Here is a 56,173-nt window from a genome sequence, read left to right as displayed (position 1 = left end):
AACACCGACATCAGCAAGCTCGTCGATGCGGAACCGCAATTTGCCGCGCTCGGCCAAGCCGTCGATAAAGCGTTCCCGCAACGCAACGGCACGATCCTCGCGGTCGTCGAGGCACCTGCGCCCGAATTCGCGAACGCCGCCGCGCATGCGCTGACCGAAGCCCTGCAGAAGGATGCCGAAGCCGGCCGCATCGGCCAGGTCGCCGAGCCCGGCGGCGGTCCGTTCTTCGAGCACAACGGGCTGCTGTTCCTGTCGCCGCAGGAGGTCACGGATACCACGTCGCAGCTCGCGAGCGCGCGTCCGCTCGTCAATGAACTCGCGAAGAACCCGAGCCTGACCGGGCTCGCCACCACGCTGTCCACCACGCTCGGCCAGCCGCTGCTGACCGGCCAGGTGAAACTGTCCACGATGGCGAAGCTGCTCTCGCACAGTGCCGCGACGGTCGACGACGTGCTGGCCGGCAAACCGGCCGCGTTCTCGTGGCGCGCGCTGGTCGACAGCGATGCCGCGCGGCAACCCGCGCGCGCATTCGTCACCGTGCAGCCGGTGGTCAATTACGGCGCACTGCAGGCCGGCGCGGAAACGAGCCAGGTGATCCGCGACGCGGCCCGTTCGCTCGACCTCGAGAAGCGCTTTGGCGCAGCCGTGCGCCTGACCGGCGAGCAGCCGCTCGCCGACGACGAATTCGCGTCGGTTCAAGATGGCGCGGCGCTCAACGGCGTCTTCACGCTGCTCGCCGTGCTCGTCATCCTGTGGCTCGCGCTGCGCTCGAAGCGGATGATCGGCTCGGTGCTCGTCACGCTGTTCGTCGGCCTCGTCGTGACCGCCGCGCTCGGCCTCGCGATGGTCGGCTCGCTGAACATGATCTCGGTCGCGTTCATGGTGCTGTTCGTCGGCCTCGGCGTCGACTTCTCGATCCAGTACGGCGTGAAGTACCGCGAGGAGCGCTTCCGCGATCCACGCATCGATCACGCGCTGATCGGCGCTGCGCACTCGATGGGCATGCCGCTCGCGCTGGCCACCACGGCGGTCGCGGCGAGCTTCTTCTCGTTCATCCCCACCGCGTATCGCGGCGTGTCCGAGCTCGGCCTGATCGCGGGCGTCGGCATGTTCGTCGCGCTGCTCACCACGATCACGCTGCTGCCCGCGCTGCTGCGCCTGTTCGCGCCGCCGGGCGAATCGAAGACGCCCGGCTTCCCGTGGCTCGCGCCGGTCGACGATTTCCTCGATCGCCATCGCAAGCCGATCCTGATCGGCACGCTCGCAGTCGTGATCGGCGCGCTGCCGCTGCTCGCGTTCCTGCGCTTCGACTTCAACCCGCTGAACCTGAAGGATCCGCACAGCGAATCGATGGCGACGCTGCTCGCTCTGAAGGATTCGCCGGAAGCCGCCGTCAACGACGTCACGCTGCTCGCGCCGTCGCTCGCGGAAGCCGACGCGGCCGCGAAGCGCCTCGACGTGCTGCCCGAAGTCGGCCGCACGACCACGCTGTCGACCTTCATCCCCGCCGACCAGCCGGCCAAGCGCGCGGCGATCGCCGCCGCCGCGAGCGACCTGCTGCCCGCGCTGACGCAGCCGGCCGCGCCGCCCGCGACCGACGCGCAGCGCGTCGCCGCACTCAAGCGCGTGTCGGACCTGCTGGGCTACGCGGCCGAAGATCACCCGGGCCCGGGTGCGGCCGCCGCGCAGCACCTGTCCGCGTCGCTCGCGAAGCTCGCCGCCGCGGACGCCGCGACGCGCGACCGCGCCGAGCGTGCGTTCTCCGACACGCTGCGCATCGCGCTCAACCAGCTCGCTGCGCTGCTGCAGCCGCAGGACATCACGCGCGAATCGCTGCCGCCGCAACTCGTGCGCGACTGGGTCGCACCGGACGGCCATGCGCTCGTGCAGATTTCGCCGAAGGTGCCGAAAGGCGTCGACCCGAACGACGATACGATGCTGCGCCGCTTCGCGACGACCGTGAAGGCCGCGGAGCCGGGCACGACCGGCGGGCCGATCTCGATCCTGCATTCGGCCGACACGATCATCAACGCGTTCCTGCATGCGGCACTGTGGTCGATCATCTCGATCACGATCCTGCTGTGGGTCACGCTGCGCCGCTTCGGCGACGTGCTGCGCACGCTGGTGCCGCTGCTCGTGTCGGGCGTCGTGACGCTCGAGCTGTGCGTGGTGTTCGGCATGCAGTTGAACTTCGCGAACATCATCGCGCTGCCGCTGATGCTCGGCGTCGGCGTCGCGTTCAAGGTGTATTTCGTGATGGCGTGGCGCGCGGGGCAAACCGGGTTGCTGCACTCGAGCCTCACGCACGCCGTCCTGTTCAGCGCCGCGACGACGGCGACCGCATTCGGCAGCCTGTGGCTGTCGCACCACCCGGGCACGTCGAGCATGGGCAAGCTGCTCGCGCTGGCCCTGACCTGCACGCTGATCGGCGCCGTGGTGTTCCAGCCCGTCCTGATGGGCAAACCGCGCGTCAAACGCGCCAAGAACCAATCGCAAGGAATCAATGAATAAGGTGCGAATCATTGCGGCGACCGTTGCCGCCAGCGCAGTGCTGACCGGCTGCGCGACGGGACCGAACCGCAACCCCAACGACCCGCTCGAGCCGATGAACCGGGCGATGTACAAGTTCAACGACACCGTCGACACGAACATCGCCCAGCCGATCGCGAAGGGGTACCAGAAGGTCACGCCGACGCCCGTGCGCACCGCGATCAGCAACTTCTTCTCGAACCTCGGCGATCTCGGCAATATCGCGAACAACCTGCTGCAGCTGCGCATCACCGATGCCACCGAAGATCTGATGCGCGTCGCGATGAACTCGGTGTTCGGCGTCGCCGGCCTGATCGACATCGCGACGCCGGCCGGGCTGCCGAAACATCACCAGGACTTCGGCCTGACGATGGCGCGCTGGGGCATGCCGTCGGGCCCGTATCTCGTGCTGCCGGTGTTCGGGCCGAGCACGATCCGCGACGGCGTCGGCCGCGCGGTGGACGTGCGCTTCAACCTGCTCAACTACATCGAGCCGGCGGCGCGCAACCCGATGTATATCGCGCAGTTCATCAGCGCGCGTTCGGACCTGCTCGGCGCCACCGACCTGCTGAAGCAGGCCGCACTCGATCCGTATTCGTTCGTGCGCGACGCGTACCTGCAACAGCGCAAGTCGCTGACGTATCACGGCCAGTCGTCGTCGGCCACGCCGCCGAGCTACAGCGAACCGGGCGAACCGGGTAATGCACCCGCGTCGGCACCGGCCGTACCGGGGCTGCCGAACTACGAGGATCCGGGTGAATCGGGTGGCGCCTCGGGCGCCACGCCGAGCAACGCGCCGGCCGCACCGGGATTGCCGCAGTACGACGATCCGGGCGCGGACAACGCGATGCCCGCGAGCGCGCCTGCCGCAGCCTCGGCCGCTGCGCCTGCTGCGGCATCGGCAACTGCCCCCGCCGCGGCATCGGCAACCGCGCCGGCGACGCCCGCGAGCAGTCCGGCCGCGCAGTAACGCTGCAACGGCCACCGCCGCAAAGACAAAGAGCGCTGCAGTTCACTGCAGCGCTCTTTTTTTGTCCGCGAGATCGGCGAGATCTACGAAAAGAGGAAAACCGGGAAGGGAAGAGAAGGGCAAGACCAGCGGCGCGTGCCGCTCAGGCGATCCGCATCGCGCCGGCACGCTCGAACGCGTGCCGCGCCTGGATCAGCGTCGTGCGCGCCGCGCGCGCGTCGCTCGCGACCTGCAGCAGCGGGCCGAGCTGCGACGGCTGCTTCAGCAGTTCGCGCAGGATCGGCAGGATCGCCGTGCTGCCGTCGTCGCGCAGGCCGGCCGTCGCCGCGCTCGGCAGCGTGCGCCATGCCGGATCGACGATCGCGCGGCACACCGCGAACGGGACGCCGCGCGCGGCCGCGAAGGCCGCCGCGATATGCGACTCCATGTCGACGGCGAGCGCGTGCTTCGCGTGATGCAGCGACGTCTTGTCCTGTTCGCTGACGACCGGTGCACCGACGGCCGCAATCGTGCCGCGCGTGACGCGCGCCCAGACCGGCGTGTCCTGCAGCGCGGCGACGAGCCGGGCGCTCCAGCCCGTATCGGTCTCGACGCGTCCGAACGGCCCGTCGATCGCGCTCGCGATCACGAGTGCGCCGGGCGCGAGGTCGGGCGCGAGCCCGCCCGCCGTGCCGAAGCTCACGATGCCCGCGCAGCCGCGCGCGGTCGCCTCGGTCAGCGCGCGTTCGAGCCGGTCGGCCCGTGCGGCAAAGACGGCCTCGACACCGTCGCCGCGCGCGATGCGCGCCTCGAACGCCATCCCCGTCACGGCGATGACGGGCAACGTGCCGGTGGGTTGCGGCGCCACGCGTTACAGCCCGACCGTCACGCGCGTCGTGTTGTCGCGCTTCAGGTTGCGATAGCGGGCGAGCGCCCACAGCGGGAAGAACTTGCGATAGCCGTGGTAGCGCAGGTAGAACACGCGCGGGAAGCCCGTCGCCGTGAAGCGCGCCTCGTCCCACAGGCCCTCTTCGTTCTGCTCGGCGATCAGGTAGTCGATGCCACGCGCCACCGCCGGGTTGTTCACCTCGCCAGCCGCCATCAGGCCGAGGAGTGCCCATGCGGTTTGCGACGCGGTGCTCGGCGCCTGCTCGAAGCCGCGATAGTTCAGCTTGTAGCTGTCGCCGTCCTCGCCCCAGCCGCCGTCCTTGTTCTGGATCGACAGCAGCCACTGCGCGCCGCGCTTCATGCGCGGATCGTCCGCCGTCAGGCCGGCCGCGTTCAGCGAGCTCAGTGCCGTCCACGTGCCGTACACGTAGTTCATCCCCCAGCGGCCATACCAGCTGCCGTCCGGTTCCTGCTCCTTGAGCATGTAGTCGAGTGCGCGACGGGCCGGTTCGCTGTTCAGCGGCGTCTCGCCGAGCTGCGACAGCATCGACAGGCAGCGGCCCGACACGTCGGCCGTCGGCGGATCGAGCAGCGCGCCGTGATCCGAGAACGGGATGTTGTTCAGGTAGTACTGCGTGTTTTCCGGTTCGAACGCGCCCCAGCCGCCGTCGCTGCTCTGCATCCCGACGACCCACTCGCGCGCCCGCGTGATCGACTCGCGATAGGCATCGTTCTGCTTGAGGGTCTGCGCGCGCTCCATCGCCACCGCGACCACCGCCGTATCGTCGACGTCCGGGTAGTGCGCGTTCGCATACTGGAACGCCCAGCCGCCGGGCCGCACGTGCGGGCGGCGCGAGATCCAGTCGCCGCGCACGTCGAGGATCTGCAGCGGGCGCAGCCATTCGAGGCCGCGGATCGCGGCGTCCTCGGCCCGCGCGTCGCGCGTTTCGAGCAGCGCATGCGCGGCGAGCGACGTGTCCCACACCGGCGACAGGCACGGCTGGCAATATGCTTCGTCATCCTGCACGACGAGCAACTTCTCGATCGACTTGCGCGCGATCGCGCGGTTCGGGTGATCTTCCGCGTAGCCGAGCGCGTCGTACATCATCACCGAGTTGGCCATCGCCGGATAGATCGCACCGAGGCCATCCTCGCCGTTCAGGCGCTCGTCGACGAACGACACGGCCTGGCGGATCGCGCGTTCGCGCGTGTAGTTCGGGAACAGGCCGTCGACCGCGCGCAGCGCATGGTCGACCACGCGGAAGAACGCGAACCAGCCCGCGCTCTGGTGGCCCTGGCGCGGCAGCAGTCCGGCGTTGACGGGCGGGTCGATGAACAGTTCGTCGATGCGCACGCCGCGCGGGTTCTTCGCGATCGGGCGCTTCGCGTTCAGCACGAGCAGCGGCACGATCACGGTGCGCGCCCAGTACGACACCTTCGACAGGTGGAACGGGAACCACTGCGGCAGCAGCATGATCTCGACCGGCATCATCGGCACCGCGCGCCACGGAATCGCACCGTACAGCGCGAGCTGGATACGCGTGAACACGTTCGACATCTCGGCGCCGCCCATCGCGTGGATGGCCCGGCGCGCGCGCTGCATGTGCTCGGCATTCTCGTCGTCGCCGATCACCTTCAGCGCGAAATACGCCTTCACGCTCGCGCTGATGTTCGGCGCACCGTCGGTGAACAGCGGCCAGCCGCCGTCGGCCTGCTGGATGCGGCGCAGATACTTGCCGATCTTCTGCTCGAGCTCGAGATTCGGCGTCTCGCCGAGATAGTGGACGAGCAGCACGTATTCGGCGGGAATCGTCGAGTCGGCTTCGAGTTCGTAGACCCAGTGTCCGTCCGCGTTCTGCGCGGCCAGCAGCGCGTCGGTCGCACGCGCGACGGCCGTATCGACGCCGGCCGGCACGGTGCCGGCGGACAGGGTAGCCATTTCGGTGAGATCGTTCATCGGTCCCTCTTTTACTTACTGTGTCTGGAGCACGTCCGCGGCCAGCTGGCCGGAACGGATCGCGCCCTCGATCGTGGCGGGCAAGCCGGTGGCAATCCAGTCGCCTGCCAGCACAAGATTGGTCCAGCGCGTACGCACGGCCGGACGCTTCATTTCCTGCGACGGCACCGCCGCAAAGCCCGCGCGCGGCTCGACGACGAGCTGCCACGCGGGGATGGTTTCCGGGTTCGCGCCGGTCACGCGCGCGACGTCTTCCCAGATGCGCCGCGCGAGCGTGTCGCGCGGCGTGTCGAGCCAGCGGCCCGCATCGCGGATCGTCGCCGCGAGCTGGCCGCCGCCGGTGCGCACCGCATCGACGACGCCGTTCACGACGGCCGTCTGCAGCGCATTGCCGGCCGGCGTTTCGACCGCGAAATACGCGGTCACGACCGCGCTGAACGTATCGGGTGCGGTGAGTTCGGGCACGAGCGGCTGCGCGACCTCGGGCGGCACGGCCAGCACGACGGCGTCGCCCGGCGCGAGATCGATGCGCTCGCCGCCGACCGAGACCGCGTCGACCGCATTGCCGTGCGCGCCGAATTCGAACGCGTCGAGCCGCGAGTTCAGCCGGATCTGCGCGCCGCCGTGCTGCAGCATCCGCAGCGCCGGTTCGACGAAGGCGCTGCCGAGGCCGTGGCGCGCGACGAGCGGACGGCAGCCGGGGCCGCCCGCGGCAAACGTGCCGTACAGTGCTGCGCGCGCGAGTTCGGCACTCGCATGGCGCGGCTCGACGTTCAGCACACCGAGGAAATACGGCCGCAGCCAACGTTCCCACAGCATGCCGTCGCATCGCATCGTCTGTGCGAGTGAGCGGCCCATGCGCGCGAACGCAAGCGGGGCGAGCGCGAGATAGTCAAGCGGCGTCGTGTCCGGCGCGCGCGACGCGGCATCGAACAGCCACGACGGCCAGCGCCCGTTGCCGAAGCGCAGCGTCCAGCGCTGCTGCGACGCGACGTCGACGACCGGGAATTCAGGCAGCGCAGGCCCCGCGAGCTGGTCGGCTGCGCCAATCGCGCGCAGGTAGCGCTGCGTCGCCAGCTGTCCCGCGAACACCGTGTGCAGCCCGCTGTCGAGCGTCGTGTTCAGCGTCCCGTCGAACCATGAGCGGCAGCGTCCGCCCGCCTGCGCGTGCGCGTCGTGCAGCACGATGCGTCGCCCGCGGCGTTGCAGTTCGACCGCGGCCGACAAGCCGGCAAGGCCGGCGCCGATCACGTGGACGGTCCTGGGCATCGACTCGGTCGGCTCAGAACAGCGCGTAGCGCGCGGCGATCATCAGCATGCGCGCCTTCGGCTTGCGCAGCGGTGCGCGCGGGAAGGCGAAGCCGCGTGCGATCGCGGCTTCGAGAATGCAGCGATACGCACCCGACATGATGCGCGGCGCCTTCACCTGCGCACGCGGGCAGGTATCCATCACCGCGTCGGCCTGGCGGAAATGCTCGAGTGCGCGCTCGACCAGCGTCGCGCACACGCGCGGCAGCCCCGGATTGCGCACGATCGTCGCCGGATCGGTGATCGCGATGCCTTCGCGCGCGAGCAGCTCGCGCGGCAGGTAGCAACGGTTGATCGCCGCATCGTCGTCGATGTCGCGCAGGATGTTGGTCAGCTGCAGCGCGCGGCCGAGGTGATGCGACAGCGTGATCCCTTCGGCTTCCGGCATCCCGAAAATCCTCACCGACAGCCGGCCCGCCGCGCTCGCCACGCGATCGCAGAAGAGGTCGAGCGTCGGTTCGTCGGGCGCGCAGATGTCTTCAGCCGCATCCATCGCCATCCCGTCGATCATCGCGTGGAAATCGTCGCGCTGCAGGTTGAATGCGCGGATCTCGCGGTCGAGCGCGGCCAGGTGGCGCGGCGGGCGGCCGGCGAAGCACGCGTCGATGTCCGCGCGCCAGCGATCGAGGCCCGCGTTGCGCTCGGCGCGCGGCAGGTCGCTGTCGGCGATGTCGTCGACCGCGCGGCAAAACGCGTAGACCTGGAACATCGCGTCGCGCTGCACGGCCGGCAGGATGCGCATCGCAAGATAGAAAGAACTGCTCGATGTGACGGCAGCGGCGTCGGTTTCTTGTTCGTCCACGACGGAATTGGAAACGGCCAAGACGAGCTCCACGGAGACACCCACGCGGGGCGATTGAAGAAGCCATGCCCGGCTGGGATGGTCAGGGTGTCAAATGCGTGCGAGATATGCGAACGATCGACGCAGACAGGCACAAATTACCGGCCGGAAGCCGGAATTGGGCGAAAGTATAGCAATCTTTGAAGTTCGATGGCGGACACGCGCCGCGTGCGACGGCGTGCCGGAAGCCGTTGACAGGCAAGCGCGTCCGGCCTGGGCGGGTACAGGCGCCGGCGGCGCGTCAGCCGTAAACGATGTCGCGCTGCAGGTCGAGCGCAATGAGCCCCATTTCGCGGGTGAGCTGCAGCATCGAGCGGCGTTCGAGGCGCGAGCCCATGAAACTCGTGACGCGGCCGTCGGGCTCCGCGGTGTACTGGAATGTCGCGCCGCCGGTGCCGAACCACGCGCCCGGCACATCGGGCGATTCCTGCCAGTCGATCTGCGCGAACACGCGCGCGATGCCCGCGCGCACCAGGTCGCCCGGGCCGATCGGCGGCGCGATGTCGCCGAGGTCGTCGAGCGAATAGGGGCCGGGTTTGTCCGGCCTCCGGTAGAAGAGATAGTCGACGTTCATGGGGCGCAATCGCTGGCAAAGCAACAAATTAGCGTGCTTCGCGATAAATTCAAATCAGATATGGACGAAATGTGGCCTGTACGAGACAAGAGGGACAGATCCAAGCCGGCTCGTCTGGGCGCACGCGGGTTCGTCTAAGATGACACCTTTCTCAAAATATCGATACCCGGACACCATGGAGACGAACGCAAGCGCCACCCCGCAGTCCGATCATCCCGTTTTCGTGCTCGTGCACGGCGCCTGGCACGGCGCGTGGTGCTACGCGCACGTCGCGGCCGCGCTGGCCGCGCGCGGCCACCTGTCGATCGCGCGCGACCTGCCCGCGCACGGCATCAATGCCCGCTTTCCCGCTTCCTACCTCGCACGCCCGCTCGACCCGGATGCGTTCGGCGCCGAGCCATCGCCGGTCGCGAACACGACGCTCGACGATTACGCCACGCAGGTGATGCAGGCGGTCGACGACGCCTACGCGCTCGGCCACGGCAAGGTCGTGCTCGTCGGGCACAGCATGGGCGGCCTTGCGATCACGGCGGCCGCCGAACGCGCGCCGGACAAGATCGCGAAGATCGTCTATCTCGCGGCCTTCATGCCCGCGTCGGGCGTGCCGGGCCTCGACTACGTGCGCGCGCCCGAGAACAAGGGTGAAATGCTCGGCCCGCTGATGCTCGCGAGCCCGCGCGTCGCCGGTGCGCTGCGCATCGATCCGCGCAGCGGCGACGCCGCGTATCGCGAGACCGCGAAGCGGGCGCTGTACGACGACGTGCCGCAGGCCGACTTCGAAGCCGTCGCGAACCTGATGACCTGCGACGTGCCGGCCGCGCCGTTCGCGACCGCGATCCCGACGACCGCCGCGCGCTGGGGCGCGATCGACCGCCACTACATCAAGTGCCTGCAGGATCGCGTGATCCTGCCCGCGCTGCAGCAACGCTTCATCGACGAAGCCGACGCGTTCACGCCCGGCAACCCGACCCACGTGCACCAGCTCGACAGCAGCCATTCGCCGTTCATGTCGCAGCCGGCCGTGCTGGCCGGCGTACTGGCCGATATCGCGAAGAGCTGAGCGCGGCACGCGCCGCCCGCATCCGCTCCGCGCGCAGCGGGGCGGGGCAGGCGCGATCCCGGGTGCGCCTATGCGTAGGCGACCGAACGGTCGCGCCCGAGCCGCTTCGCGCGATAGAGCGCGGCGTCGGCCTCGTTGACGAGCACGTCACTGGTCGGCGCGCCGGTCTTCGCACACGCGCCGCCGACGCTCGCCGTCACCGGCACGCTGACGCCCTCGGCATCGACCGGCATGCTGCCGATCGCATCGCGCACCTTGTCGGCGACGAGCATCGCCTCGTCGAGATTCGTGCATGGCAGCAGCAGCGCAAATTCCTCGCCGCCGAAGCGGCCGAACGTATCCTGCGACCGCACGATCGACGCGACGCGCCGCGCCGTCTCGCGCAACACGGCGTCGCCGGCCGCATGCCCGAACCGGTCGTTGATCGTCTTGAAGTGGTCGAGGTCGAACAGCAGCACCGACATGTCGCCACCGTAGCGCTGCCAGCGCGCGAATTCGTCGCCGAGCCGCGCCTCGAAGAAACGCCGGTTCGCGATGCCGGTCAGGCCGTCGCGATTCGCGTGTTCGCGCAGCTTCGCGACCGCTTCCTCGCGCTCGCGCTGCATCACGCTCACATGCGTGACGTCCGAGATCGTCACGCACACGGCTTCGACATCGCGGCCGCGCGTGAGCGGCATGAACGTGCAGTCCTGCTGCATGTAGTCGACGCCGCCCGTGATCGGCCGGTCGTGCTCGAAGCGGAACAGGTAGGGCCGCTGCTCCCACGAGCTGAACGCGAAGCTGCCGAGCTGGAACACGCTCTCGAGCTTGCGCGACAGCCATGCGCGCGGCAGGTCGGGAAAGCAGTCGAACAGGTTGCGGCCGATCACGTCGGCGGCCGGGATGCCGCTGTGGTCCTGCATGAAGCGATTCCACATCAGGACGGTCATCGCGCGATCGAGCACGAACAGGCCGAAGCCGACCCGCTCGATCACGAGGTCGCTCAGCGACGGAGTAGCGGCCGTCATAGCGCGGACAGCAACGCGTCGAGCGCGTCGCCCATCAGCCGGATCGAATCCTCGGCCATCAGCATCACGAAGTGGGCCCGGAACGCGTGGTCCTCGAGCCCGAAGTTCACCTCGAGCAGCAATGCGACACTCCAGGCCAGTTCGGTCGGCTGAAATACGTCGTCGAACGACACGTTCGCGCCGAGCAGCCCCGGCGGAAAGAACACGGGCTTGCGGCCGAGCTCGTCGAGGATCGACGCGACGCACGCGCCCATCAGCACGTTCGCGACGTCGAACACGACTTCGTCGGGCGTCGCCATCCCGCCGTACACGCCGTCACCGAACGTGCGGTCGACAACCGACATCAGCCGCGCGATGCCCGCGGTGCGGCACAGCACGATCGCCTCGCCCTTGATGTCGGAACGGAAGCCCTGGCGCACGGCGGTCACGTTGTCGTGGATGCCCGTCATCTCGCGCAGCGCATCGCCCGCGTCGGCCGCTTTCACGACCCGCACGCGCGGCACCGACAGCTCGATGAAGTGCCCGAGCAGCAACGCGAGCCGCGCGGCGGCGCGGCCCATTGCAAGATTGGCGATCTCCTGCAACGCGTCGCGTTGCTCCGCCGTGAACACCGAGTCAGGCATACAACCCATACTCCTTGAGAATGGGCAGCAACGCCTCCGACGTCACGGGCTTGGCAACGAATGCGATCGCGCCCAATTCGCGCACGCGTGCTTGCGCCTGCGGCTGGATATCGGCGGATACCACGATCACGAACGTGTTCAGATCTTCGTGGCGCAGTGTCTCCAGGACCTGATAGCCGCTCATGTCGGGCATCGTCAGGTCCAGAAACATTACGGAAGCTTTGCCGTCACGATAGAGCGCCAGGGCCTCTCGACCATTCGCGGCATACGCGACATCGACGTCCCAGCCTCCCGGCAGCGCCTTTGTCAGAAGTTTGCGAGCGAGCAGCGAATCGTCGGCAATTACAATCGGCAAAGACATGGGGCGATGCGGTATACGGAGTGGTCTCTCTCGCGTTAACGACCGCGCGGCGCATTTCTTGAGGCGCCATGCGTTCGGGCACGGGCAACCGCCTGGCGGCCGCGCGCGGGCGCATATATCTGTCATAGGGAAAGCAAGGCGCGATTCTCTGAGTAAACCAGAGGCGATGCAACTCGCCATATTCACCATTTCGAACAGAATCGATCCAAACGCACGCCATTCCGAAAACAGCCGCGACCATTTTCGAGATAAGCACGCAAAATTTTTCCTTGTGTACGTTTGCGCTGCCGGATTCGTCGCGTTTTCAATCTGACAATTTCCCCCTGTCGGAATCGACAGGGTTACTGGCGTCCGGGGCCGTGCAGCGGGCCATCGCAACTCGTTTATGATGGCAGGCACCTCCGCCTCACCCGCTTCTTCGATGACGTCCGACCGGCCCGCCGACTCCCACGCTCCCGCCTCCCCACCCGCCGACGACTGGCAGGACGACGGCAACTATGCGGCCGGTGCGCCCGAGCACGATTTCGCGGTGCGCCGCGTGACGTTGATCGTGCTGCTCGTCGCGGCGATCGTGCTGCCCTGCATCTACGTCGTGGTGATGGCGTACAGCGACCTGAAGACGCGCGAGGCCGCCGCGAGCGACGTGACGATGCGCACCGTGCGCGTGGCCGAGGAGCACGCGCTCAAGGTGTTCGACCTGAGCGAAACGCTCGACGCGCGCATCGTCGATCTCGTGCAGGACATGGACGACGCGACCGTGCGCAACCGGGAGTCCGACATCCACGAAGCGCTGAACACGATCGGCGGCGGCTATCCGCAGGTGGCCGCCGTATCGATCTTCGGCGCGAGCGGGATGCTGCTCGCGAACAGCCTCTACTATCCGGCGCCCTATGCGTCGATCGCGAACCGCGACGACTTCGCCGGCATCCGCGACGGCAAGGTGATCGAACACATCTCGCGGCTGATGATGGGGCCGCTCAAGCTCGAGAACATTCCCGTGTTCAACACGGGCGTCGCGCGACGCCATAGCGACGGCTCGTTCGCCGGGATGGTGTCGATCGCGCTGAAGTCGTCGTATTTCAACGCGTTCTACCGCGACCTGCTCGGCGGCGCCAGCACGCCGATGACGATGGCGCTCGCACGCTCGGACGGCGCGGTGATCGCGTCGTATCCGCCGCCGCCCGCACTCGCGCACACCGATCGCGCCGTCACGTTCGGCGACGCGCGCAACGATCCGCGCGCCGGCGTCGTGCGCGTGCGCCACGACGGCGCGAGCAGCGAGATCGTCGCGTATCGCCAGGTCGGCAGCTATCCCGTCTACGTGACGTGCGCGTACCGCACGTCGGCGATCTGGCGTGAATGGTACGAACACCTGAGCGTGCTGTTCATCTCGATGTTCGCGCCGTCGATCGCGCTGTGGTCGGTGATCTGGCTGTCGCTCAAGCGGCTGAAGGCGGAAGAGGAGGCGTGGGACCGCTGGCAGGCCGAAGCGTCGATGCGACGCTCGATCGAATCGGCGTACCGGCAGTCGCGCAAGATGCAGGCGCTCGGCAACCTCGTCGGCAGTGTCGCGCACGACTTCAACAACCTGCTGATGATCATTTCGAGCAACGTGCAGATCGTGCGGCGGCGCGGCGTCCAGCATCTCGACAAGGAACTCGGCGCGATCGAACGCGCGCTGAAAAACGGGCAGTCGCTCACGCGCCAGCTCCTCGGCGTCGCGCGCAAGCAGCCGCTGCACAACGAGACGATCGACGTCGGGCAATGGGTCGGCACGTGCCGCGAACTGCTGAAGACGTCGCTCGGTTCGAAATCGTCGCTGGTCGTTGCGATCGAGCCCGGCGTCTGGCCGATTCGCGTCGACGTCGCGGAGCTCGAACTCGCGGTGATCAACCTCGCGGTCAACGCCCGCGACGCGATGGCGGCCGGCGGCCGCTTCACGGTCGGCGCGCGCAACGTGACGCTGCGTCGCGAGGATGGCTTTCCGCTGACCGGCGATTTCGTGCAGATCGCGCTCGACGATACGGGGTCCGGCATGGCGCCCGACGTGCTCGCGCGCGCGTTCGAACCGCTGTTCACCACGAAGGCGCAGGGGATGGGGACGGGGCTCGGCCTGCCGCAGGTGTTCGCGTTCTGCGAACGCTCGGGCGGCCTCGCGACGATCGACAGCGCGGTCGGCGCCGGCACCTCGGTGCGCCTCTACCTGCCGCGCGCACGCGCCGAGGATGTCGTCGCGCGTCCGCCGGCGATCGCGCACGACGCGGGGGCAGGCGCGCTCGCCGGCCTGCATGTGCTGCTCGTCGAGGACAACAGCGAAGTCGCGGCCGGCACCGAAGCGCTGCTGTCGCTGCTCGGGCACCGCGTGACCTACGCGCCCACCGCCGACGACGCATTGCGCCTGATCGAGGGCGCAGCCGCGAACGACGCGTTCGACCTCGTGATTTCGGATATCCACATGCCGGGCAGCCTGAACGGCATCGACCTCGCCGAAGCAGTCGACAAGCGGCCGGAAAAACTACCCGTGATTCTGGTCACGGGCTACGCGGAGGAGCTCGACCGCACGCGCACCGTCAACGTCCGCGTGCTGTCGAAGCCGTTCGACATCGCGCTGCTCGACGAGATCCTGCTGGGCATCCGCGAAGCGCGCGACGCGCGGCACGCCGGCACGTGACCCGCTGCGTGCGGGCCGGCGCCGGCGGCATGAACGGGGCGACGCTCAGGCCGACTTCAGCAGGCGCACCCAGCCCGTGTAGCGATCGACGAAGCCCTGCAGGAACTTGCGGGTGTCTTCGCTGAGAATCTGACCCTGATCGTCGATGCGCGCCGGATCGTGCTTGATGAACATCTCGGGCTGACCGAGCGTCTTCACGTCGAGGTACGCGAGCACATTGCGCAGGTGCTGCTGCGCGAGGGCGGTGCCCGTCGCGCCCGGCGACGTGCCGAGCACTGCGCCCGGCTTGCCCGACCACGAGTTGGAACCCCACGGGCGCGAACCCCAGTCGATTGCATTCTTCAGCACGCCCGGAATCGACCGGTTGTACTCGGGCGTGAAGAACAGCAGCGCGTCGGCGGCTTCGATCGACTGCTTGAAGCGCTTCGCGACTTCCGGGAAATCCGAGTCATAGTCCTGGCTGTACAGCGGCAGCTCGCCGATCTCGACGAACTCGAACGAAAAATCGGCGGGGGCGAGCGAGATCACGGCGTGCGCGAGCGCGCGGTTCCACGAAGCACGACGCAGGCTGCCGACAACCACAGCAATGCGATAGGACATGGCATTCTCCTTCCGGTGAGTGAGGAATCGGATCGATTGCTTCCGAACGAGCGACAAAGGTCTGTTTATAGGCAAGCCAGCCCGCGAACCGTCCCACGGGGCCGTCCGGCCGACTTTCCACAAGGTTTTCCACAGAAATTGTGGATAACTTGGCCGTTATGTTCTGACGTTACAGATTGCCCGCCGCGGGTCGCCGCCGACACGCGACGCAGGGTTCGGCAAGCATAGCGCAGCGCGCCGGCCGATTTCGTGAATTCGCGACGGAACATGCATTGCAGCCCGGCACGGCGCCCAGTAAGCTGCTCGCACCGCGACGCGCCTGCCGGGCGGCGCAAGTGCCCTTGCCTCGAGACACGCAACCAGACATGCCGTCCGCCTACGACGACCCCGCCTATCTCGCGCAGCTGCGGCGCGACCTGCTGCGTTTCGCGCGACTCCAGCTCCGCGATGCCGACGCGGCCGAAGATGCCGTGCAGGAAGCGCTCGCCGCCGCGTGGTCGCATGCGGGCGATTTCGCGGGGCTGTCGGCTCACAAGACCTGGGTGTTCGGCATCCTGCGCAACAAGCTGATCGACGTGCTGCGCGCGCGGCAGCGAACGGTGAGCCTGTCCGCGCTCGATGCCGAGCTCGACGGCGAATCCGTGCTCGATCGCGAGCTGTTCAAGGAAAACGGGCACTGGGCCGCGCACGCGAAGCCGCGGCCGTGGCCTCGCCCCGAAACGCTGTTGCAGCAGCAGCAGTTCTGGGCGCTGTTCGAGGCGTGCCTCGATCACCTGCCGGAGCAGATCGGGCGCGTATTCATGATGCGCGAATTCCTCGACGTCGAGATTATGGACATCTGCAGCGAATTGACGCTGACGACGAATCATTGCAGCGTGCTGCTGTATCGGGCGCGCACGCGCCTGCGAACCTGCCTGAGCGAACAAGGACTGACGACCGAAGATGCTGCCGGGGAAATGTACTGACGTGACGCGACTGCTGTCGGATGCGCTCGACCGCCATCTGACCCTGCATGAGCGGCTGCAGGTGCGCGTACACCTGCCGACCTGCAGCGGCTGCAGGGCCTATCGCGGGCAGATCGCGCTGTTGCGGACAGCCGCGAAAGCAGCGGCGGGGCGGGGGCCTTCCCCGGATGATGACGGTGCGTCGTCCGGGGAAAGCTAAGCCTGGATCGCGTGACTGCCGATCGTCAGGGCGGCGGTGGCGTGCTGCCAGGCGATCGGGCTGGCTTCGATTGCCGATGCTTGTGTGAGTGCTTGCGCCGGGCTGACGCAATCAGAAAAATACGGCGGGCAAGAATTATTCGAACAGCGCCTGCACGGATTCGGGCGGCCGGCCGATGGCGGCCTTGCCGCGATAAACGACGATGGGCCGCTGCAGCAGAATCGGATGAGCGGCAATCGCCGCATAGGCTTCCACATCGGTCAGATCGGCGCGGGCGAGATTCAGCTCCTTGTACGGCGCCTCACCGTCACGCAGCATGTCGCGAACCGGGCGGCCAAGCTGCCGATGCAGCGCTTCCAGTTCCTCGACCGTCGGCGGTGTCTTCAGGTACTCGACGACTTTCAACGGCGCACCGGTGGTATTCAGCGACTCGACCAACGCAAGCGTCTCGCGCGACTTCGAGCATCGGGGGTTGTGGTAGATCGTGATCATCATTCAGGCCAGGAGGGGAGAGCCCTGTATTGTAGCCAGTCTGCATCGGGGGCCTGGCGGGGGCAGTCGGCGCGGGATCAGGCCTGGATTCGCTGCTTCGTAGAGGCAGGTGGATAAAACGGAGCGATGAACCGTGAGAGGGGAGTGCTGTTCGGGATGCGCGTCAATGAATCAATGGGTTTATGCGCATAAAGGTGGGTGGGACGCTATCGCGAGGCGGTGAATAAATGCCCGCACGCCAGATCAATACGATGGGTGTTTCGGACCGTAAAGGATGCTGGCGGGGGGTGTCGTAGGTCGGTTGGTTTATGCGCATAAAGCGTGTGATTGCAGGGTGAGGTAGCTCGCTGTTCACGGTGCGATGTGTGCGGACATTTCGGCGGGTCGGTGTGCTGCCTGTGTCGGTGTGCTGCCTGTGTCGGTGTGCTGCCTGTGTCGGTGTGCTGCCTGTGTCGGTGTGCTGCCTGTGTCGGTGTGCTGCCTGTGTCGGTGTGCTGCCTGTGTCGATGTGCTGCCTGTGTCGATGTGCTGCCTGTGTCGATGTGCTGCCTGTGTCGATGTGCTGCCTGTGTCGATGTGCTGCCTGTGTCGATGTGCTGCCTGTGTCGATGTGCTGCCTGTGTCGATGTGCTGCCTGTGTCGGTGTGCTGCCTGTGTCGATGTGCTGCCCTGCGTCGGTGTGCTCCCTCGCAGGGGATCTCGCCGCGCACGGGATTCCGGCGCGGTCGAGATGTGATCCTTTCGCTCACGGTTTATGCGCATAAACGTAGCGCCCGGACAGTGCACCGTGCCGACGTACGCGGGTTCAGTGGCACACCTCGACGCTGCGTCCCCGGCGGGGCACACCGCTCACCACTCACTCTCTGAAACGCCGGCTTTCCAGTCGCACGGCACGATCGACGGGCTCGGTTCCCGGGAGTTTATGCGCACAAACTTCCCGCCTCTCAGGCAAGACTGCCCTATCGAACGAAAGGGCAGTGCGCCGCAAGCCTGCGGCAACTCGCTACTCACCCCGACGACGCCATACGTGATGACGTCCCCGAGCCACCCATCGACGTTTCACGTGTCCGCCACACCATCCCATCGAGCCACCGGTCATCGCCGGTACGTTTATGCGCATAAACCGATAGTCCGAATGGCCAACGCGTAGTTGTCGAACGACAATTTCATTGAAATTCAAATATCGTCCTGTAGAATTCCAACGACCAAAATAGGAGTGAAAATTGGCCGCGGAAATCATTGCAGTCACTCAACAGAAAGGTGGCGTCGGCAAAAGCACGATTGCCATGCACCTCGGTGCCGCGTTCCATGAAAAAGGGAAGCGCATCCTCGTCATCGACGCAGACCGTCAAAACACCCTGGTTCACTGGTCGAGCGCATCCGGCGACAGCGAAACCGGCATTCCGTTTCCGGTCGTCAACCTGGCCGAAGCCGATGGCCAGATCCATCGCGAGATCAAGAAGTTCATCAACGACTACGACATCATCGTCGTGGACTGCCCGCCGTCGATCACCGAGAAAGTATCGGGCGTCGTCCTGCTCGCCGCATCGATTGCCGTGATTCCGACGTCGTCGTCGCCGGCCGACTACTGGTCGAGTGTCGGGCTGGTCAAACTGATCCAGCAGGCGCAGGTCATGAACGAAGACCTCCGCGCCGTCTTCCTGCTGAACAAGACCGAAGAGAAGCGCATGTTGACCCGCGAGCTCAAGCGCGCGCTCGAGGAACTCGGCTTCCCGTTGCTGAAGACGCAGATCCCGACCCGGGAAGCGTACAAACAGGCGATGGCGCTCGGTCAGACCGTGCTGCAGATGAACGATCGCGGCGGCAAGCTGGCCGCCGCAGAAATTCGCGCATGCGCCGACGAAATCGTCGCCATGCTGCCCTGACTTTATGCGCACAAAGGAGTCACATGAAACCCTCCCAATTTGCCAAAGGATTCCAAGCGCGCCCGGATATCACGACGAGCGAGAAGCGCACGGCGCTCGATCGACTCAATGCGATCGACGGCATCGTCAAGTCCGAGGCGCCCACCCCGGCGCCGACCAAATCCGCGAAGAAAGACATCGCGCCGCCGCCCGCGCCCGAGCTCACGCTCGATCCGTCGATCGATGAAACGGCGCAATATCGCGCGTGGCGCCTCGAGAACCGCTATGCGCCGGGGCAGGTGATCGAGCTGTCGCTGAAGGCGATCAAGCATAGCCCGTTCAATCCGCGGCACTTCTATCTGAAATCGTCGATTGCCGAACTCGCGGTCAACCTCGCGAAGCAAGGGCAGCAGCAGGCGATCCACGTGATTCCGGATTACGACAACCCGGGCACGTACTTCGTCAGCGATGGCGGCCGCCGCGTGCGGGCACTGAAGGAAGCGAACAAGGAATCGGTCAAGGCGATCGTGATCGACGTGCCGATCGGCATCCAGAGCTACAAGCTCGGCTACGATCTCAACGTCCAGCGCGATTCGCAGACGGTGTTCGACAACGCCGTCGTGTGGCGCCGCTTCCTCGACGACAAGCATTTCCAGAGCCAGAAGGAACTCTCCGAGCACCTCGGCCTCGACGAGTCGACGGTGGCCGTCGCGCTGTCGATCGGCAAGCTGCCGGAAGCGATCATGCAGGAAATGGTCGCGCGCCCTGATCGCTTCGGCTCGAACATGGCGTATCAGGTCGGCCGCTATCACAACGCGCGCGGCACCGAGGCCACGCTGCGGCTGATCAACAAGATCGTGTCGGACGATCTCAGCACGCGCCAGGTGTCGGACATCGTCAAGGGCCGCGTCGCGGCACAGGAAACGCCGAAGGCTGCGGGCCGTCAACGCTATGCGCAGCGTCTCGAGATCAAGCTCGGCGGCAAGGCGGTCGGCGACCTGAAGTCGTATGGCGAAGATCGCATCGAATTGCGCCTGCGCGGTCTCCCGAAGGACAAGCGCGACGCGATCCTCGAGCAGCTCGAGCGGATGCTGTTGTCGGAGTGACGGAAACGGCCGGCAGGGCCTGGTGAGGACGCCGGGCCCCGCAACTGAGGGCGGGGCCGGCGGCGGCCCGTCAGCGGGCCTGAGCGGGCCTCAGGCGGCCCGCGACTGGTTCAGCGTGAACGACAGCAGATCGCCGTCCGTCGGCTCGCCCCAGGTCTTCTGGGCCAGCCAGTCGAAAAAGGCCGTCTCGGCCAGCTTGGAATCGAGGCCGCGCTTGCGCCAGTCATCGCGCAGATGCGTGCCCATCGTCGGCAGCACCTCCGACTCGAACGACTCGCGCGCCACTTCGCGCTCGGCGTCGCCCTGCTCTTCGTACAGTACCTTCGCTTCCTTGCGGCGGAACGCCGCGAACTCGCTCAGCAGGCGTGCCTTCAGATCGTCCGGCTGGGCCGCTGCCACCTTCGCAGACGGCGTGCCGGCAGGCAGCGCGTCGACCGACTCGACCGGCGGCGCATAACCCTTCTTCAACGCATCCTTGAACAATGCCGGCGCGCTGCGCACCGGCGGCAGCGTCGTGCTGCGCATCCGCTGCTCGGTCATCTGCAGCGCGGCACGAATGCGATTCTCTTCGCTGTCCGCATAGAGCGTCTGCGCTTCCTTCAGCGGGATCCCGAGCTTCACCATCCGGTCGACCAGCGTGCTGTCGAATACGTTCGGGTGTTCGTCGAGTGCGAGCATCGGCTGCTTGCGTTCGGTCACGCGGAACTGGATCTCCGCCACCCGGCGCCCTTCGCGGTGCTCGATCAGCTCGACGAAGATGTTGGTGACCGCGTTGACTTCCGCGATCGCGGGACGCAGATAGTCGCGCTTGAAGTACTTGTACTCGCGCTTCGCCTCGTCGCCGGCTTCCGTGTCGGGCGTACCCGACAGGATCGGCCGCCACCATTCCCACGGCTCGCGCATCGTCAGGTGGCTCGGGTTCGTCAGGTAGCGCACGCAGATTTCGTACAGCGCGAGGCCGGCGCTGCTGCGCAGCTGGCTCTGGAACTGCAGGCTCAGGCGTGCATACTGGACCGGGTCGAGGAGCTTCTTCTTGATCTTCGGTGCGAACGAGAATTCGACCCACACGCGGCGGGTCGCCGGATCCTCGAGAATTTCCGCATCGGCGATCAGCGTCGAGATCCCCCACTTGCGGCCCGGCTTCTGGCTCGACGTCCCCGTGCTCCATTCGACCTGCACCGACACCATGCGGCGCAGGTGTTCCTTCACCAGCGCGGTATCGTTCGAATCGAAAGCGGAGTTGGCGACGATGTCCGACAGCAGCGCGCGATACGTATCGCCCGAGTCGTCGGCCTGCTGCGCCACGGCCAGCAGGACATTGAACAGCTTGCGAGTGAGGAGCGTGATCTTGCCGCTCTTCGGCTGAATTGCGATCGCCTCGACGGCCTTCCGCAATTCGGCTGAACTGGCACTCACCACATCCACATCGGTTTTCTTGGCGCGCTTCGTCGTGGCCATACGTCGGGTCGGAGGAGAAGTTTTCCGGAAGGATAGCGCCTGCGGTGAAGTGCGTCCAGAACGACATGCTCACCATAGCGGGTGAAGTGCGCGTGCAAAACGGCACTCACCCCAGGCGCTCCCGAAAACCCTCACCGCTCCGGATTTGCAGCGTTCCGGACTCGTCCAGACGTGCTGCGGGATGCGCCGATTCACAGAATTTCACCTGTGCACGATACGTGCGGAATGTGCTCCCGTATCGGCTCACCTTTCGATTTGTCGTAATTTTACGACTGCGCAGCTGTGCGTTCGGCACAGGGTTGCGATCCCACCTCCCCGCGGCTCCCGATCGACCCGCATCGGGCTGTATGCATGTACAGGCGCGACTCATCGGGAGATCGCGATCGGGCTCGGCATCCCGGAAGACGCCTGTGAAACCGGCCCGCGCACCCTGATCGGGCCTGCTTTGCCGGCCCGGGCGCGCATTGTACAGCGCACAAACCGTGTCAGGTCCCGAAAATACTCACCTCGAGCACAGTGTGTTCATTCGTCTCGTTGTCGACGAATGCCCGACACGCACGGGATTCGCTATCAGAGCCTCCCGAAAAAGCTCACCGTCCGGAAAAATCGCTGTGCCTTCACAGGCAACGGAATGGCTCCCGAAAAACCTCACCGTAACCGTCGCAGTATCAAAAAACCCAATGCGATCCGATACTTATGCACAGAAGGCATTTAGCTGTGCGCCACCGACATCCCCCGAAAAGCCTCACCTTTCGACGGAAATCCTTCATACGACAACGCTGTGTCAGCCCCCGAAAAATCTCACCTGTGCCAAAAAGAGGCACAGCAAAAACGAGATTTCTTCCAGTCCTGGCGGGCTTTTCGGCGAATTCGGCAGCTCATGGATCCCGAAAAGCCTCACCTTTGACCATTTTTCGGGCAAATTCCATTCCCGGAGAGACTCACCTGTGGCCCGAATCCCAGCCTGTGATCCAGGCCCCGAAAAATCTCACCTCAACGGGATCCGGGCAGGAAAACCCGGATTTCCCTCCCGAAAAACCTCACCTTTAGGGCATCACAGGCCCCCAAACGTGCTTTTGCTGTGCAAAATGGCGTTCGTTTCCCGGAAATCCTCACACCAAACTGCCCTGGAGTCCCGTGAAACCTCACCTTTCACAAAAACTGCCTAAAAGATGGTCAGAATCGGGGCGCGAAGAAGGTCCTGCAAATTCTCACCTATGTCTGCACAGGCAGAAAACTGTGCAGTCAGGCACAGCGCGGGTTCTGTGGCTGTGAGGCCCCGAAAAGCCTCACCTTTGGGAAATCTTGTGTTTCACTGTGATCCCGAATCCGCTCACGACCTTTCCTGCAACGGCTCACGCTGGTCCCTGAACCCCATCACGTCAGCTCCCGCAGAAGATCACCTTGGCTCCCGTAAAACTTCACCTTGTCGGCCGGAAAGCCTTGAAGCATAAGGCTGTGCCGTGGCGTTAACGTTTTTAACTAAGGGTTCAAGGGTGTTTACTTCTAATACTCTCAAGACATCGGCTGACGAGTTTTCCACAGACACCCCAACCCCTGAACCCCCACAGGCAATCGGATCCGTGATCATGTGAAACAAATGCCGAAATTCGGGGTCTGCGGGAAAATGCTTGTGCGACAAGGACTTGGCTGACTTTCTTCGCTTTGTTTCACGGAATCCTGGACCACAGTCGTCCGGATTGGCTCACAGACCCGATTTCTGTGCGATACGACGTAAATTCACAACGTCGAGCCGAAACAAGTATCAATAAATACGTATTTCGTTATGATTGCCACACTTCAATGTCTGTGAGCACAGCGATGACCCTGGACGAAATACGTCAAGCCATTCGGGACGAACTGGAATCGCTGCGCGCGAGCGGTGCGCGACGGCAGGAATTGTCGCTGCATGCGTGCAAGCGGCTGTTCTTCGATCTCGGCATCCGGCCATCGGCTGCCAACGTCCGCGATCTCACCCAAACCGGCAGTGCCAGCGATATCCCGAAAGACATCGACCATTTCTGGGAACGCATCCGTTCCGCGTCCAAAGTCAGGCTCGACGGTGCCGCGATCCCGAAGGCCGTCGAGGAAAAGGCCGGTGCGTTGCTCGGCGCACTGTATGAAGAAGCGTTGAAAGCGGCGCGGGACAGTCTCGATGGCGATCGCGAGCAGGTTCGCGCCGGCGTTGCCGACGCCGAACAGCGGTTGCGTGACGCAACCGTCCGCCAGGAGACGCTCGAGGGCGCACTCGCGCGGGGCGAAGCGAAAAACGAGCAATTGCAGGCTCGCGTGACCGAACTCGAGGTCCAGCTCGCGTCGCAAACGACGCACGGTTCGGCCAGCGAAGCGACGTTGCTCACCACAGTCGCTCGACTTGAGAAGGAACTGGCTGCCGCCGCCGGCCGTGTCGAAGCCGAGCAGGCGCAGAACGCCACGCTGCGCGACCGTATCGATGCGCTGCAAGCCGAACTGCAGCAGCGCACCGAGCACTACGCGCAGCAAATCAAGGACGCGGTGGCCGAAGCCGAACGCCGCGTCAAGCCGATGCTGGTCGAGCTGGATTCGTTGCGCAGCATGGCGTCGACCTATCAGAGCGGTTTGCGCGACGTTCAGCGCAAGGAATTCGATTTCCTGCAGCAACTGAGTTCAGCCAAGGCGCGCGCCGACCGGCTGGAAGAACAGTTGCGCAGCCAAGGTGATGAACTGGAACGGGCGACGCGCGAGGTGAGTTCGCTACGTGCGAGTCGCGGCATGAATCCGGAAATCGCGACGCTGATCCGCCGCCTCGCCGATGCGGGGCAACTGGATGCGGAGGCGTTTGCCGCGATCGGCACCTCGCTGGATCACGACACGCCGGTGCCGGCCCATTGCCCGCATTGCGATGGCGAGCCGGAACTGTCACACGGTGAAGAGGGTTTTGAAGTGGCCTGCCCCGAGTGCGAACACGCTTCGGGCGCATGGCCGTCCCGATTCGAAGCCGTCGCGCACTTTGCGCACAGGTGACGCCAGGATCGGCTGCACGGCACAGGTGAGACGATCCGGGGAGCTTGAGGTGAGGTTTTTCGGGAGCTGTGAAACGGTGAGGCGGCGCCACGCAAGGCTGCTCACGGAACGCTTCGCGTGAGCAGCCGTTTGGCGATCAGTGAGTATCGTCGCGGTCGGACGCGTCACCGTTGCTGTCGGCCAGACCGTCGCGCCAGTTCTTCCATGCGCGATGCAGGCGGTTCGACGAGATCGGCCGCATGAAGCCCAGCCATTTGCCGACCCGTTCGGGCGGCACGTCGTGTTCGAACAATTCGGCCGCGTAGGTATTGCGCAGCGTTTGCGGGCTCGCGCGTGCGGTGCGCGACGACGTGAGCCCGGCGGATTCGACGATCGCGTCGATGGCGCGCAGCATCGTCGCCTTGTGCATCGGTCGCCCGGCATGGGATGCCGGGAACACGAGTTCGCCAGGGATTTCCTGGCGCTTGCGCTCGGTGAGCCAGGCTTCGAGCAGGGCGATCGCGAACGATGCCAGATGCGTTTCGCGTGCGAAATCCGGATGCGTCGACTCGATCTGCAGCGACGTTCCACTCGTATTGATGCAACTAATCGTGAGTGCGCGAGCTTCGCCGGTCTTGATGCCGGCACCGAGAAATGCGGCGACGAGCGCGCGGTCGCGCCGCTCCTTCCAGTACGCGGAACCGGATACGCCGATCGGCGAAAACAGGTAAGTGAGCAACGTCGCGCGCTCGGCTGGCGTGAGGAAACCGGTCGGTTCGTTGTCGCGTGCCTTGCGCCAGTTCGCTTCGCCATCCTGAGCAATGAACCGGGCCGGGTTGGTCGATGCATATTCGGTGCGCCGGATGTGGTCGAGCACGCGCTCGATCAGCCGCAAATAGCGCATTCGTTGGGTTTTCCGGATCGGCAGTTCGCCGACGAAGTTCGCGATGGTTGCGGTATCGACGGTTGCCAGATTCTTCTGGTGCGCACGCATCCATGTGAGAAACGCGCCCCATTGCGCGCGATAGACGTCGGCCGACGAGCGGCGATAGTCCTGCATGGCGAGCCATGCATCGAATGCGGCTTCGGGCGAGATGATCCAGTCGGATGCGCCGCGGTCGAACAGATCCGTTTCTTCCGGGCGTGCTGGGGTGTCGGGAGAGGCGGGAAGGGACATGTGATTTATTCCGTTAGTTGCGTATATGGTAGCCCTTTCCGCAACGCATCGGGCTGCAAGAGGCTGGACAAGGCCACCGTGCGCGGTAGCCCGGGCGGGCAGTCAGTCGCCCCACGCCTTGGACGGGCGGTGCGCACGCTCGAGCGGCGCCGTGTCGAGCGACGACTTTGCCGCTGCTTCGTACGCGAGAACCGCGAACGAAAAAACGGCAGGCAGCGCATTCGAGCGCCCGAAGTCGATCGGATCGTCCGTTTCGGGAAATGTCATGTCCAACTGCCGTTCGAACAATTGACGCATGCCGGCCTCGTGCCGGCTGGCAAAGCCGAGATCGGCGAGTGCTTCGGCCTCGATGGCGTGCAGCAGGCGCCACGTCAGCGGGACGCGCTGGTGGATGTAGCGCCCGGCGATATGCCGGACGATCAGCTCGAGGTCGTGCGCGGCAGCCTTGAAGCTGAGCGCGGCCAAATCTTGTTCTTCTGTCATTGCAGGCTCCTGTCGACCGGGCGGGCGCCTCGGTGCGCCAGCTCCGGCCCATGCATGGCGGAATGTCCGTATACTGTACAAACATACAGTGTTTTCCGCAACCGGCCTGCAATTGGCCCTTTGGCCAGCTATCCGCGCCGTCAGCGATGTATCACGATCAGCAATGCCCGCGCCTCGGCCTTGCCGGGATTGCGGATCGCGTGCGCCTCGTCGGCCGGGTAACGCGCGGTGTCGCCTACCTTCAGGCGCCGGCTGGCCGCCGCGGCTTCGATTTCCATCGCGCCCTGCAGCACGGTGAGGTGCTCGCGCGTGCCGGGCTCGTGGGCGTTCGATATCAGCGCGCCACCGCTCGGCAGCGTCAGCTCGTACCACTCGAACTTGCCGGCGAGGTCGATCGGGCCCCACACGCGCAACTGGTAGCGGCCGTCATGGCCGGCGAGCGTCGGGATGTCGTGCGGGCCGTCCACGCGAATGGTCTCGGGCGCCTTCGGCTGCGAGAACAGCTCGTCGAGCGTGATGCCGAGCGCGTTCGTCAGCCGCCACGCAACGGCGATCGTCGGGTTGGCCTTGTCGCGCTCGATCTCGGAGAGCATCGATTTCGATACGCCGGCCGCGCGCGACAGGTCGTCGAGCGTCAGCTTGCGTTCGTTGCGCAGCCGCTGGATCTGCTCGCCGACACGTGGCGGCGTTGCGGCCGGCGGTTGCGGTGCGGCGCTGGCAGGCGTGCGCCGCGAACCGGAGGAACTTGCCATTTGGATTCCGTTCGCTTAGAGTTGTTCGATATTTCGAATTCTAGTTCGGAATATCGGATAAATGCGGTCAACCGAACGACCGACTATAACAGTAGCAGGCCGTTGCGCCGCCGCCACGAGTGGCGCGTTGCGGAATGCGAAACCCTGTCAGGAGCTTTGCGATGCGTGATGCCTTTCTCGCCCAGGTGCGCGGGACGCTGGACCAGATCCGCGCGGACGGTTTTTACAAGACCGAGCGCGAGATCGCGAGTCCCCAGGCGGCAGACGTGCGGCTCGCCGGCGGTGCCGGCGTGCTCAATTTCTGCGCGAACAACTATCTGGGTCTGGCGAACGATTCGCGCCTGATCGATGCGGCGAAGGCCGGCCTCGACCAGGACGGCTTCGGCATGGCATCGGTGCGCTTCATCTGCGGCACGCAAACCGTGCACAAGCAACTGGAAAGCGCGCTGGCCGCATTTCTCGGCACCGAGGACACCATCCTCTATTCGAGCTGCTTCGACGCGAACGGCGGGCTGTTCGAGACGCTGCTCGACGAGAACGACGCGGTGATCAGCGACGAGCTGAACCACGCGAGCATCATCGACGGCGTTCGCCTCTGCAAGGCGAAGCGCTTCCGCTACAAGAACAACGACCTGGCCGACCTTGAGGCGAAGCTCAAGGAAGCCGACGCAGCGGGCGCGCGCCACAAGCTGATCGCGACCGACGGCGTGTTCTCGATGGACGGCATCATTGCCGACCTGAAAGGCATCTGCGATCTCGCCGATCGCTACGGCGCGATCGTGATGGTCGACGATTCGCACGCGGTCGGCTTCATCGGCACGCACGGCCGCGGCACGCCCGAGCACTGCGGCGTCGAAGGTCGTGTCGACATCATCACGGGCACGCTCGGCAAGGCGCTCGGCGGCGCATCGGGCGGCTACGTCGCCGCGCGTCGCGAGGTCATCGAACTGCTGCGCCAGCGCTCGCGCCCGTACCTGTTCTCGAACACGCTCACGCCGAGCATCGCCGCGGCATCGCTGAAGGTGCTGGAACTGCTCGGCAGCGACGAAGGCGCGAAGCTGCGCGAGCGCGTGCGCGAAAACGGCGCACGGTTCCGCCAGCAGATGACCGAAGCGGGCTTCACGCTGGTGCCGGGCGCGCATCCGATCATCCCGGTGATGCTCGGCGACGCGCAGCTCGCGACGAACATGGCCGACAAGCTGCTCGACGAAGGCGTCTACGTGATCGGTTTCTCGTTCCCCGTCGTGCCGCGTGGCCGTGCGCGCATCCGTACGCAGATGAGCGCCGCGCATACGCCCGAGCAGATCGACCAGACGGTCGCCGCGTTCGTGCGCGTCGGCAAGTCGCTCGGCATCATCTGACGGAGGCGCGATCATGAAAGCACTGGCAAAGCTCGAACGTGGCCCCGGCCTCACGCTCACGCGCGTGAAGCGTCCCGAAGTCGGCCACAACGACGTGCTGATCAAGATCCGCCGCACGGCGATCTGCGGCACCGACATCCATATCTGGAAGTGGGACGACTGGGCGCAGAAGACGATTCCCGTGCCGATGCACGTCGGTCACGAATATGTCGGCGAGATCGTCGAGATGGGGCAGGAAGTGCGCGGCTTTGCGATCGGCGATCGCGTGTCCGGCGAAGGCCACATCACGTGCGGCTTCTGCCGCAACTGTCGCGCGGGGCGCCGGCATCTGTGCCGCAACACGGTCGGCGTCGGCGTGAACCGCGAAGGCGCGTTCGCCGAGTATCTGGCGATTCCGGCGTTCAACGCATTCAAGATTCCGCCGGAGATCTCCGACGATCTCGCGTCGATCTTCGATCCGTTCGGCAACGCGACGCACACGGCGCTGTCGTTCAACCTCGTCGGCGAAGACGTGCTGATCACCGGCGCAGGCCCGATCGGCATCATGGCCGTCGCGATCGCGAAGCACGTCGGCGCGCGCAACGTCGTGATCACCGACATCAACGACTACCGGCTCGAGCTCGCACGCAAGATGGGCGCGACGCGCGCGGTCAACGTCGCACGCGAGTCGCTGCGCGACGTGATGTCCGACCTGCACATGACCGAAGGCTTCGACGTCGGCCTCGAAATGTCCGGCGTGCCGAGCGCGTTCACGAGCATGCTCGAGGCGATGAACCACGGCGGCAAGGTCGCGCTGCTCGGCATTCCGCCCGCGCAGACGGCGATCGACTGGAACCAGGTGATCTTCAAGGGGCTCGAGATCAAGGGCATCTACGGCCGAGAGATGTTCGAGACCTGGTACAAGATGGTCGCGATGCTGCAGAGCGGCCTCGACCTGTCGCCGATCATCACGCATCGCTTTGCGGCTGATGATTACGAGAAGGGCTTCGCCGCGATGTTGTCTGGCGAAAGCGGCAAGGTGATTCTCGACTGGACGGCCTGAGCGCCGCAGGGGCAGTGTGGCGAGTTCGCCGCCTGCCCCGTTTTTGTTTTACGTCTGTGTTTTCCAGATGAAACGCGCGAATCTCGGCTCAAGGTGAGATTATTCGGGAGCTGTGTTTGCGCGCCGAATCGCGGCGCGAACGCACATCGGTGACCTGCAATCGCACGTTCACTTCACCTGTCGACAGTTGCGTCGCTTCCCGCCATCCCGCCATCCCGCCGTTCGGCACCTGCTCCCCTCTTCCGAGCACTTCCCTCTTGGCTTGCCGCGTGATCGTTCGTTACGCGCCCTGTGCGATGCCGTGCCGACCGCGCCATCAACCGTGAGCCTTCACGCCGCATTGCGACTCACTCATGCGCGGGGCGATCGACATCAATCGACATCGAGCGGTGCGCAGACCGCTACTTGATCCGTTCACCATTCAACCCTCGCGGGTCGAGCTGAAGACTCAACACCACGAGCCAGCGCTTCGGGCACTGCGGCGCAACGTCGACCGGGTCGCCGTGCGCGCCGGGAGCCGTGACGAACCCGTGTTGCGCCGCGTATTGATACGCGCGCAACGCGTCCGCCTGCAGCCAGAAGCTGACGAGCGCGCACGTCACGAAGCGGAACAGCAGCACCGTCGCGGCATCGGGCGCGAAACCGGTCATGACGAGCAGGCTTTCGAACGCGAATGCCAGCGCTTGCGCGACCGCGATCGTGAGAATCGTCAGCTTCAACACCCCGCGCAGCCGCAGCGCCGCGCGCACGCGTGCCTGCCGGACGGTGAGTGGGGTGTGATCGTCGCCGCCTTCGCGCTTCGGCATATCGTGTTTCATGACGCCGCCCCGACGTGCCGCGCGACCTCGATCTGCGTCGTATCGCCGGCCACGATGCGACTGTCCGCGATGCTGACGGATTTGCACAGGATCGTGCTGTCGTAGTTGTGTCCCGGAAAGCGCATCACGTCGATCGGTTGAAATCCTTCGCGGCGATAGAAATCGATGAGCCGGATCGCCGCGTATGGCGCGTCGAGTGCGAGGTGCGTCGCGCCGCGCGCGGCGGCCCGCCGTTGCGCGAATGCGAGCAGCGCACGGCCGATGCCGCGATCCTGCCAGACGGGATCGACGGCCAGTTGGCCGAGCGTTGCGACGTGCCGGCTGCGGTACGGATCGCAGCGGGAATCGGGATCGTGCGAACGCATCGTCATCGTCGCGACCAGGTGCGCATTGCCGAGCGCGACGAAGCACTCGCCGGTGAGCACGCGTTCGCGCGTCGCCGAGGCCGGCTGATCGACGCACGGGCAGTTGAAACCCAACGCACCGAGCGGTGCGAAGGCGCGATGCAGCAGCGCGGTCAACGTGTCGTACGAATCGTTGCGCGGATCGAAGCGCCGCACGACGACGCGGCCATCGAGCCGCTTGGCATAAGCCGCATAGGCACGCGCGGGGCGCGCGGTTTCCGGTCGCTGCATGATGTCCTTTCGCCCAGACAGGGTGACCGAAGTGTAGTGAGCGTCGCGCCTCCGCTTCAAGAAAAAATGTCGTAAACGCGGCGGGCCGCGGCGCACAGCCATGAAGCGATTCAGCCCTCTCGTCGACAGGGCTTTTGCATGCGGGTGTTGACGATGGAGAACGATCGTTCTACCGTAAACCAATGAACACACCTCACGACCCCTCCGGCGAACCGGGCGTTCGCGACCGCCTGCTCGATGCGGCCGAAGCGTTGATCTATTCGGGCGGCATCCATGCGACGGGCGTCGATGCGATCGTCAAGCGATCCGGCGCGGCACGAAAGAGCTTTTATTCGCATTTCGAATCGAAAGAAGCGCTGGTCGTGGCCGCGCTCGAACGTCGCGACGAGCGCTGGATGCGCTGGTTCGTCGATGCAACGCTGGCGCGCGGCAAGGCGCCGCGCGTGCAGTTGCTCGGCATGTTCGACGTGCTGCGCGATTGGTTCGGACAGCCCGACTTTCATGGCTGTGCGTTCCTGAACGCGTCGGGCGAGATTGCCGATGCCGACGATCCCGTGCGTGTCGTCGCGCGTGCACACAAGGCACGCCTGCTGGCATTCGTGCGTGAGCGGCTCGATGCGTATGCCGACGAAACGGGCCTCGAGCGTCGCGGACTCGCGCGCCTGGCGCGCCAGTGGCTCGTGCTGATCGACGGCGCGATCGGCGTGGCGCTCGTGTCCGGCGATGCGAGCGCCGCGCGCGATGCGCGCGCAACGGCCGAACTGCTGCTCGACGCGGTGTCACGGTAGTCGAAGCCGCGAATCCGAACCGGCCGCGGGCGTCCGTGGCCATCACCTGAACTGGAGCACCCCATGTCCGCTTCCCCCGAAGTCCGTCCGCCCGTTCCGCCGTTCACGCTCGAAACGGCGCGCCAGAAGGTGCGCGCCGCCGAGGACGCGTGGAACACGCGCGACCCGCAGCGCGTGTCGCTCGCCTATACGCCGCAAAGCCGATGGCGCAACCGTGCGGAATTCGTGACCGGCCGCGACGAGATCGTCGGGCTGCTGCAGCGCAAGTGGACGCGCGAGCTCGACTACCGGCTGATCAAGGAGCTGTGGGCATTCGGCGGCAATCGCATCGCGGTGCGCTTCGCATACGAGTGGCACGACGACGCCGGCAACTGGTTTCGTTCATACGGCAACGAAAACTGGGAATTCGACGAAAACGGCCTGATGGCGCATCGCCACGCGAGCATCAACGACCTGCCGATCCGCGAGCAAGATCGTCTCTATCGCTGGCCGCTCGGCCGTCGTCCGGACGATCATCCGGGGTTGTCCGATCTCGGGCTGTGACGAGCGCGTCGACTCGACGGATCGGCGCAGGCATCATCGGGTTTCAAGGGTGAGGAAATTCGGGAGTCGATGCGCTGAAGGTGAGATTTTTCGGGACGAGGTGAAATGTCGCGTCGGACTGTGTGCTTCAAGCCGTTCGACGCGGCATCGTCCCGGGCAACGCGGACAGGTCGCACACGTCGCCAGCGTGTGAAGCGCGTATTGGCATGCAACGGTGTGCTTCACCGCGTGATGCATCTCACCGATCGAACATTGCACAGGGTCGGGAGTGATTTGGCGATCGGTGTGTACGCGCATGACGTGCAACTCACCGATCGCGTTCGTGCCGGCAACGGACAGTGCGAACCGTGCGCATTGCGGCGTGACGTTGCTCACCGCTCGACTTCATCGCGCACGAATCGGAATCCCTACGAGTGCGCAAACGCATTGCGCGTTGCTCACCGCACGCCGACTCGTGCAGTCGCCGCCCGGCGCGTGCGATCACGCCGGGCGTGATCGTCAGCCCGCGATCCGCGCGGCGATCGCTTCGCCCACTTCCTGCGTTCCCGCGTTGCCGCCGAGATCGCGCGTATGCGGCCCCGTGCGCAACACGTCCTCGATTGCGGCGACGATCGCATCGTGCGCTTCGCGTTCGCGGCCCGCGCCGTTGCCGAGGAAGTCGAGCATCAAGGCCGCCGACCAGATCATCGCGACCGGGTTCGCGATGAACTGCCCCGCGATGTCGGGCGCGGAGCCGTGCACGGGTTCGAACAGCGACGGAAATGTGCGGTCGGGGTTCAGGTTCGCCGACGGCGCGATACCGATCGTGCCCGTACACGCCGGCCCGAGGTCCGACAGGATGTCGCCGAACAGGTTCGACGCAACGACGACGTCGAAGCGGTCCGGCTGCAGCACGAAGCGTGCACACAGGATGTCGATGTGCTGCTTGTCGACGGCGATGTCGGGATAGCGTTCCGCCATCTCGGCCGTGCGCGCGTCCCACCACGGCATGCTGATCGCGATGCCGTTGCTCTTCGTCGCGACGGTGAGGCGCTTCGCGCGCCGCTGCGCAAGTTCGAACGCGAATTTCAGCACGCGCTCGGTGCCGTGACGCGTGAAGATCGACTGCTGCATCACGATCTCGCGATCGGTGCCTTCGAACATCGTGCCGCCGACCGACGAATACTCGCCCTCGGTGTTCTCGCGCACGATCATGAAGTCGATGTCGCCCGCGCGGCGGCCGGCGAGCGGCGACGGCACGCCGTCGAACAGGCGCGCGGGCCGCAGGTTGATGTACTGGTCGAACTCGCGGCGAAATTTCAGCAGCGAGCCCCACAGCGAAATGTGATCGGGCACGGTTGCGGGCCAGCCGACTGCGCCGAACAGGATCGCGTCCATGCCCGACAACTGTGCCTTCCAGTTGTCCGGCATCATCTTGCCGTGCTGCGCGTAGTAGTCGCAGCTCGCCCAGTCGATCTCGACGAAGTCGAAGCGCACGCCGAAGCGTGCGGTCACGGCATCGAGCGCGCGCAGGCCCTCGGGCATCACTTCACGGCCGATGCCGTCCCCGGGAATGACGGCGATCCGGTAAGTCCTGTCGTTCATGCGAGTGCTCCTCCTTCATCGTGGGTCGGGCCGCTGCCGGCGTGACGCGCAGCGGATCATGGCGCCATTCTATTTATTTCCATCCGGATTAAAATCGCGCGAAAGGTTAATCGACTTTCCACGAATCGTGAATAAATCGCCGAATCTCGACGACCTGCGCGTGTTCAGCCTGGTCGTCCGCCTGACCAGCTTCAGTGCGGCCGCCGAGCAGCTCGCGGTGTCGCCCGCCTATGTCAGCAAGCGCATCGCGTTGCTCGAGGCGCAGTTGGGCACGCGCCTGCTGCATCGCTCGACGCGCCGCGTGACGGTCACGGAAGCCGGAGAACGCGTGTACGCGCGCGCCGAGAAGATTCTCGACGACGTCGATCATCTGGTCGAGGACGTGTCGACCACGCGCACGGTGCCGCGCGGCACGCTGCGCATCTCGAGCAGCTTCGGCTTCGGCCGGCATATCGTCGCGCCGGCGCTGCTCGACTTCACTGTGCGCTATCCGCAGTTGAACGTGCGGCTCGATCTGTTCGACCGGCTCGTCGATGTCGCGGGCGAAGGCTACGACCTCGACGTGCGCATCGGCGACGAGATCGCCGATCACCTGATCGCGCGCCGCCTCGCCGCGAACTACCGCGTGCTGTGTGCGTCGCCCGACTATCTCGCACGGCGCGGGTCACCGCGCTCGCTCGCGGATCTCGCGTCGCACGACTGTCTTGCCATCAAGGAGCGCGATCACCCGTTCGGCGTGTGGCGGCTGAACGTGCGCGGCGAAACCGCAACGGTGAAGGTCGGCGGGACGCTGTCGACGAACCATGGCGAGGTGGCCGTGCAATGGGCGCTGGCCGGGCGCGGCATCGTGTTGCGCTCGATCTGGGAAGCCGGGCCGCTGATCGAACGCGGTGCGCTGTGTCGTGTGCTGCCGGACGCAATCCAGCCCGCGAACATCTGGGCCGTGTATCCGGAACGCGTCGCGGCATCGGCGAAAGTGCGCGTCTGCGTGGATTTTCTGGCGGAGACGCTGGCCGGCTTGAATGCCGCAGCGGGTGACGAGAGCGCCTGAAATCGGCGAAAGGTGAGCTTTTACGGGGGGATGTGCCGAACATCGGCAGGCACCCGTTTCCGGCTCGCAATCGTGTCGCGAGCCGGTGGCGTGCAGCAGGCACCGACGCATCGGCGGCCGTGATGTGCCGGGCCGGCCGACGATGGTGCCCGCACGCGGCTTACGCCGCTTTCGCCGCCCCCACCGCGCCAAGCATCAGGTCGAGATTCTGCACGGCCGCGCCGGATGCCCCTTTGCCGAGATTGTCGAACACGGCGGACAGCAGCACCTGGCCGTGTTCGGCATTGACGAACACGCCGAGCCGCAGGTCGTTGGTGCCGTTCAGCGCTTGCGGATCGAGATGCGTGAGCGCTTGCGTTTCCGCGAGCGGCATGACGTCGACATGACGCGCACCGGCGTAATGGTGCGTGAGACACGCATGCAACTGCTCACCGGTCACGCCGGCCGGGAGCAGGCGCAACTCGACCGGTATGGTGAGCACGATGCCTTGCCGATAGGCACCGTACGCCGGCACGAACAACGGGCGGTGCGCCAGACCGGCATGCAGCTGGATCTCGGGCGCATGCTTGTGCGCGAGTGCGAGGCCGTAGACCTGTAGCGGCTTCGCGTGCGAAGCGTCTGCCGATTCGAAGGCGTCGACGGCCGCCCGCCCGCCGCCCGAGTAGCCGGAGACGGCGTGGATGCTCACCGGATAGTCGCGCGGCAGCAGGCCGGCCTGTTGCAGCGGCCGCAGCAAGGCGATCGCGCCGGTCGGGTAGCAGCCCGGATTGGTGACGCGCCGCGCGTGTGCAATCGTCTGCGCATGCCCGTCGGCCATCTCGGGAAAGCCGTAGACCCAATCCGGCTGCGTGCGATGGGCCGAACTCGCGTCGATCACGCGCACCGCCGGATTGCGGATGAAGCCGACCGCTTCGCGCGCGGCCGCGTCGGGCAGGCACAGGATCGCGATGTCGGCTGCGTTGATCGCTTCGGCGCGCCGCACGGGATCCTTGCGCTCGGCATCCGGCAGCGTGACGAGCCGCAAGTCGGTGCGCCCGCGCAGGCGCTCGTGGATCAGCAATCCGGTCGTGCCTTGATCGCCGTCGATGTAGACAGTCGGGTCGCTCATGATGGTCGCACTCCTTGCGTTCGGTCGGCAGTAAAACCGTATCGTCCATCGAACGCCTAGAATAGGAAAAGTTGAATTTACTGACTGCCAGATTCAGCTTTTCTGAACGAAAGGGGGAAGGATGCGGGAGATCAGCCTCGACCGTCTGCGTACGCTGGTCGCCATCGCGGACCAAGGGTCCTTCGTCGCCGCGGCGCAGGTGCTTCATCTCGCGCCGCCGACCGTCAGTCTTCATGTTGCCGAACTGGAAAGCCGCGTCGGCGCGCCGTTGCTGTCCCGCACGCGCGGAAACGTGCGGCCGTCGGTCATCGGTGAGGTGCTGGTGGAGCGCGCGCGCCGCCTGCTGGCCGAGGTCGAAGCGACGCTGGACGATGTGCAGCGGCAGGTGCAGGGGCTGACCGGACGCGTGCGTCTCGGCGCATCGACCGGGGCGATCGCGCACCTGTTGCCGCAGGCGGTAGCCCGGTTGCGCGAGCAGCATCCGGACATCGATGTCCAGATCGCGGTGCTCACGTCGCACGATACGCTGGCGCGCATTGCGCAGGGCACGCTCGATGTCGGGTTGGTGGCGCTGCCGCAGACGGCGGTCGCGGGGCTGTCGATCCGTGCGTGGCGGCGCGATCCGGTGATGGCTTTTCTGCCGGCGGACTGGCCGCTTCCGGCGCGCGTGACGCCCGGCTATCTGGCCGCCCGCCCGCTGATTCTCAACGACGCGACCACGCGCCTGTCACGGCTCACGACGGAATGGTTCGCACTCGGCGGCCATCGGCCCGAGCCGCGGATCGAACTCAACTACAACGATGCGATCAAGAGCCTGGTCGCCGCGGGTTACGGCGCGACGCTGCTGCCGCACGAGGCCGGCGCTCCGCTACCCGATGCACGCATCGTCATGCGGCCGTTGCGTCCGGCGTTGTGGCGGGAACTGGGGATTGCCCATCGGGCGGGACCGGTCGAGCGTGCGACGCAGCACGTGCTCGATGCGTTGTGGGCGCTGAAGGCGCGATAGCGCGTGGAATGCGGGACAGCCGGCGCGGCGGGTCGTGCTGGGCGCACCGGCGCACGCGCCGCGCACCGTATCAAAGCCGGTTGTCCTTCGCGAGCGTCAGCACGCGCGCCCAGCGTTGCGCATCGCGCTTGTCCATCATCGGCAGTTTCCATTCGCTGCGCACGGCATCGCGCACGTGCACGACGAGATGCCAGCGGCCGCCGATCGGCGCGGCCTGGCAGCCGTCGAGCTGCGACAGCGTATAGCGGCCGTCCGCGCCGTCGTGCGACAGCCACAGCAGCCCTTGCGTCGCAGATACGCGCAGCTCGCCCCACGCGCGATGCACGACATGGGTCCAGCCTTCTTCCTTCGTGTTCGGAGCGATGTCGCGGCGGCGCTTGATCCACCAGGCGATCAGTGCGATCAGGATTGCGGCGGCGAGCACGGCGGCCGCGATCGCGACCGGCTGGCCGAATTGCGCGGCGATGACGTGAAACAGGTGAACCGCGCCCCATCCGGCAGCGATGAGCGCGAAGAGTGCGATAAAAATCGGCATGTCGAATCGGAGAAGAGGACGGACCGGCGCATGCATCGCGCCGATCCGTCGCGCACGGCATTACCGCTTGCGGTGAATGTCGTGCGTCACGAAGCCCGAGTCGTTGTTGGGCAGCGCGAGGCCGTCCTTGACTGCGAGCGTCTTGCGGATGTCGTCGAGACCCGCGGACCAGTGGTCGCGCATCGTCGACAGACCGAACTGATAGTCCTTGTAGTGATGCTCGTACGCCTTCTGCTGGTAGATCAGGTGCTGGATGTTGTACTTCTTGCTGCACGACATCGCATCGGCCTCGACACACCACGGATCGGCCTTGCGCTGCTCTTCCGGCACCTGGTCGAGTACGTGGCGCAGCACGTTGCGGTAGCGCTGTTCGCGCTGCAGCGTGTCGGTGACGAAACGCGTGCGGCTCGAATACTGCACGTCCTTCGTGCGTTCGGCGACATCGGCCATCGAGCGCGGCAGCGGCCCGCGCGCGCTCCACAGATCGACCTGGAACGCGAGCGTGTCGCGGCGCGGCCGAGCACGCAGCACTTCCATCAGCGGCGTGTTCGACACGACGCCGCCGTCCCAGTAGTACTCGCCTTCGATCTCGACCGGCGGGAACGCGGGCGGCAGCGCGCCGGACGCCATGAAGTGCTCGGGCGCGAGGCGGGTGCGCGTGTTGTCGAAGTACACGAAGTTGCCGGTGCCGACGTTGACCGCGCCGACCGACACGCGCGTCTCGCCCGAGTTGATCCGGTCGAAATCGCACAGCTTCAGCAGCGTCGCGCGCAGTTGCGACGTGTCGTACCAGCTGATCTTTTCCGGATGATCGGACACGCCCGGTACCGGTGGCGGAAAGCGCGGCACGAAGAAGCCCTGCTGGCCCTGCATCATCGCGCTCGCGGCCTGCGATGCGGTGAAGAACGTGCGGATCTGGTCGATGCTGTTGAACAGCGCGAATTCGAATGCGGCCGGAACCGTCGGGAAAAACGCCGGCTTGCAGATCGTTTCCCAGAACTCGCGCAGCCGCTCGACGCGATGCTCGGGCGCATTGCCCGCGATCAGCGCGGTGTTGAGCGCGCCGATCGAGATGCCCGCGATCCAGTCGAGCGGAACGCCCGCCTCGTGCAGCCCTTCGAACACGCCGGCCTGGTACGCGCCGAGCGCGCCGCCGCCTTGCAGGACGAGCGCGATCGTCTCGTACGGCAGCGTGCGCGCGGCGGCCGGTGCGCCGGCTTCGTGATGCAGGTCTGCCGCATCGACAGCCTGTTTTTCTGTTCGGGCGTGCGGTTTCATCAGTTCTCCGAGAAATCCCGCCATGGATGGCGGAAACGGATGACGTGACGTCGACGGACGGCACGCCATCGTGAGTAGTGAGAATAGGCGGTGATGCGGGAATCGCCTCCCTGTCGGGAGGCGGGGACGTTACTGCATGAACCAGCCGTGGCTGACGATGAACGACTGGCCCGTGAGCGCGGCGCTCGGGAAGGCCGACAGGAACAGCACCGTCTGCGCGACGTCCTGCACCGTCGTGAACACGCCATCGACCGTGTTGCCGAGCATCACCTTCTTGATCACTTCCTCTTCGCTGATGCCGAGCTCCTTCGCCTGCTCCGGAATCTGCTTGTCGACCAGCGGCGTGCGCACGAAGCCCGGACACACGACGTGCGAGCGCACGTTGTGCTTCGCACCTTCCTTCGCCAGCACGCGGGCCAGGCCGAGCAGGCCGTGCTTGGCCGTCACGTAGGCCGACTTCAGCGGCGACGCTTCGTGCGAGTGCACCGAACCCATGTAGATCACGACACCGCCGCGATCGTCCTTGTACATGTGCTTGAGCGCAGCCTTGGTCGTCAGGAACGCGCCGTCGACGTGGATCGCCTGCATCTTCTTCCAGTCGGAGAACGAGTAGTTCTCGATCGGGTTGACGATCTGGATGCCCGCGTTCGACACGAGGATGTCGATCGAGCCGAACGCTTCGGCTACCTTGTCGATCCCGCTGTTCACGGCTTCCTCGTTCGTCACGTCCATCGCGACGCCGATCGCCTTGCCACCTGCCTTGTTGATCTCGTCGGCGACCGCATTTGCGCCGTCCTGGTTCAGGTCGGCGATCGCGACCGCCGCGCCCGCCTTCGCGAGCTCGAGTGCGATTTCCTTGCCGATGCCGCTCGCGGCGCCCGTGACGACTGCGGTCTTGCCATTCAGGTTGCTCATGTTCGAATTCCCGTGGTGAAAGGATTGACAGGGAGAAAGGACTGCGGACGTGTTACTGAGCCAGGTAATCGTAGACGACTTCGCCAAGGCCCAGTGTCAAATCTGCGACCAGGTGGCGGGCTTCGACGATTTCGAGCACGGGCAGGTCGGCCACGGGCGCGAGCGCGTGCGGCGCCAGCTCGAGCGATGCGGGGCCCGTCCACGCGCCCTTCATCTTGATGTCCTGCATGTAATAGCGCACCAGTTCGCAGACGCGCGCGGTGCCGTCGACGTGCGGAATGATCTTCAGCAGGAAATTGGGACCGGCGAGACGCTTCGTCTGCTCGTCGATGTCGAGTTCCTTGTGCTTGTAGCCCATCGTGCCGGTGGCGACGCGCACCTTGCCGTAGTCGAGCGTGCCGAGGATGTGGTCGGTGTTGACGTGCAGCGTGGGCGACGCGAGCTTCTTCGGGAAGCCCCACAGTTCGCGGCCGCCGGCGATCGGCGGGTGATCGTCGAGATACATCGCGAGCGTGTAGCCGCCCGGCTGGCCGTTGTATTCGACGGGAATCACCTGGCCGCTTTCGGTGTAGTCGCCGAAGCCGGTCGAATCGGCCATGCGGATGAATTCGTAATGCACGAGCGGCTCGGTGATCTGCAGCGGCTCGGGGACGATTTCGCGGAGACGGTCCGGATCGGTGCGATACGTGATGATCAGGAACTCACGATCGACGAAACGGTATGGGCCCATCGGGAAGGCAGGGCTGGTCAACGGCATCGCAAACGCTTTCGATCGGACATCGCTGGGTTTCATGCGGACTCCTTGTTGTTGATCGCTTCGTGGATGAGTGCTCGTAAGCTCGTAATCCTATGCCTGTGCGTTGCCGTTGTGCGATGCCGCATTTGGAATTAATTGTTGCCGATTTCGAAGAATTCGCGACGTAAATATTGAGATGAATGATGCAAACGGCATGGATGGCACCCGGCGTCCCGATGTTCGCACGCGTCGATGACGCCGCGATGTGAAAAAGGTGAGTCTTTACGGGATGCCGGGTGAGCCTTTTCGGGAGACGGTCGCGCGGAAATGTGACAAATGTGTGAACTTGTGCTGCAGTGCAGGCTCTAAGTGCGTTCGCCGCAGCGGGCTTCATCGCGTGCGGCGTCCGTATTAAGCATTGCTTAAGCGGGTGCGCCTTAGCATCGTTCGTATCAGGCCGGGAAACCGGCCGATTTTTTACGCCCCACGCAACCGGATTCATGCAGACCCTCAATCTCACCCTCTTTTCCGCCATCAACGCCGGGGTTGCGCCGCAACCGGGCGTTGCCCGCCTCGCCATCTTCGCCGCCGACTGGCTCGTCTATGCGTTGCCCGCGATGCTGCTGCTGACCTGGATCTTCGGTGCGCGCCCGACGCGGCGCCAGGCGATCGAAGCCGGTGTCGGCGTGTGCGTGGCGCTCGCGCTTGCGCAGGTCATCGGGCATTTCTGGTTCTCGCCGCGCCCGTTCATGGCCGGCGTCGGCACGCAACTGATTCCGCACGCGCCGGACAGCTCGTTTCCGAGCGATCACATGACGTTCGCGTGGAGCATGGCGGCCGGGCTGATGCTGGGCGGCACGACCCGGCTCACCGGGTTCGTGATGGCCGCGATGGCCGCGGCGATTGCATGGGGGCGTATCTATGCGGGCGTGCACTGGCCGTTCGACATGGCCGGCGGCGTGCTGGTCGGCACGGCCGGCGCGCTGGCCGCGCACCTGTACGGGCAACGCGTGACCGCGCTGCTCGAACGGCTCGGCGATTCGGTGCATGCAGTCGTGATGGGCCGCCGGCACGCGCCGTAAGCGGCAGGCGATCGGGCAGGACGCCGTCAGCCGGGTGTCTTGGCCGATTCGGCCGATGCGGACGGGCCGCCGCCCGCATCGTGCAGTTCCGGCGTATCGGCCGGGTGTTGCGCGGAGTCGCGGTCCAGCGCGCTTTCCTTCAGGATCGCGCACATCGCGACGAACAGCGCGAGTACCACCGCGGCAAGGCCGCAATAGCCGGCGATCTTCAGGTTGCGAAGGAACGGCGAAGCGTGGCTATCTTTTGTCATGACCGGGCGCTCCTGGGCGGGCTGCGGCGGCTGTCGCCCGACAGCGGCGTCGCACACACAGATATATACCAGCCACGATAGCGGTGCCAAGCCCGCTGGTGCGCCGACGCGACGATTGTGACATCGGCCGTTCGATTTCAACCGGGTACCCCTTTGTCGGGTACCCGGATCCCTCCTCAGTCTTCCAGCGTTTCGTGCACGGCCGCCGCGCCGCGCTTCCAGTACGCCGCCGCACGGATGCGCGACTTGTCGACGCCGCGCTCGCCGGTCAGGTGCTGGCGTACCGCGCGCATCGACAGCGCTTCGCCGGCCGCCCAGACGTAGCCGTCGCCGGACGGCGGCAGCGGCAGGTCGCGCACGGCATTCAGCAGCGCGTCGCCGTCCGCCGCGTCGGCTTCGGCGCGAAAGCGCCAGATTTCATGCACGTCGGCGCGCGTGTCGAACGCGATCTGCGCGGTGCGATCCGCGACTTCCATCACGACGGCCACGCGCGCACCGGCCGGCAATTCCTCGAGACGCCGTGCGACCGCCGGCAGCGCCGTATCGTCGCCGATCAGCAGGTGCCAGTCGAAACCGGTCGGGATGACGAACGAACCGCGCGGGCCGCCGATGCCGAGCCATTGGCCGACGCGTGCCTGCGCGGCCCACTGCGACGCGGGGCCCGGATGGTTCAGCACGAATTCCAGATCGAGTTCGCAGGTGGCGCGGTCGAAGCGGCGCGGCGTGAAGTCGCGCGCGACCGGCTTCGGTTCGCCTTCCGGAAACTCGGGACCGTTCTCGCCGAGCGTCGGCAGCACGGGCCGTTCAGCACCGGGCGGCGGGAAAAATACTTTCACGTGATCGTCGAACGACGCGGATTCGAAATCCGCGAGATCGGGGCCGCCGAGCGTGACGCGCAGCAGGTGCGGCGTCACGGTGTGCACGCGCAGGACCTGCAGCGAGCGGAACTTGAGGGTGTGGCGCACGCGGGTCACGGTGCGGTCGGATGTGTTCTGCATCAATCCGTTCTCCTTAGGTTTTGACGGGGCGGCGCGGCTTACGCGCCGGTGCCGCCTTCGATTTCGGCCGTCGCGCGGCGCATGATGGCCGCGATGCGCCGCTGTTCGGTGGCGTCGGCGGCGCTCTTGTGCAGCAGCGCGCGCTTGAGGGCGAGGCGCGCCTCGACGAACTCCGGCAGCCAGCCTGCTTGCGCTTCGTCCTGCGCTTCATTGCCCGCCGATTCCCCGGCGAACGCGCGGCGCATGAACTCCATCTTGCGTGCGAGGTGCGTGAGGCGCGCGAACAGCGTGTCGACCCGTTCGCGCTGGGCGTCGAGATGCGCGCGGCCGGCGTCGGTCAGCGCGTAGCGCTTGCGGTTGCCTTCCGCCTGCGACGCGACGAAGCCGACTTCTTCGAGATACGTGAGCGCCGGGTACACCATGCCGGGGCTCGGGCTGTAGAAACCGTTCGAACGCGTGTCGAGCGCCTTGATCAGCTCGTAGCCGTGGCTCGGTTGCTCGGCGACCAGCGCGAGCAACAGCAGTTGGAGATCGTCGGAGCTGAACTGGCGGCCGCGCGGCATGCCGTCGTCGCCGAAATCGCCAAAGCCGCCGCGCCCGCCACGGCCGCCGAACGGGCCGCCACCGAACGAATCGTGGCCGCGACGGTGGCGGCCGATCGCGGACCAGAGACCGGCGAACCAGTCAGGGCCGGCATGCGCACCATGACCGTCGCATCGGGCATGGCCGCGGGAAGGGTTGTGTCGCATGATCGTGTCCTATATGTCGTAAAACATATCTAAAGATATATATCGAAAGATAGATCGTCAAGGGGATTTATTGGGGTTGGATGGACGGCAGGAGCGCGCGATCAGGAACCGATGCCGGTTTCGCGCGGGGCAGACCCGTAGGGTTTTCAAGAGACAGCAGACGTTCGGGGCTTACTCCGTAACGGCCCGATGGCGCGGCTGAGGGTTAGTGTCCTTCGTCGAATAACGTGAAAAATTGCTAATCGGCCTGGATCGTTTTTTATTTCTTTGTGACATTTTGATAAACTCGCGCGCAGTCGCCGGCTATATAGAACAGCAACATCCGTCGGCTTATAACGAATTAAAACTGAGAGGCCGTCGTGAATATCCGAGAGTCGTTTCGCAATTTCGTATCGGGAATCGATGCGAATCGGCGGCCCGTCGTACTGAACTGGGGCAAGGCACAGCGAGCGCTGGAGTCGAAAATCGCGCTGCAGCATGCGAGCATCCACGAAAGCATGATGACCGGCATCAACGGTTATCTGACCTGCATTTCGCAACAGGGCGATCTGCCGCCGAAGCTTTTCATTGGCGCGCCGGTTTCACTCGGTATCGTCACGGATCGCGGCCAAGTGCATGTCATCAATGCAATTGTCAGCGCGGTACAGATCGGTCGGACCGACGGGGAACTGACCGTTTACCAGTTCACTGTCACCGACGCGGTGAACCTGCTGCAACAGCGCACCAATTCCCGCATCTTCCGTAACGTGAGCGTTGTCGATGTACTTGGGGTCGTCCTGAGCGAATGGCGACAGCGTAGCGTGGCCCTCGCGCAGGCGTTTGAGTTCGACCTGACCCAACTGGACAGATCCCGCTATCCAAGTCGATCCTTCGTACGCCAGGTTAACGAATCCGACGCTCACTTCATCTCCCGGATCGCACGTCGCGACGGCATCACGATGTTCGTGCGCGCTGGACGGGCAAGCGGCGAGACGAAGGACGGCGATCCTCCCGTGCATACCTTGGTGTTCTGCGATGACCCGCAAAAACTGAGCGAGTCCACCGCGGGTACGGTGCGCGTCCATCCGCGAGATGCAGGAACGGAACAGCGCGACACCATCACTGCTCTGACGATGCGCCAGCAGTTGATATCGGGAGAATCGACTCGCCCTTCGTGGGACTACCGCTATGCCCGTATGGACCAATCGAGCGCTTCGACGAAGATCGATCAAGGCGAATCGGGTAACGATCTCGCGAAATTGCTGACGGACGTCTTGATCGACGTCCCGCATATGGCGGATTCGTGGGCAGACCACGAGCGGATGACAGAGGACCGCATTCTGGCTCACGAAGCGCAGGCGGTTCGATACGACGGCGTAAGCGGCATTCGCGACCTTGCAGTGGGATCATGGATCACGATCGCCGGCGATGACGAGTGGGGCACGTTCCCTTCCGACAAGCGGCAATTCGTGATTACATCGCTGCACCACGAGGTCTGGAACAATCTGCCTAAAGAGTTGACCGAGCGCGCGCAGACGCTGTTTGCCGCTAGCCATACGCTTCAACGGCCCCGAACGATGATCGGTGGTGACCCGTCCGGACAGGACACGCGCTACGAGAATGCGTTTTCGTGCGTGCCGCGCGGCACGCCGCTCACACCGCTCTACGATCCGAAGACCGATCTTCCGCCGACGCCGCTGATTACCGGGCGCGTGGTCGGGGCCGACGGAGAGGAAGTGAGTTGCGATGAGAACGGCTGCGTGTTCGTGCAGATTCTCGGCCAGGATTCCAGCGATCACGCGCATGCGCAGGGTGCTGGAACGAACGGCAACGAGAGTGACAGCGCACCGATCCGCGTGGCATCGAGTCTGGCCGGGCCGAATTTCGGCGAGACGTTCCTGCCTCGAGTGGGCACTGAAGTCCTGCTTGGGAGTCTCGGCGGGGATCCCGACCGGCTCGTCATCATCGGGGTGCTGGCAAATGGCGCGAACTTGCCGGCGAGTTTCACTCATACGGGCAGTCTGCCTGGCAATCGCTATCTCTCCGGTATCAAGACGAAGGAAGTCAAGGGGCGGCGCTACAACCAGCTTCGTCTTGACGACACGCCACAGCAAATCAGCGCGCAACTTGCGTCTGAGCATGCACATAGTCAGTTGAATCTAGGCTATTTGACGCAGCCACGCGACAACGGACAAGGCAAAGACCGTGGCGAAGGCGCCGAATTGCGCACGGACGCGGCAGCGGCGTTACGCGCGGCGCAGGGGATGCTGCTGACCACTTATGCGCGTACGCAGGCGAGCGGCGGACAACTTGATCGCGAGGAACTTGTCCAGTTGCTCGGCGAGTGCGCAGAGCTATTCAAGGCGTTAGGCGATTATGCCGGACAGCACGGCGGCACTGCGACCGATGCCGCTGGGCAGCAAGCCGTTGTCAGCGCTTTCAAGGGATGGGCGCCGGGGGACGGTCGTCCAGGGGACGCTAACGCATCGGATGCTGGCGCTGGAGACTCCCACGCACTGATGGCATTCGGCGCAAAGGCGGGTTCGGTCAATATCACGCCAAAGACTCACGTCATGTATGCCGGCGAGAATATTGACCAGATTGCCCAGCAGAACCTCCAATGCGTGAGTGGCCAGCGCATGATCGCGACGGCCGGCCAAGGCATGCATCTGTTCGGCCGCGGCGAAGGTGTACGTGCGGTTGCCGGCGAAGGCCCGGTAATCCTGCAGGCGCAACAGGACACGCTTTCGGCGACTGCCCAGAAGGGGGTGCGGATCATGTCCGTCGGGGACGAGGTTTTGATCTCGGGCAAGTCGATCCGACTCGTCGCGGAAGACGGCAGCTACGTGAAAGTCGGCGGCGGCGTCGAGGTCGGTTCCGACGGTGCGTTCACCGCGCACACGGCGGGACATGATTTCGTCGGCCCGAACACGGACCACGTTGCGCCACCGGCCTTCAATCGCGGCGGTGCCGATCAGAAGTTCCGCTTGCGGTATCCCGGCACCGATGGTGACGACGGTACGCATCCCGTACCGAATCGCCCGTACAAGATCACGCTGCGCAATGGCCAGATCATCAACGGGGTCTCGGATGCACACGGGTTGACGGAGCTGGCATCGAGCGACGCGATGCACATTGCACACATTCAGGTTTTCGACGTTTAAGGCAGGCGATCATGTCCGATACCACAACCTCGTCGCCCCGGATCGTCGGCGAACGTCAGGCGATTCTCAATTGCAACCGGCCGCAGGATGCGTGCGTCAATACCGACGTACAAAATCGCTTTCCATGCACGACGATCCTGATCCATGGCGTGAATGACCTTGGAACGGATTTCGGCACGGTCGAAGGCGGGCTGTGCGAGGGATTGAACGACCGCCTCGGTCGCACCGATTTCAAGGGCGCCGAATACTCGCACGGCCGGATGGCGAACGACGCGAGCATGGTGAGCGTTGCCGACATGATGAAGAACATGGATGACGTCATCTATCGTCGGCAGGAAGGCGAGGATACGAAAAGCCCGTTGATTCCGTTTTATTGGGGGCTGCGTGTCGGGAAGGAGGACTTACCGCGCGACCCGAATCAGGAGAAGGTCAACGGCCAGTACGTTGATCGGTTCGGCAACCGCCTTGACGAGCATCGCGCGCGCAACGGCGGATTCTTTGCCAATGCGACCAACAACATCCCCGACATGTTCGACTCGAATTTCAAAGGGGGAATGACGACGAAGATTCTCGACCGGATGCAGGGCGACCCGACACACCCGCTTCGCGAAGCGGAAAATCGCCATTACATGGTGCTGGCGGCGCGGCGCCTCGCGGCACTGGTCAGGCAAATCCGCCTTATCGATCCGGACGGGACCGTCAACATCATTGCGCATAGCCAGGGCACGCTGATATCGCTGCTCGCTCAGGCCTATCTCGTCGAGGGGCTGATTCCAAACCAATGTGGCCCGGCTGACCGTCCTGCCGACACGCTGGTCCTGATCGACTCGCCGTACAGCCTGAGCGAGGAGTTCATGGATCGGCTGCTGCAACGTGGCGATCAGCAGCAAACGACCTACGCCCGTGCGAAAACGCTGGCCAACCTTGCGCAGCATGTGGCGAGCGGCAAATATCCGACGCCGCCACTCGATCAATTGAAGTACGAGCCAGGACGGGACAATTTTGGCATCGTCGGCCCAACGTGGGATCCCGCGCAGGCGACGCGCCTGAGCGGGTTGCAAGGCAACGAATGCGTCGTGTTCGCCGAGCGCGACAATCGCGGCAAAGTGTATATGTACTTTAGCCCGGAGGATGCGACCGTCGGTCTGCGCGGCGTCAATGGCATGGGTTGTTCCGGCTTGCCCGACTCAATCAACGTGCGTGCGTCGCAGCGGGGAAGCAAGCCTGAGAAAATCAATTTGCTGTCGGCGGCTTTCCGGCAGCGTATCTTTACCCGGCGTCTGCGGCAGGGCAAGCCGGTTCAGGTTGGTACGCCGCCCGGAAACTTTACGATGCGAGAAAAGGGCGAGACATCCCATGGCTTACCGGGCGGCTTCACGAATTGGGTGAAGTCGACACAGACCACCGTCGGAACCGAGCGCAATATCAACGGCGAAGCATTGACGCCACCATTCGATCCCGAAATGGAAGGCAATGTGCTAGCTGGAACGGAGGCAACGCCGCTCTCGGAAAATAATGCTGGCGAGCATGCGCCCGGCAAACAAGCCATTGACCAGCTCGAAGCGGAAATTGCCTTGAGCACGAACAGTGGCGAAGGTGCGTTGCAGCCATTGCCCGCACAAACCATCGACTGGCCAACGAGCGAGGACGGGACGCTGCCGACCTCCGCCGAGGTCGAAGCGTCGTTGAATGCGGGCAAGGATCCCGACGATCAGTGCAAGGTAGGCCGGGTCGTGTCGACTGTACCGCCGTCGCCCGGGCACATCGTCGTCTATCGGCAGGAGACGCTCAACGAAGCCAAGGTTCGGCTGATGAATAAGCATCGGGGAGACAGCTCATATCACTCGGCGGTCATGAGCGGTCGTAGAAATCACCGCTGCGCGACCGCGTTCGATGTGTCGGTAGGCCAGGCGCGTGTGCTGGACGATCCGGACTGGGCAAAACTCCTGCGGGCTATTGCTGATTGGAGACTTCCGGAGAGTGATATAACAAAAGCCGAGAGAAAACTCGGAAAAAAGCTCGACTCCGTAACGTCAGACATAGTAAAAGCCAATTGCAGCTATTACGAAAGCGGAGTTTTCCCGGAAAATGATATCGTGCCCAAGGATTTTCCTGATGGTGTGGTCAGTGAAACCAGGAAAGATCGAAATAGTGAAGGTGCTAAAGAAGCACGATCGGGACATTGATAAATTAATGCGCCATGATTACGACAAACGTCACACGACCACCAGCTTCACGAGTATTTTTGCTTGCGCTCGCAATCCTGACTCTCTTATGGATTGCAGTCTTTGAATTTGTTGTTGGAAGGGAGGGATTTTTGGGAGGGAATATTGCAATGTATCGACGCTTGTCGCTGTTGATCTTGCCGCCGCTATTGTTGGCGGTAGGCGTCAGTATCGCCTATGGTGCCTCGTTGCGTAGAGACTCGCCGCCTCGAGACACGACGGCTGCTGCTCGGCCCTCCAGCGCAAATGAAGCTGTCGCTGCCGGGGACGGATCCCGGGACGCACGGTTCACATTGGAGATACGACGCTTTGGCGTCGCCGTTGACCGGTTTCGCCAGCGTGCGCTATTGATGCGGCTGGACGAGGCAGGGGCCAATGGAACGTTGCTCCTGCAAGATCCCAAACAATATCCGTGGTCGAGTAGTGATCGAAGCTTTGCGGGACATAAGCGAGAGAACAACGTTTTCGGCTATACGTTGCGCGGATGGGTCGATTATTGGCCGATTCCCGTGATAGTGGCCGGGCCGCCGCGAAACGAGAGTGATCCGGATGCGGACCGGATGGCAACCCACATCAGTAGTGCGGATAACGGGGCGGGGATTGGTAATACCCTTTATACGCGACTTGATGAAATACATACTGCGCACGGGGACGACGTAATCTCTAGAGCGTTTGATATTTTTGACCGCGAGCCGGACTTGCCGGCAGTAATGTTGCTGGTTGAGGATGGAATCAACACGCGATCCTATTTGGGTACTCCGGGCGCCGATTACCTGGGTTTGTCTACAAAAGATGGAAACTTCGTACCAAAGAATCCGGACAGTTACGTTGCGTTGCTCGTGACGAGAAAGGATCGCGTTGATCGACTGATTCGTCCATATGTGGTGGACGCACCAGAGGCAATCGACAACACCCAGACCCGATATGACGTGATCAAGCTGTGGAACTATTTCTGGCAGCTACAGAAAGCCTACTGGAAAAAGGGTGAAAAAGAGATGCCGGTGGGCTACTGGCAGGCGAAGCTCCCCGAGTTCTGGAAGACCGCGTCACTGAAGATGCCGGACGGCTTCAAGCCGAACCCGTGGGTGCCGATTCCGTGGACGACGTGGCAACTGAAGGAGTACGACAAATGGCCGGTCCTGGCCAATCTGCATCGGCCGGTACGAGTCGATCTGAGCAACGGGCACGGGGCGCCGTTGAAGAAGGGCGAGCGAATCGAAAAGATCCGCGCCGGCTGGCAGCAGGCAGTGGGTACGCTTGCGCCCGGCGAGCAACCGGGACGGATGTTCTACGACACCGGCACCTCGGCCGCCAATCTCGCGTTGCTGGTGCAGTCGCTGCACGACAACCCGCAGCATGTCGATATTGACGATCCGAAAGATGCATTCGACATGCAACGCCGTATCGGCGGCGACACCGGAACGAGCTCGATCTGGGTCCAGACCGCGCTGGCGCTGATGATGGGTTATGGCGACGGGAAGACGAGTGCACTGATCAACCTGCGGGATCCGCTGCACGCCACGATCGTCATGCTGACGCCGCCGGACGTCGCGTCGCGGCAGGCGCATCCGCAGACGTTCAGCTGGGATTTCTGACGGACCGGATCGACACGTCATGGGTCAAAAGCGATACATCATCGAAGGCGATGTGCACAGCCACGGCGGACGCGTTGTGTCCGGGGCGCCGAACTCGCGAATCAACGGGCGCGCGATTGCACGCTTGCACGATCCCGCGATTTGCGAGATTCACGGCCTGACCTTCATTGCGACGGTGTCGGGCCACGCCCGGTTCGACGGGCAAGTCGCCGCATGCGACGGCGACTTGCTGGCATGCGGAGCACGCCTGATCGCGAGCCAGGACCAGACGGGAGGCTAACGGAAATACGGGGCACGTGGGCGGTGCACCGGTCGAGCCGGCCGGGCCTCGCCCGATCGCGCCGGTGACGCTCAGATCACGAATTCCATTGGCTTCGTGCCGCATTGCGCATCGGGCAACGGCTCGCCACGCTGCGTCGCGGCCAACAACCGGCCGATCGCAATGTGGACTACATCGGCGCGCACACTTGACGGCGTGAAGCCTGCGGCGTTGTCGAGTCCCTCGCGGTGCGCACGCATGATTCGCACGTCTTGCTGGATCACGGAATGCGTGTAGAGGTGCAGCAGCGGTTTCAGCGCGCGCAGCACCGCGGCCGGCAAGGCAAAGCGATAGGCGATGTACGTATAGACACGCGATCGACGCGTGTCGAGCGGCGTGATCTGGCTGATGATCAGAAAACTCGAGCGGCTACCCCAGTGATAGTCGCACCGCGTGACGTTCGGTGCATAAAAATGATCGGTATGCCGAAGCGGTTCCCTGGACGGATTGGTCAGCCAGTCCAGCATGCCGATCTTGTCGCCGTCATCGTGATACGTGACCTCGACGCTCTGCTGCTTCAGTTCGACGGTCGCCCGTAGTCGCCGCCCAGTGGATGAGCGAAAGATCCGGTCGTGCACGAACACCGTATGCGGGACGTCCATGAAGTTCTCGACCAGCGCACCGAGATCGCCATCGAACGTATTGACCATGTAGTACGACTGCCACGGCCGTTCGCCGTGGTGCGGCATGTCGAACGGCCGCTTCAGCGCCGGATCGCCTCGCCCGCGATAGACCCAGACGAGGCCGTGCCGAGTCAGCACCGGCAACCTGCGCTGACGATAGGGGTAGGTCGTACCGGTCGGTTCGGCGCTTGCGCCGTCGATGCTGGGAATTCGGGTGACGCTGCCGTGCTGGTCGTAATGCCAGCCGTGATACGGACAGACGAGGCAGCCGTCGATGACTTTCCCGGCCGACAACCGGGTGCCGCGATGCACGCATTGATCGACGAGCGCGACGATCTCGCCGTCGGCCGCCCGGAATAGCACGATGCCGAGGCCGAGTACGCGCGTGCCGAACGGTTTGTCCTGCTTGACCTCGGCTTCGGTGCCCGCGACGTACCATTGCTCGACGAGCGCGCCGAAGGCTTCGCCATCGGCGTCCGGCGCGGATTCGTCGCACGGGGGACACGTTGATGCGATCGGTATGTTCAACATGAGCACGCGTCCTCGATGAATGCGCGGAGTGCGTCCGCCACGGCGAGCTTGGCCACCAGTGCGCGGGGTTTGACATCGCCAGCCCGGATGCCTGCACGCTCGTGGGCTCGCTGGAGGAGATCCGCCAGCTGGGCGGCGCCCCCGGGTAGGCGTACCGCGCGCAACGGGCCAAGTTGGCCGATCGTGCGTGCGTGCCGGTAGTGAAAAGCGCGGGCGAGAGCCCGTTCCAGCGCATCGCGCAGGGCGGCGACGTCTTGCGTACCGCTTGCAAGCAACAGCAGGTAATGGGGCGGATCCGCGTCCGCGCACGGAATCACGCAACCTTCATCGCCCGGTTGCAGCACCTCGGAAAGCGACGCAGCCAGATAGGCTTCGTCCAGCTTTTCACCGACCAGATCGCTTTGCGTGCCCGCCCGCCCGACGAAGGTCACGCATGGCGTTCGTCCCGCATATCCGGTCACACGGACCTGATCGCCGAGCCGATAGCGGTACAGGCCGCCTCCGGTCGTCACGACGACCTCGACCGTATCGCCCGGCTTCAGTTCTTCCACGCCTATCGCGGTTCCGTCGTCGAGCAGGAACTCCAGGAAGTGGCTGCAGACGGCGAGGGGACAGCTGGCCGTATCGCCGAACGGCAGGCTGACCACCGCCTCGGTGGAAAACAAGCCTTTCGGGAGCCATGCGGCCTGCGGAAACAAGGTGCGGGCATGTGCGGCGTAGTGTTTGCTTGGGCCGTCCATCCAGCAACTCACTGCGGCGAGTTGTGGCCACAGCCGGCCGCAGTGGCCGTCGTCGAGTGCGCGCCGCAGCGCTGCCGTACGGTTCGACGGCAGCGAATCGAACAGGAAGGCGAGGGTATCGCGGCGTTGCGGTTCGGCGTCGTCGAACAGCGGACGAAGCAGACTGGTCAGGAAGGTCGGGCTCCATACGCTGATGAAGGCCAGATCATCAGCGGCGATCAGCGCACGCAACGTTTCGTTGCGCCACGCCCGACCATCACCCGACAGCGATGGTGCGACGAGCGTCGGCAGCAGATCGACGAGCGGGCTGTCGGCCAGGTAATCGAGATCGCTGTCCGATCCGATCATGATGCCGTTGGGCGCGCGTTCGCGCGCTTGCAGTGGAGGTGACATCGACCAGTACGCGCGCCCGGCCGCGACGCCGGGCACGGCGCGATGCAGATCGGAGAGCCAGACGATCAGCGCGAACTGCAATTCTTCGAGAAAGGCCGGCGTATAGGGAATGAGCTTTTGCTGCTCGCTGCCGCCGCTCGTGCGCTCGAAGAAGCGGGGTGCTTGCGCGGTCAGGATCGGAGCGGACTGCTGGAGTGCACGATCGATCCATTGATACATGCCGGAGTAGGATGTCGCCGGCACACGCTCGCGAAATTGTGCAGGATCTGCGATACCGGCAAATCCGTGGGCGACGCCGAACGCCGTGTCCCGATTCGCTGCGAGCAAGCGCGACAGATAGGCCGCCTGCGCGTCGCCCGGCGCATCGAGCGCACTCAGCCACGCACGACGGAAGGGTTCTGCGGCAGCGGAAAACGCGGCCCACGCATCCTGTGCATGCACGTGCGCCCTCTCGTCAGAAATAGGTTTTGTCGAGCTGTGTCAGATCGCTTGGCAAGCGCCGCGGTGCCTCGAACACATGCAGCCAACCGTACCACAGCGGTCGCGTCTCCGCCGCGTCGGAACACGTATGGAGTTCCTGCCAGCGCAGGCTCGGATGCCGGTGATGCGTCAGGTTGTAGTTGAAGTTGAGAAACGCCCAGCGGATCAGCGTGGGCGCACGCATGTTGTATGTGCCCTCGACAACGTCAAGCGGCGTGTGCATGTGATACACCCACTGGAGCGACGACCACGAAAACGCGAACGCGAGATAGGCAAGCGCGATGTCGAGCATGCGCCAGTCGAGCAATGCACCCAGTGCAGTCCACGCGGCCACACCAGCGAGGGTTTCGTATCGAATTCGTCGAAATTCGGCCTGGTCGAAGTCTCTGAACGCAGCTGCATACGTGTTGTCGTGTCCGTACTTCGCCCAGCCGTGGGGGATGCGACTCGGAAGCACGGCCAGGACGAGGCTGCCCACGAAACTCGCGAACCAGATGCCACCCACGATCGCCGCGTAGTATTCGATTCGCTTGCGCCAGAGCGAAGCATCCGGCTCGACGAAGTCCACCCGCTCCGCGAGCGTTCGATTGCGTATGTGGTGGCCGAGATGATTCACGTGGATCAGCGTTGCCGCCGCGCCAAACATGGTCGATGCCCACCCCATCATCAAGTAGTTGACCACCCGGCTCCGATGTCCAAAACCGTGGAAAGTTTCGTGCATCATCGAAAAAACACCTTGCATGATCAGGCAGAACGGTACGAGCGACAGCCAGCGGAAGGGGCTCGTACCGTGCGACAGCCACGTCAGGATGCCGACCCATGCAACGCTCTGCAGCGCGAGTACGCAGAGATTCAGCCGATCGAAATGTCGCGAACGATTATCTATGGCGCATGCATTGGCAACGAACATACAATTCGGGCATGGATGGTGGCGGCGACGCAGAGCATACCTTTGATCGCCACCATCGAACAACACGCGCGCCTGCGCTGGCCGTGCGCGTTACGCCACGATCGGCCACGACCATGTCCGCAAAACGAACCGACGATTCAATGCATGAACGCTGCAACGACGCGGCAGACATCCATCGACGCAATCTGCATTTTTGCTTTGCCGAACACATTCCGCGCTATTGGTATCGTGACAAAAGGCGCGTGACGCGCTTTTTCGACGCATTCTCGATCATGTTTCCACTTGGCGAGAAGTTCTTTGTCGATAGCGTGCGGCAGTACCGCGACGTGCTGCCGGCCGACGGCATGCTCGCCGCGCAAGCGGATGCCTTCCTCTACCAGGAAGCGGCCCACATTCGCGAGCATCGCGCGTACAACCGGCGCCTGGTTCGCCAGGGCATGCCTGTCGACGCGCTCGAGGCGCTCATGCGGAGACGGCAGCAACAATGCCGGCGGGTCGCGCCGCCGCTGCTTCAACTGACCTTCACTGCCTGTCTCGAGCACTACACGGCCATTCTGGCCGATCTGCTGTTGCGCGATCCGGCCATTCTCGACGGCGTCGCCCCGTCGATGGCCGCGATCTGGCGGTGGCATGCGATAGAGGAAACCGAACACAAGGCCGTCGCGTTCGACGTATTTCGCGCTTGCGGCGGCGGCGCGATCAAGCGCTATTTCATGCGGACGGCGGCGATGCTCGGCGTCACGGCATGCTTCATCGTCGATCTGGGCTATTTCATCGTCCGTCTCGCGCGTGCCGACCGCGACGCCGGCAATTGGCGAAGCTGGGCACAGCTTGGCTGGTGGCTGTTCGGCGCGCCGGGCATCGTTACCCGCGTGCTGCCCGCGTGGCTGGCATGGTTCTCGCCGCGTTTTCATCCTGCCCGAATCGGGAATCCGGCCACGCTGGCTGCTGCCCGCGCGGCACTCGCTGCCGATGGCGTGACAACGGAGCCGGCATGAGCGCACGGTGTCCGGCATGGTCGCCGTCCGGCTTCGACGAGTGGCGGCAACACTACCCATCGACGCCGTTCGAACCGGCACCCGCAGCACTCGACTGGACCCGGCGCTTCATCGAATGTTGGCACGCGCATGGCGCCCACGCATCTCCGGACACCGTCATCGTGCTGATTGCGGGGCTCTATTCCGAGTGGATACCTGCCTGCTTCCGGCATGCCGCGCGGGCGTTGCGTGCCGCGCGGTACCCAATCTTGCGTGTGCCGGTCCGCTCATCGCGCGCGGTTGCCGAGCAGGGCGCGCATATCGTGCGCAACCTGTATGCGCGCCTGCCCACTGATCGCCGCTTTATCGTCCTTACCCATAGCAAGGGTGGGCTCGATGCATTGGCGGCACTGCATGCGGATTCAGGGCTTCGTGCCCGCTGCGACGGTATCGCACTCGTTCAGCCGCCCGTCGGCCCGAGTGCGATCGTCGATGGCCTGCTCGAGCAGCGGGGGGCGCGCATCGATCCCGCATGGTTGGGTCGAGCCGCCGGGAGATTGCTGCGCACACGCTGGCTGCTTGCAGGCTCGCGCGATATCGGCAGCGGGCGCGACGCGGGCATCGCGAATCTGTTGTCTGCGGTGCCCGGTGGCCTGCACTGTGTGCATGTCGTGAGCTGGTCGATAGAACGCACGTCCCGGTTCGACGCACATCACTCACGCCTCGACAGCTACCGTCCCGGTTGTGCGCATGACGGACAGTTCTACCTCGACCACCAGACGATTCGCGGCATGCCCCAAGTGTGCGTGCCGCATCTCGACCATGGCCAGCCCGTACTCGGCGGCGCCGGCTTCGATGCGGGACGTTTCTGGCTTGCACTCGTTGCGCTCCTGAACGACACGCGAGCGGC

General features: G+C 64.8%; 50 protein-coding genes (2 of these 50 only partly in view). 22 read left to right on the top strand and 28 right to left on the bottom strand.

The annotated features are described in order from the left end of the window. Together ACN8ZM_RS30890 and ACN8ZM_RS30885 are read left to right on the top strand one after the other, a co-directional pair. On the top strand, positions 1 to 2,511 hold the 3' portion of the coding sequence (locus ACN8ZM_RS30890) for an MMPL family transporter (RefSeq protein WP_420211681.1). It extends 123 nt beyond the left edge of the window; 2,511 of the gene's 2,634 nt are visible here — the last part of the coding sequence; its start codon lies off the left edge, out of view; its stop codon occupies positions 2,509 to 2,511. Further along, positions 2,504 to 3,499, top strand: coding sequence for a VacJ family lipoprotein (locus ACN8ZM_RS30885; protein ID WP_420211680.1), 996 nt, complete (start codon positions 2,504 to 2,506; stop codon positions 3,497 to 3,499). Before ACN8ZM_RS30890 ends, ACN8ZM_RS30885 begins: the two co-directional genes overlap by 8 nt. Before the next feature lie 142 nt (positions 3,500 to 3,641). Here ACN8ZM_RS30885 and ACN8ZM_RS30880 read toward each other — a convergent pair whose 3' ends face one another. From ACN8ZM_RS30880 to ACN8ZM_RS30860, 5 genes are all read right to left on the bottom strand, one after another. Continuing rightward, a complete protein-coding gene (locus ACN8ZM_RS30880; RefSeq protein ID WP_230624450.1) occupies positions 3,642 to 4,298 on the bottom strand; it encodes a phosphorylase in 657 nt (218 codons plus the stop codon). Between the two features lie 51 nt (positions 4,299 to 4,349). Beyond that, complete coding sequence (shc, locus tag ACN8ZM_RS30875) at positions 4,350 to 6,323, bottom strand: squalene--hopene cyclase (RefSeq protein ID WP_420211679.1); 1,974 nt, start codon at positions 6,321 to 6,323, stop codon at positions 4,350 to 4,352. A gap of 15 nt (positions 6,324 to 6,338) precedes the next feature. Then, positions 6,339 to 7,592, bottom strand: a complete 1,254-nt coding sequence (gene hpnE / locus ACN8ZM_RS30870) for a hydroxysqualene dehydroxylase HpnE (RefSeq protein WP_420211678.1) — start codon at positions 7,590 to 7,592, stop codon at positions 6,339 to 6,341. A 13-nt stretch (positions 7,593 to 7,605) separates the two neighbouring features. Continuing rightward, positions 7,606 to 8,454 (bottom strand): presqualene diphosphate synthase HpnD, encoded by an 849-nt coding sequence (gene hpnD / locus ACN8ZM_RS30865; protein ID WP_043186283.1) that lies wholly within the window; start codon positions 8,452 to 8,454, stop codon positions 7,606 to 7,608. A gap of 259 nt (positions 8,455 to 8,713) precedes the next feature. Next, positions 8,714 to 9,046: a hypothetical protein gene (locus ACN8ZM_RS30860; RefSeq protein ID WP_043186280.1), complete on the bottom strand. Its 333-nt coding sequence runs from the start codon at positions 9,044 to 9,046 to the stop codon at positions 8,714 to 8,716. Positions 9,047 to 9,221: 175 nt separating this feature from the next. On the opposite strand from ACN8ZM_RS30860, the gene ACN8ZM_RS30855 reads away from it, so the two are divergent. Continuing rightward, positions 9,222 to 10,106, top strand: coding sequence for an alpha/beta fold hydrolase (locus tag ACN8ZM_RS30855; RefSeq protein WP_089451541.1), 885 nt, complete (start codon positions 9,222 to 9,224; stop codon positions 10,104 to 10,106). 68 nt (positions 10,107 to 10,174) lie between these two features. On the opposite strand, the gene ACN8ZM_RS30850 is transcribed toward ACN8ZM_RS30855, so the two are convergent. From ACN8ZM_RS30850 to ACN8ZM_RS30840, 3 genes are read right to left on the bottom strand one after another with little or no spacing between them, the layout of a single operon-like run. Continuing rightward, positions 10,175 to 11,113, bottom strand: coding sequence for a GGDEF domain-containing protein (locus ACN8ZM_RS30850; protein WP_043186275.1), 939 nt, complete (start codon positions 11,111 to 11,113; stop codon positions 10,175 to 10,177). Further along, complete coding sequence (locus ACN8ZM_RS30845) at positions 11,110 to 11,736, bottom strand: chemotaxis protein CheC (RefSeq protein WP_043186272.1); 627 nt, start codon at positions 11,734 to 11,736, stop codon at positions 11,110 to 11,112. The genes ACN8ZM_RS30850 and ACN8ZM_RS30845 overlap by 4 nt, the downstream gene beginning before the upstream one ends. Further along, positions 11,729 to 12,097, bottom strand: coding sequence for a response regulator (locus ACN8ZM_RS30840; protein WP_043186270.1), 369 nt, complete (start codon positions 12,095 to 12,097; stop codon positions 11,729 to 11,731). Before ACN8ZM_RS30840 ends, ACN8ZM_RS30845 begins: the two co-directional genes overlap by 8 nt. Before the next feature lie 421 nt (positions 12,098 to 12,518). On the opposite strand from ACN8ZM_RS30840, the gene ACN8ZM_RS30835 reads away from it, so the two are divergent. After that, positions 12,519 to 14,768, top strand: a complete 2,250-nt coding sequence (locus ACN8ZM_RS30835) for a hybrid sensor histidine kinase/response regulator (RefSeq protein WP_043186267.1) — start codon at positions 12,519 to 12,521, stop codon at positions 14,766 to 14,768. Between the two features lie 45 nt (positions 14,769 to 14,813). On the opposite strand, the gene ACN8ZM_RS30830 is transcribed toward ACN8ZM_RS30835, so the two are convergent. Continuing rightward, positions 14,814 to 15,368 (bottom strand): NADPH-dependent FMN reductase, encoded by a 555-nt coding sequence (locus tag ACN8ZM_RS30830; RefSeq protein ID WP_043186265.1) that lies wholly within the window; start codon positions 15,366 to 15,368, stop codon positions 14,814 to 14,816. A 365-nt stretch (positions 15,369 to 15,733) separates the two neighbouring features. Between ACN8ZM_RS30830 and ACN8ZM_RS30825 the strand changes: the two genes are divergently transcribed. Together ACN8ZM_RS30825 and ACN8ZM_RS30820 are read left to right on the top strand one after the other, a co-directional pair. Beyond that, positions 15,734 to 16,333 carry an RNA polymerase factor sigma-70 gene (locus ACN8ZM_RS30825; protein WP_043186262.1) on the top strand — a complete coding sequence of 200 codons (600 nt, stop codon included), beginning with the start codon at positions 15,734 to 15,736 and terminating at the stop codon, positions 16,331 to 16,333. After that, the gene (locus ACN8ZM_RS30820; RefSeq protein ID WP_043186259.1) at positions 16,311 to 16,532 is read left to right on the top strand and encodes a zf-HC2 domain-containing protein; all 222 of its coding nucleotides are present in this window, start codon (positions 16,311 to 16,313) and stop codon (positions 16,530 to 16,532) included. The genes ACN8ZM_RS30825 and ACN8ZM_RS30820 overlap by 23 nt, the downstream gene beginning before the upstream one ends. A 135-nt stretch (positions 16,533 to 16,667) precedes the next feature. Here ACN8ZM_RS30820 and arsC read toward each other — a convergent pair whose 3' ends face one another. Continuing rightward, positions 16,668 to 17,027, bottom strand: coding sequence for an arsenate reductase (glutaredoxin) (gene arsC / locus ACN8ZM_RS30815; RefSeq protein ID WP_043186256.1), 360 nt, complete (start codon positions 17,025 to 17,027; stop codon positions 16,668 to 16,670). Between the two features lie 1,220 nt (positions 17,028 to 18,247). Between arsC and parA the strand changes: the two genes are divergently transcribed. Both parA and ACN8ZM_RS30805 read left to right on the top strand, forming a co-directional pair. Continuing rightward, positions 18,248 to 18,910: a ParA family partition ATPase gene (gene parA, locus ACN8ZM_RS30810; RefSeq protein ID WP_043186252.1), complete on the top strand. Its 663-nt coding sequence runs from the start codon at positions 18,248 to 18,250 to the stop codon at positions 18,908 to 18,910. A 23-nt stretch (positions 18,911 to 18,933) separates the two neighbouring features. Further along, positions 18,934 to 19,995, top strand: a complete 1,062-nt coding sequence (locus ACN8ZM_RS30805) for a ParB/RepB/Spo0J family partition protein (protein ID WP_043186247.1) — start codon at positions 18,934 to 18,936, stop codon at positions 19,993 to 19,995. Between the two features lie 90 nt (positions 19,996 to 20,085). Here the strand turns inward: ACN8ZM_RS30805 and ACN8ZM_RS30800 are convergent, their stop codons facing one another. Next, positions 20,086 to 21,453, bottom strand: a complete 1,368-nt coding sequence (locus tag ACN8ZM_RS30800; RefSeq protein ID WP_043186245.1) for a replication initiation protein — start codon at positions 21,451 to 21,453, stop codon at positions 20,086 to 20,088. A gap of 1,821 nt (positions 21,454 to 23,274) precedes the next feature. Between ACN8ZM_RS30800 and ACN8ZM_RS30795 the strand changes: the two genes are divergently transcribed. Further along, on the top strand, positions 23,275 to 24,456 hold the full coding sequence (locus tag ACN8ZM_RS30795) for a DNA-binding protein (protein ID WP_043186242.1): 1,182 nt from the start codon (positions 23,275 to 23,277) through the stop codon (positions 24,454 to 24,456). Positions 24,457 to 24,592: 136 nt separating this feature from the next. Here the strand turns inward: ACN8ZM_RS30795 and ACN8ZM_RS30790 are convergent, their stop codons facing one another. The 3 genes from ACN8ZM_RS30790 to ACN8ZM_RS30780 all read right to left on the bottom strand — a co-directional run bounded on the left by ACN8ZM_RS30790 (position 24,593) and on the right by ACN8ZM_RS30780 (position 26,847). Continuing rightward, positions 24,593 to 25,612, bottom strand: a complete 1,020-nt coding sequence (locus ACN8ZM_RS30790) for a tyrosine-type recombinase/integrase (RefSeq protein WP_089451539.1) — start codon at positions 25,610 to 25,612, stop codon at positions 24,593 to 24,595. A 102-nt stretch (positions 25,613 to 25,714) separates the two neighbouring features. After that, positions 25,715 to 26,095 carry a DUF2471 family protein gene (locus ACN8ZM_RS30785; RefSeq protein WP_420211677.1) on the bottom strand — a complete coding sequence of 127 codons (381 nt, stop codon included), beginning with the start codon at positions 26,093 to 26,095 and terminating at the stop codon, positions 25,715 to 25,717. A 140-nt stretch (positions 26,096 to 26,235) separates the two neighbouring features. After that, on the bottom strand, positions 26,236 to 26,847 hold the full coding sequence (locus ACN8ZM_RS30780; RefSeq protein ID WP_205821117.1) for a helix-turn-helix domain-containing protein: 612 nt from the start codon (positions 26,845 to 26,847) through the stop codon (positions 26,236 to 26,238). A 161-nt stretch (positions 26,848 to 27,008) separates the two neighbouring features. Between ACN8ZM_RS30780 and ACN8ZM_RS30775 the strand changes: the two genes are divergently transcribed. Beyond that, positions 27,009 to 28,208 carry a glycine C-acetyltransferase gene (locus tag ACN8ZM_RS30775; protein WP_043186231.1) on the top strand — a complete coding sequence of 400 codons (1,200 nt, stop codon included), beginning with the start codon at positions 27,009 to 27,011 and terminating at the stop codon, positions 28,206 to 28,208. A 13-nt stretch (positions 28,209 to 28,221) separates the two neighbouring features. Then, positions 28,222 to 29,250 (top strand): L-threonine 3-dehydrogenase, encoded by a 1,029-nt coding sequence (gene tdh, locus ACN8ZM_RS30770; RefSeq protein ID WP_011356765.1) that lies wholly within the window; start codon positions 28,222 to 28,224, stop codon positions 29,248 to 29,250. A 401-nt stretch (positions 29,251 to 29,651) separates the two neighbouring features. Here the strand turns inward: tdh and ACN8ZM_RS30765 are convergent, their stop codons facing one another. After that, complete coding sequence (locus ACN8ZM_RS30765) at positions 29,652 to 30,068, bottom strand: hypothetical protein (RefSeq protein WP_420211676.1); 417 nt, start codon at positions 30,066 to 30,068, stop codon at positions 29,652 to 29,654. Then, complete coding sequence (locus ACN8ZM_RS30760; protein ID WP_420211675.1) at positions 30,065 to 30,703, bottom strand: GNAT family N-acetyltransferase; 639 nt, start codon at positions 30,701 to 30,703, stop codon at positions 30,065 to 30,067. Before ACN8ZM_RS30760 ends, ACN8ZM_RS30765 begins: the two co-directional genes overlap by 4 nt. 182 nt (positions 30,704 to 30,885) lie before the next feature. Between ACN8ZM_RS30760 and ACN8ZM_RS30755 the strand changes: the two genes are divergently transcribed. Continuing rightward, positions 30,886 to 31,491 (top strand): TetR/AcrR family transcriptional regulator, encoded by a 606-nt coding sequence (locus ACN8ZM_RS30755; protein ID WP_420211674.1) that lies wholly within the window; start codon positions 30,886 to 30,888, stop codon positions 31,489 to 31,491. 63 nt (positions 31,492 to 31,554) lie between these two features. Beyond that, positions 31,555 to 32,034, top strand: a complete 480-nt coding sequence (locus ACN8ZM_RS30750) for a DUF1348 family protein (protein WP_175023566.1) — start codon at positions 31,555 to 31,557, stop codon at positions 32,032 to 32,034. 498 nt (positions 32,035 to 32,532) lie between these two features. On the opposite strand, the gene ACN8ZM_RS30745 is transcribed toward ACN8ZM_RS30750, so the two are convergent. After that, on the bottom strand, positions 32,533 to 33,618 hold the full coding sequence (locus ACN8ZM_RS30745) for a tartrate dehydrogenase (RefSeq protein ID WP_420211673.1): 1,086 nt from the start codon (positions 33,616 to 33,618) through the stop codon (positions 32,533 to 32,535). A gap of 127 nt (positions 33,619 to 33,745) precedes the next feature. On the opposite strand from ACN8ZM_RS30745, the gene ACN8ZM_RS30740 reads away from it, so the two are divergent. Further along, a complete protein-coding gene (locus ACN8ZM_RS30740) occupies positions 33,746 to 34,669 on the top strand; it encodes a LysR substrate-binding domain-containing protein (protein ID WP_301768336.1) in 924 nt (307 codons plus the stop codon). 160 nt (positions 34,670 to 34,829) lie between these two features. Here ACN8ZM_RS30740 and argC read toward each other — a convergent pair whose 3' ends face one another. Beyond that, positions 34,830 to 35,777 (bottom strand): N-acetyl-gamma-glutamyl-phosphate reductase, encoded by a 948-nt coding sequence (gene argC / locus ACN8ZM_RS30735; protein WP_420211672.1) that lies wholly within the window; start codon positions 35,775 to 35,777, stop codon positions 34,830 to 34,832. A 121-nt stretch (positions 35,778 to 35,898) separates the two neighbouring features. Here argC and ACN8ZM_RS30730 point away from each other — a divergent pair, with 121 nt between their 5' ends. Beyond that, positions 35,899 to 36,783: a LysR family transcriptional regulator gene (locus ACN8ZM_RS30730; RefSeq protein WP_043186217.1), complete on the top strand. Its 885-nt coding sequence runs from the start codon at positions 35,899 to 35,901 to the stop codon at positions 36,781 to 36,783. Between the two features lie 70 nt (positions 36,784 to 36,853). On the opposite strand, the gene ACN8ZM_RS30725 is transcribed toward ACN8ZM_RS30730, so the two are convergent. The 4 genes from ACN8ZM_RS30725 to ACN8ZM_RS30710 all read right to left on the bottom strand — a co-directional run bounded on the left by ACN8ZM_RS30725 (position 36,854) and on the right by ACN8ZM_RS30710 (position 40,304). Further along, the gene (locus ACN8ZM_RS30725) at positions 36,854 to 37,318 is read right to left on the bottom strand and encodes a hypothetical protein (protein ID WP_043186497.1); all 465 of its coding nucleotides are present in this window, start codon (positions 37,316 to 37,318) and stop codon (positions 36,854 to 36,856) included. A gap of 60 nt (positions 37,319 to 37,378) precedes the next feature. Continuing rightward, the gene (locus ACN8ZM_RS30720; protein ID WP_043186213.1) at positions 37,379 to 38,596 is read right to left on the bottom strand and encodes a patatin-like phospholipase family protein; all 1,218 of its coding nucleotides are present in this window, start codon (positions 38,594 to 38,596) and stop codon (positions 37,379 to 37,381) included. Between the two features lie 129 nt (positions 38,597 to 38,725). Continuing rightward, entirely contained in the window at positions 38,726 to 39,511 is a 786-nt protein-coding gene (locus ACN8ZM_RS30715; RefSeq protein WP_205821121.1) for a 3-hydroxybutyrate dehydrogenase, read from the bottom strand. A 52-nt stretch (positions 39,512 to 39,563) separates the two neighbouring features. Beyond that, positions 39,564 to 40,304, bottom strand: a complete 741-nt coding sequence (locus ACN8ZM_RS30710; protein ID WP_043186208.1) for an acetoacetate decarboxylase — start codon at positions 40,302 to 40,304, stop codon at positions 39,564 to 39,566. 443 nt (positions 40,305 to 40,747) lie between these two features. Here ACN8ZM_RS30710 and ACN8ZM_RS30705 point away from each other — a divergent pair, with 443 nt between their 5' ends. Beyond that, entirely contained in the window at positions 40,748 to 41,329 is a 582-nt protein-coding gene (locus tag ACN8ZM_RS30705; RefSeq protein ID WP_089451530.1) for an undecaprenyl-diphosphatase, read from the top strand. 26 nt (positions 41,330 to 41,355) lie between these two features. Here ACN8ZM_RS30705 and ACN8ZM_RS30700 read toward each other — a convergent pair whose 3' ends face one another. From ACN8ZM_RS30700 to ACN8ZM_RS30690, 3 genes are all read right to left on the bottom strand, one after another. Beyond that, positions 41,356 to 41,580: a hypothetical protein gene (locus ACN8ZM_RS30700; protein ID WP_420211671.1), complete on the bottom strand. Its 225-nt coding sequence runs from the start codon at positions 41,578 to 41,580 to the stop codon at positions 41,356 to 41,358. Positions 41,581 to 41,756: 176 nt separating this feature from the next. Then, positions 41,757 to 42,578, bottom strand: coding sequence for a siderophore-interacting protein (locus tag ACN8ZM_RS30695; protein ID WP_420211670.1), 822 nt, complete (start codon positions 42,576 to 42,578; stop codon positions 41,757 to 41,759). 38 nt (positions 42,579 to 42,616) lie between these two features. Next, positions 42,617 to 43,327 (bottom strand): PadR family transcriptional regulator, encoded by a 711-nt coding sequence (locus ACN8ZM_RS30690; RefSeq protein ID WP_420211669.1) that lies wholly within the window; start codon positions 43,325 to 43,327, stop codon positions 42,617 to 42,619. Between the two features lie 359 nt (positions 43,328 to 43,686). Here ACN8ZM_RS30690 and ACN8ZM_RS30685 point away from each other — a divergent pair, with 359 nt between their 5' ends. From ACN8ZM_RS30685 to ACN8ZM_RS30670, 4 genes are read left to right on the top strand one after another with little or no spacing between them, the layout of a single operon-like run. Next, a complete protein-coding gene (locus ACN8ZM_RS30685; protein WP_420211668.1) occupies positions 43,687 to 46,470 on the top strand; it encodes a type VI secretion system Vgr family protein in 2,784 nt (927 codons plus the stop codon). Positions 46,471 to 46,481: 11 nt separating this feature from the next. Then, entirely contained in the window at positions 46,482 to 48,656 is a 2,175-nt protein-coding gene (locus ACN8ZM_RS30680; RefSeq protein ID WP_420211667.1) for a T6SS effector phospholipase Tle3 domain-containing protein, read from the top strand. A gap of 59 nt (positions 48,657 to 48,715) precedes the next feature. Next, complete coding sequence (locus ACN8ZM_RS30675; protein ID WP_420211666.1) at positions 48,716 to 50,290, top strand: type VI lipase adapter Tla3 domain-containing protein; 1,575 nt, start codon at positions 48,716 to 48,718, stop codon at positions 50,288 to 50,290. A 19-nt stretch (positions 50,291 to 50,309) separates the two neighbouring features. Beyond that, the gene (locus tag ACN8ZM_RS30670; protein ID WP_027790130.1) at positions 50,310 to 50,570 is read left to right on the top strand and encodes a PAAR domain-containing protein; all 261 of its coding nucleotides are present in this window, start codon (positions 50,310 to 50,312) and stop codon (positions 50,568 to 50,570) included. 71 nt (positions 50,571 to 50,641) lie between these two features. Here the strand turns inward: ACN8ZM_RS30670 and ACN8ZM_RS30665 are convergent, their stop codons facing one another. The 3 genes from ACN8ZM_RS30665 to ACN8ZM_RS30655 are packed head-to-tail and all read right to left on the bottom strand — an operon-like array spanning position 50,642 to position 54,286. Beyond that, complete coding sequence (locus ACN8ZM_RS30665; protein ID WP_043186200.1) at positions 50,642 to 51,763, bottom strand: aromatic ring-hydroxylating oxygenase subunit alpha; 1,122 nt, start codon at positions 51,761 to 51,763, stop codon at positions 50,642 to 50,644. Continuing rightward, positions 51,757 to 53,337, bottom strand: coding sequence for a GH3 family domain-containing protein (locus ACN8ZM_RS30660; RefSeq protein ID WP_420211665.1), 1,581 nt, complete (start codon positions 53,335 to 53,337; stop codon positions 51,757 to 51,759). The genes ACN8ZM_RS30665 and ACN8ZM_RS30660 overlap by 7 nt, the downstream gene beginning before the upstream one ends. A 13-nt stretch (positions 53,338 to 53,350) precedes the next feature. Continuing rightward, complete coding sequence (locus ACN8ZM_RS30655) at positions 53,351 to 54,286, bottom strand: fatty acid desaturase family protein (protein WP_420211664.1); 936 nt, start codon at positions 54,284 to 54,286, stop codon at positions 53,351 to 53,353. A gap of 11 nt (positions 54,287 to 54,297) precedes the next feature. Here ACN8ZM_RS30655 and ACN8ZM_RS30650 point away from each other — a divergent pair, with 11 nt between their 5' ends. Both ACN8ZM_RS30650 and ACN8ZM_RS30645 read left to right on the top strand, forming a co-directional pair. Further along, on the top strand, positions 54,298 to 55,284 hold the full coding sequence (locus tag ACN8ZM_RS30650) for a metal-dependent hydrolase (protein ID WP_420211663.1): 987 nt from the start codon (positions 54,298 to 54,300) through the stop codon (positions 55,282 to 55,284). After that, on the top strand, positions 55,281 to 56,173 hold the 5' portion of the coding sequence (locus ACN8ZM_RS30645; RefSeq protein WP_043186194.1) for a hypothetical protein. The gene runs 28 nt beyond the window's last position; 893 of the gene's 921 nt are visible here — the first part of the coding sequence; the start codon lies at positions 55,281 to 55,283; the stop codon falls past the right edge of the window. Before ACN8ZM_RS30650 ends, ACN8ZM_RS30645 begins: the two co-directional genes overlap by 4 nt.

The sequence above is a fragment of the Burkholderia aenigmatica genome, assembly GCF_048627025.1.
Taxonomy (GTDB): Bacteria; Pseudomonadota; Gammaproteobacteria; order Burkholderiales; family Burkholderiaceae; genus Burkholderia; species Burkholderia aenigmatica.
The sequence above is the reverse complement of the archived record's forward strand: the minus strand, read 5'-3'. Positions and strand labels throughout refer to the sequence as shown.

Bases quoted from the DNA above. Each gene is read 5' to 3' on its own strand.
- ACN8ZM_RS30885 (WP_420211680.1), top strand. From the start codon at position 2,504: ATGAATAAGGTGCGAATCATTGCGGCGACCGTTGCCGCCAGCGCAGTG.
- ACN8ZM_RS30880 (WP_230624450.1), bottom strand. From the start codon at position 4,298: ATGGCGTTCGAGGCGCGCATCGCGCGCGGCGACGGTGTCGAGGCCGTC.
- shc (WP_420211679.1), bottom strand. From the start codon at position 6,323: ATGAACGATCTCACCGAAATGGCTACCCTGTCCGCCGGCACCGTGCCG.
- hpnE (WP_420211678.1), bottom strand. From the start codon at position 7,592: ATGCCCAGGACCGTCCACGTGATCGGCGCCGGCCTTGCCGGCTTGTCG.
- ACN8ZM_RS30860 (WP_043186280.1), bottom strand. From the start codon at position 9,046: ATGAACGTCGACTATCTCTTCTACCGGAGGCCGGACAAACCCGGCCCC.
- ACN8ZM_RS30855 (WP_089451541.1), top strand. From the start codon at position 9,222: ATGGAGACGAACGCAAGCGCCACCCCGCAGTCCGATCATCCCGTTTTC.
- ACN8ZM_RS30850 (WP_043186275.1), bottom strand. From the start codon at position 11,113: ATGACGGCCGCTACTCCGTCGCTGAGCGACCTCGTGATCGAGCGGGTC.
- ACN8ZM_RS30845 (WP_043186272.1), bottom strand. From the start codon at position 11,736: ATGCCTGACTCGGTGTTCACGGCGGAGCAACGCGACGCGTTGCAGGAG.
- ACN8ZM_RS30840 (WP_043186270.1), bottom strand. From the start codon at position 12,097: ATGTCTTTGCCGATTGTAATTGCCGACGATTCGCTGCTCGCTCGCAAA.
- ACN8ZM_RS30835 (WP_043186267.1), top strand. From the start codon at position 12,519: ATGACGTCCGACCGGCCCGCCGACTCCCACGCTCCCGCCTCCCCACCC.
- ACN8ZM_RS30830 (WP_043186265.1), bottom strand. From the start codon at position 15,368: ATGTCCTATCGCATTGCTGTGGTTGTCGGCAGCCTGCGTCGTGCTTCG.
- ACN8ZM_RS30825 (WP_043186262.1), top strand. From the start codon at position 15,734: ATGCCGTCCGCCTACGACGACCCCGCCTATCTCGCGCAGCTGCGGCGC.
- ACN8ZM_RS30820 (WP_043186259.1), top strand. From the start codon at position 16,311: ATGCTGCCGGGGAAATGTACTGACGTGACGCGACTGCTGTCGGATGCG.
- arsC (WP_043186256.1), bottom strand. From the start codon at position 17,027: ATGATGATCACGATCTACCACAACCCCCGATGCTCGAAGTCGCGCGAG.
- ACN8ZM_RS30805 (WP_043186247.1), top strand. From the start codon at position 18,934: ATGAAACCCTCCCAATTTGCCAAAGGATTCCAAGCGCGCCCGGATATC.
- ACN8ZM_RS30800 (WP_043186245.1), bottom strand. From the start codon at position 21,453: ATGGCCACGACGAAGCGCGCCAAGAAAACCGATGTGGATGTGGTGAGT.
- ACN8ZM_RS30795 (WP_043186242.1), top strand. From the start codon at position 23,275: ATGACCCTGGACGAAATACGTCAAGCCATTCGGGACGAACTGGAATCG.
- ACN8ZM_RS30790 (WP_089451539.1), bottom strand. From the start codon at position 25,612: ATGTCCCTTCCCGCCTCTCCCGACACCCCAGCACGCCCGGAAGAAACG.
- ACN8ZM_RS30785 (WP_420211677.1), bottom strand. From the start codon at position 26,095: ATGACAGAAGAACAAGATTTGGCCGCGCTCAGCTTCAAGGCTGCCGCG.
- ACN8ZM_RS30780 (WP_205821117.1), bottom strand. From the start codon at position 26,847: ATGGCAAGTTCCTCCGGTTCGCGGCGCACGCCTGCCAGCGCCGCACCG.
- ACN8ZM_RS30775 (WP_043186231.1), top strand. From the start codon at position 27,009: ATGCGTGATGCCTTTCTCGCCCAGGTGCGCGGGACGCTGGACCAGATC.
- tdh (WP_011356765.1), top strand. From the start codon at position 28,222: ATGAAAGCACTGGCAAAGCTCGAACGTGGCCCCGGCCTCACGCTCACG.
- ACN8ZM_RS30765 (WP_420211676.1), bottom strand. From the start codon at position 30,068: ATGAAACACGATATGCCGAAGCGCGAAGGCGGCGACGATCACACCCCA.
- ACN8ZM_RS30760 (WP_420211675.1), bottom strand. From the start codon at position 30,703: ATGCAGCGACCGGAAACCGCGCGCCCCGCGCGTGCCTATGCGGCTTAT.
- ACN8ZM_RS30755 (WP_420211674.1), top strand. From the start codon at position 30,886: ATGAACACACCTCACGACCCCTCCGGCGAACCGGGCGTTCGCGACCGC.
- ACN8ZM_RS30750 (WP_175023566.1), top strand. From the start codon at position 31,555: ATGTCCGCTTCCCCCGAAGTCCGTCCGCCCGTTCCGCCGTTCACGCTC.
- ACN8ZM_RS30745 (WP_420211673.1), bottom strand. From the start codon at position 33,618: ATGAACGACAGGACTTACCGGATCGCCGTCATTCCCGGGGACGGCATC.
- argC (WP_420211672.1), bottom strand. From the start codon at position 35,777: ATGAGCGACCCGACTGTCTACATCGACGGCGATCAAGGCACGACCGGA.
- ACN8ZM_RS30730 (WP_043186217.1), top strand. From the start codon at position 35,899: ATGCGGGAGATCAGCCTCGACCGTCTGCGTACGCTGGTCGCCATCGCG.
- ACN8ZM_RS30725 (WP_043186497.1), bottom strand. From the start codon at position 37,318: ATGCCGATTTTTATCGCACTCTTCGCGCTCATCGCTGCCGGATGGGGC.
- ACN8ZM_RS30720 (WP_043186213.1), bottom strand. From the start codon at position 38,596: ATGAAACCGCACGCCCGAACAGAAAAACAGGCTGTCGATGCGGCAGAC.
- ACN8ZM_RS30715 (WP_205821121.1), bottom strand. From the start codon at position 39,511: ATGAGCAACCTGAATGGCAAGACCGCAGTCGTCACGGGCGCCGCGAGC.
- ACN8ZM_RS30710 (WP_043186208.1), bottom strand. From the start codon at position 40,304: ATGAAACCCAGCGATGTCCGATCGAAAGCGTTTGCGATGCCGTTGACC.
- ACN8ZM_RS30705 (WP_089451530.1), top strand. From the start codon at position 40,748: ATGCAGACCCTCAATCTCACCCTCTTTTCCGCCATCAACGCCGGGGTT.
- ACN8ZM_RS30700 (WP_420211671.1), bottom strand. From the start codon at position 41,580: ATGACAAAAGATAGCCACGCTTCGCCGTTCCTTCGCAACCTGAAGATC.
- ACN8ZM_RS30695 (WP_420211670.1), bottom strand. From the start codon at position 42,578: ATGCAGAACACATCCGACCGCACCGTGACCCGCGTGCGCCACACCCTC.
- ACN8ZM_RS30690 (WP_420211669.1), bottom strand. From the start codon at position 43,327: ATGCGACACAACCCTTCCCGCGGCCATGCCCGATGCGACGGTCATGGT.
- ACN8ZM_RS30680 (WP_420211667.1), top strand. From the start codon at position 46,482: ATGTCCGATACCACAACCTCGTCGCCCCGGATCGTCGGCGAACGTCAG.
- ACN8ZM_RS30670 (WP_027790130.1), top strand. From the start codon at position 50,310: ATGGGTCAAAAGCGATACATCATCGAAGGCGATGTGCACAGCCACGGC.
- ACN8ZM_RS30665 (WP_043186200.1), bottom strand. From the start codon at position 51,763: ATGTTGAACATACCGATCGCATCAACGTGTCCCCCGTGCGACGAATCC.
- ACN8ZM_RS30655 (WP_420211664.1), bottom strand. From the start codon at position 54,286: ATGTTCGTTGCCAATGCATGCGCCATAGATAATCGTTCGCGACATTTC.
- ACN8ZM_RS30650 (WP_420211663.1), top strand. From the start codon at position 54,298: ATGGATGGTGGCGGCGACGCAGAGCATACCTTTGATCGCCACCATCGA.